Below are 57671 nucleotides of genomic sequence, written 5' to 3'. Positions count from 1 at the left end.
GGCGGATGCAACAGCGGCTCGCCCACGGCGAGGCGGCGGCGCTGGGCGAGCTCTACGACCGCTTCGCCTCGCTCGTGCACAGCCTCGCCCACCGCGTCCTGGACGACGAGGACGCCGCCGACCGCCTCACCCGCGAGGTGTTCACCTACATCTGGGAACACCCCGATTCCTACGACCCCAAGCAGGGCCCGCTGCGCTCCTGGATCGCCGGCGTCACCCGCCATCAGGCCGTCCAGCGGCTGCGCCAGACCGAGGCCGCCTCGGCGCGCGACTGCGGAGCCGGGGCACCGGCGCCCGCCGAGATAGAGCAGAAGATCCGCGAGGCGTCCACCGCCGCCCGCGCCGACTACATCGTCACGTCCATGCCCGCGCCCCTGCGCGCCGCACTGGAGCTGGCGTACTTCCAGCGCCGGGACTACCGCCAGACCGCCGCCGACCTCGGCGTCACCGAGGACGAGGCCCGCCGCCGGCTCCGTCTGGGCCTGCAACTGCTCTCCACCGCCCATCACCACCACGCCCTGCCGCCCGGCCACCGCGCCTCGTACACCGCCCGCGGCCCACGCTCCTCCGCGGCGCCCACCACACCACCGGGGCCGCACGCTCCCCGCGGTCCGCTCCCGCCGCACTCCCAGCACACCGGCCCGGGATCCTCCGCACCACCCGGGCCGGGCCATGGACGGTCGCGGTGAACGGCCCCGACGAGTGGGACGGCCGCGAGCTGCCCGGCAGCCCCGGTGAGCGGCCGCGGATACCCTCCCCGCGCTCCGCAGCCGAGGACCACGGCCCCCTTCCCGACACCCCGCCGGTGCCCGTCCACGACCCGGCGAGCGACACCGTCGAGCCCCTTCCGGCGGCCGGGCCCGGGTCGGAGCCGCCCGCCGCGCCCCAGCCGCTCCCGAACCCGGATCCCGCCCGGCCGCACCGGGTCCTCAAGTCGCTGCTCGGTGCCTGGGCGCTGGCGGCCTGCTCCGCCGAGGAGACGGCCGCCGTCGAGGCACATCTGACCGACTGCGCCTCCTGCGCGGACGAGGCGCTGCGGCTGCGCGATGCCGTCGGGCTGCTGCACCCCGCCGACAGCCTCGACCTCGATCCGCTGCTGCGCTCCCGCGTACTGGAGGGCGCTCTGGGCCGGCGGCCGGCCCGCATCCCGGTGCCCGACTGGGCGGCGCCGTATGACGCGGAGACCGCCAAGCTGGATGCGCTGCTGCATGACATGGGCGAGGCGGAGTGGCGCGCTCCGGTGCGGCTGCGCTGGTTCGAGGGCGACCGCCCGGTCGAGCGGCAGACCACGGTCGCCGGTGTCATGGGGCATCTGATGGCGGTGGACGGCCTGGTCGCGACGGCCCTCGGGCTGACCGACCCGCTCGGCACCGCCGCCCCGCCCGGCACCCCGGACCCCCTCATCCGCACGGAAACGTTCTGGCGCGCGGCACACGAGACGCAGCGACCGCTCACCGTCCACGCCCCGTGGCGCGACCAGAGCTACGCACTGATGCGGCAGGTGTCGTTCGCCGGCAGCAGGGTCGCCGAACTCGCCGTCCCGTACGGCGACTTCCGGCTCGCGCTGCGCGACTCGTTCCTGGACCGCGCCTTCGAGTGCTGGGTGCACGCCGGCGATATCGCGGACGCGGTGGACTATCCGTACGTACCCCCGGCCTCCGGGCATCTGCACCAGATGGTCGACCTCGCCGCCCGGCTGCTGCCCAGTGCGCTGGCCGACCGCCGCCGGGCCGGGCTCGCCGCGCCGCCGCAGCGGCTGGTCGAGGCAGGCGCCCCGGGCCGTACGCTCCATCTGGAGGTCGAGGGCAACGGCGGCGGCCACTGGTACATAGCGCTGGACTCACCGGCCGCCCTGGGCACCCCGGAGCGCACCGTCGCACATATCGCCCTGGACAGCGCCGAGTTCTGCCAGCTGGCCGCGGGCCATATCTCCCCCGAGGAGGCCGCCGCCGGCCAGGACGGCGAACGCGACGCGATCCGCGATGTGCTCTTCGCTACAGCGTCGCTCTCGCGCCTGTAGGCGGTGGGCGGTAGCCGGGTGGTGGGCTGCGGCCAGGCGGTGGGCGGTAGCCAGTAGGGGGCGGTCGAACGGGTCCCGTAGGGGGTGCGAGCGCCCCCTTGGGGCCACAACGGGAGAGGTGGGGAGGGTATTCCGACCGTCCGGCCGTTCCGCCTACGCGAAAACGACCGTCCGGCTGCCGTTCAGCAGTACCCGGCGCTCGCTGTGCCACTTCACGGCGCGGGCCAGGGCCTGGCACTCCACGTCCCGGCCGATCGCCACGAGCTGGTCCGGGGTGACCTCGTGGCCGACCCGCTCGACCTCCTGCTCGATGATCGGGCCCTCGTCGAGGTCGGCGGTCACATAGTGCGCGGTGGCACCGATGAGCTTCACCCCGCGGGCGTGCGCCTGGTGGTACGGCTTGGCGCCCTTGAAGCTCGGGAGGAAGGAGTGGTGGATGTTGATGATCCGGCCGGACAGCGCCTTGCACAGATCGTCGGAGAGCACCTGCATGTAACGGGCGAGGACCACCAGCTCGACGTTCTCCGCCGCCACCAGCTCCAGCAGCTGCGCCTCGGCCTGGGCTTTGGTGTCGCGGGTGACCGGAATGTGGTGGAAGGGGATGTCGTACGAGGCCACCAGCTCGGCGAAGTCCGTGTGGTTGGAGACCACCGCCGCGATCTCCACCGGCAGCGCGCCGATCCGGGAGCGGAAGAGCAGATCGTTGAGGCAGTGCCCGAACTTGGACACCATCAGGACGACCCGCATCTTCTCGTCGGCCCGGTGGATCTGCCAGTCCATGCCGAAGGAGTCGCCCACCGCCGCGAAGCTGGCCCGCAGCTTGTCGACGCTCACCGAGCTGTCCGCGCTGAAGTGGACCCGCATGAAGAACAGCCCGGTGTCGTGGTCGCCGAACTGCTGGCTGTCCTCGATGTTGCAGCCGGTGATGAAGAGGTAGCTGGACACGGCGTGCACGATGCCCTGCTTGTCCGGGCAGGACAGGGTGAGGACGTACTGATCGTTCCGATCGTGCTGACCGGGCTGGGTGGGCTGCGACTCGCTCATGACCTCATAGGGTCGCACACCCGCGGAGCAGGTCAGGCCGGGGAGTCCGGTCCACCGGTCATGATGGCCAGCACCTCCAGCGAGCGCGGCGCGGCATCGGGGTCCTCGCCGTCCGCCGTCGCCAGCTGCACATGGGCCTCCCGCGCCGCCCGTACGGCCTCCGGCCAGCCCTGGTGGGCCATGTACGCGGTGACCGGGGCGTCCGCACCGACCTGGTGCATGATCCGCAGCACCCGCAGCACGGCGACATCGACGAGCTGCGCTTCCTGGGCGTCCCGGAAGATCGTGCCGACGTATTTCTCGGCGGACCAGTTGTCCAGCCAGGTGTCCTCGACGAGCCGGTAGACGGCGTCGGTGACGTCTCCGTACCCGGGGCGGCCGGTCAGCCAGGTCTCCTGCTGGAAGGCGGGGTCGGAGAGCATGTGCAGCGCGGAGCGCACATTGCTGCGCCAGCGCCACCACGGCATGTCGTTGAGTGGCATGCCGCCCATGGTGGTCGAGCGGCGGCCGCGACGGGAAGACTTCTCCGAACCTTGCACAGTATTGGATCGTACGTTCCGCGCGGATGATCTCAAGCGGGCCCCCGGAATTCACCTTGACGTCACCATCCGTTGCCTTGTCGTCACTCAGTCGTTCCTGGCAAGACGGAAGGCTGCGGTGTCATGACCGGACGGCGACGCTCCTCCCCCCGCCCTTCTTCTCACGCCCCCGCGGCCGGTGCTGCGGTGGCATGTACGGCGGTCATAGCGTCGCTGCTCTCCGGCTGCGGCTCCCTCCCCGGAGCCTCGGGGGACTCCGGGGAGAAGGACCCGGTCACGGTCATGACCTGGGCCCCCGAGGACACCAAGGCAACCAACATGCCGGGTATGCCCGCCATGGCGCAGGCCTACGCCCGCTGGGTCAATTCCCAGGGCGGCATCAGGGGGCATCACCTACGGGTACTGACCTGCAACGAGCGCAATGACTCGGTGTCCGCCGCGCAGTGCGCCCAGCGCGCGGTGGACCGCGGCGCGGTCGCCGTGGTCGGCTCCTACAGCCAGTTCGGCCGCTCGTTCATGTCGCCGCTGGAGGTCAAGGGCGTCCCCTTCATCGGCGGCTACGGCGCCTCGGACGAGGAGTTCGAGAGCCCGCTGTCCTACCCCGTCAACGGCGGACAGGCCTCCCTGCTCGCCGGGAACGGCCGCCAGTTGGCGCGCGACTGCCGGCGCGTCGCCCTGGTCCGCCCGGACACCATCGTGGGCGACACGATGCCGTCCCTGCTCAACTCCGGCCTGGAGAGCGGCAGTCGGGACCCGGCCAAGGACATCAAGGCACCCGATGACGCCACCGACTACGCGTCCGCGGTGAACCGCTCCCTGGACGCGGTGGGCGCCGACCCGGTCGTGTACGGCACCTCGAAGGCCGGCGGCAAAGCGCCCGGCTCCTGTGTGACCGCCTCGCTCGGCGATCACACCGATGCGTTCTTCGACTCGTTCCGGCGGCTCCAGGAGGACAGCCCCCGGGTGCGGGTCGCCTCCGTACTCGGCAGCGTCGGCCAGGCGCTGGTGACCCGTACGGGCGGCAAATCCGGGCCGCTGGAAGGCGCGGACATCACCGGCTGGTATCCGGCCGCCGGAGACTCCCGCTGGGCGCCGATGCGCAAGGTCATCAACGACTTCGCGTTCAACGACAACCGCATCGACCCCGCCGACCAGGGCGCGCAGACCACCTGGATCGCCTACACGGTGCTGCGGTCGATGATCGAGCAGCTCGATGACCAGGGCATCGAGGACATCACCCCGCACTCCCTCCAGACCGCGCTGGACCGCGGTGACCGCGCCGTCGACACCGGCGGGCTGACCCCGAAGCTGCGCTGGCGCGAGGACGACATGCTGGCCGTCCAGGACTACCCCCGCATCGTGAACGGGACGGTGACCTACCAGGTCGTGCGGGACGGCGAGTTGGTCTCCGCCCAGCACGGCTTTGTCAACGTCACCAAGACCCTGGAACGGCGGCGTACGGACAGCTGAGCCCGGACGGGCCGCCCGGCGGCGTACGGACGGCTGAGCGGGACGGGCCGCCCGGCGGCGCCCGTCCCGGCCCGGATCAGAGCTGCTCGGGACGGCGCTCCGTCAGCCCGTACTTCTTGGCGAGCGGGTTCCAGATCTGCGCCGCCTGCTTCTTGGCGAGGGTGGCCTGCCCGCTGGCCGCGTTGCCCTGGGCGGTCTGCCGGGTGACCCGGGCCTTGCCCTTGTGGCAGCCCTTCTTGCCGCCGACCTGCCCGGCCCAGGCCGCGTAGTGGTTGTCCGCGGACGCCGAGGACTGCCATGCCTTGGTCAGCGCGGCGGTCAGCTGGTCGTGGTTGGGGATCTTGTCGACGGGCAGCTGCTGGAGCCGCTTCACCAGACTGTTGCGCTGCCCGGCCGCGGCCCGCAGATCCTTGGCCGCGCCACCGAGGCTGTCGCAGGACCTGATGCCGTTGACGGCATTGATCACCGAGGAGCGGCTGTTGTTGCTGTCGCCCAGCAGCGCGTCCAGCCCCTTGGCCTGGGCCTCGGCCGGGTCGGTGGTCGGCTTCGGCTGCTCCGACTCCTTGGCTTCCTTGGTCGTATCGGCCCCGGAGCCCTGCTTCTTCGCGGTCTCCTCGCTGCCGCCGCCGCTCAGCGCCCAGCCGAGGCCGAGGCCGGCGCCGGCGAGCGCCACGATGATGATGCCGACGATCGCGGCCGGGGCGAGCCGGCGGCGTCCGCTGTCGCCGCCGTCGTCGAGCGTGGGCCGCTGGTCGTAGCCGCCGCCGGGCGGGAACTGCTGCCCGTAGCCCTGGCCCTGCTGCCCGTACGGCGGGCGGCCCGGGTCCTCGAAGCGCGGCAGCTGCGCGGTGGAGTCCGGGGCGGCGGCCGGTCCGTTCTGGCCCGGTGCGCCCGGCCCGTCGCGGAACAGGCCGTCGAACTCGGCGGGGGTGGCGCGGTCACCGGGCGCGCCGGGGTGCACGCCGTACGGTGCGCCGGGCGGCGGGGGCGGCGTGCCGGCGCCCACCGGGGCGATGAGCTGGGTGGCCTCGGCGTCGCCCGCGCCCTGGGCACCCGGCATCGGCTGCGACTGCGGCATCGGCCGGCCCTGGGGTCCGCCCTGGTTCGGCTTGATCGCGCGCAGCATGGTCGTGGACTCGTCGGGCGTCTCGGGGCGGCCGGCCGCCTCGGGCGGCAGCGGCGCGCTGCCGGGGCCGCCGGCCGGGGCGCCGACGGGCGGAATCAGCGCGGTGGCCTCCGCATCGCCCGCGGCGGGCGGCAGCGGCGCACCGGTCTGCGGGGTCGCCCGCACCAGCTCTCCGGACGGGCCCAGGGGCTGCTGCCCGTACTGCTGTTGAGGCTGCTGCGCCTGCTGCGGCGGCTGGGCCTGCTGGCCGTACTGGTGCTGCGGTATCTGCCCGCCGTACGACTGCGGGCCCTCGGGCGGCAGCGCGCCGGGCGCACCCTGGCCGGGCTGTGCGCCGGGCGGCAGCAGCGCCGTCGCCTCGGCGTCGAAGCCGGGTTGCGGCTGCGGCGCGGCGGGCTGCTGGGGCGCCTGCTGCGGCGCCGAGGGCGGCATGGCCGGCGGCTGCTGCTGCCCCTGGGGCGGGGCCGGGAAGCCCTGGTCGCCCTGCGGCTGCTGCGGCGCAAGGCCCTGCGGGTGCGGGGCGTGCGCCGGGGCGTGGCCCTGCTGGGGGCCCTGGCCGTAGCCCTGCTGGGGGCCCTGGCCGTAGCCCTGCTGGGGGCCCTGGCCGTAGCCCTGCTGCGGGGCCTGGCCGTGGTCCTGCTGCGGGGCGGGCTGGCCCTGGGCGGGCGCCTCGCCGTACGGCTGGGGCGCGGCGGCCTGCTGGCCGGGGCCCCAGGGCTGGCCCCACGGCTGACCGGCCGGCGGCGCGGCCTGGTGGTCGGGCACCCACGGCTCACCGTTGGCGGGCAGCACAATGCCCTCTCGCGCGGGACCGGCCGCAGAATTCTGCGGGTCGTGACCCTGTCCGCTCTGCGTCACCGTGACTCCTACCAACGTGCAGACCTACGGAATCGTCGGCTGCACGCTACCGGGTCGCAGCAACGTTCGACCACGTCGCCTGGTCACCGCCCCCGCCCGCCCCCGGAACCCCCGCGCAGGCCCCGCCGCCTGGGCTTTCCGACGCGCGACGACAAACCCGGCGTCGTACGACAAAGCAGTCGTCACCCCTGCGGTGAGGCGCTGGTCACGCCGCGGTGGCCCGCAACTCCAGCCGCGCGCTGAACTCCCGCACCACCGGTTCGTCCCGATAAGGCTCCAAACGCAGCTGAAAGTCCTCCAGATACTCCGCGCCACGGTCCGAACGCAGTCCGCTCAGCAGGTCCACCGCCTGGGTGCCCGTATGGCAGGCCTGTTCCACCTCGCGCTGCTGTACCTGTGCGCCGGCCAGCAGCAGCAGGCCGATGGCCCGGCGCCGGGCGCGGCCGGCCGGATGCCCGTCCAGCGCCTCCTGCGCCCGCTGCGCGGCGGCCCCCGCCTGCCCCAAGTCGCGGTGGCAGTGGGCGAGTTCATCGGCCAGGTAGGCCGGGTCGAAATGGGCGATCCAGATCGGGTCGTCGCCCGCGTCGGCGGCCGCTTCGGCACGCTCCAGGGCGGCGACGGCCCGGCCGGCCACCACCTCGAAGGCCCGTCCGTCGCCCATCAGCGCGTGCCCGCGCGCCTCCGCGGCGCAGAACATCGCCTCCGCGCGCGGTGTGACATGGCCCCGGGCGCCTTCCTGTGCGGCGCGCGCGAGCTGGGCGATCTCCCGTGGATTGCCGAGCGAGGCGGCGAGATGGCTCATGCTCGCGGCGAGTACGTAGCCGCCGTAGCCGCGGTCACCGGCCGCCTGGGCCAGCCGCAGCGCCTGGATGTAGTAGCGCTGGGCGAGGCCGGGCTGGCCGGTGTCGACGGCCATGTAGCCGCCCAGTTCGGTCAACCGCGCGACAGCGGCGAAGAGTTCGCGCCCTACGGACTCCCGGTACGAACCGGCCAGCAGTCCGGAGACCACGCTGTTGAGGTAGTGCACGACGACCGGCCGGACATGCCCGGCGCCGAATCGGTGGTCGAGCTCGCTGAGCGCCGTGGTCATCGCGCGGACCGCCTCGACGTCCGAGATCCCGACCCGGGCACCGGCGTTCCGGGCGACCTGGGTGTCGGCCCCGGTGATGAGCCAGTCGCGGCTGGGCTCCACCAGGGCGGACGCCGCGACCGTGGAGCCACTGAGGAAGTCGCGCCGGCCGACATCGCTGCGCCACAGCTCACAGACCTGCTCGATCGCCCCGAGGACGGTGGGCGAGAACTGCAACCCCACCCCGGACGCGAGGTTCTTGCCGTCGGCCATCCCGATCTCGTCGATGGTGACCGTGCGCCCCAGCTTGCGCCCCAGCGCCTCCGCGATGACGGCCGGGGCGCGGCCCCGTGGTTGCTGGCCGCGCAGCCATCTGGCCACGGAGGTCTTGTCATAGCGGAGGTCGAGACCGTGTTCCGCACCGCACATGTTGACGCGGCGGGCGAGGCCCGCGTTGGAACAGGCGGCTTCCTGGATCAGCGTCTGGAGCCGTTCGTTGGGCTGCCGTGCGACGAGTGGCCTGGCGGCCATGGTTGTACCCCCTGAGTACCGCTGTGCGTTCACCGCCGAACGCCGGTCCCCGTGATCGATTCCCCAGGAATATGCCGGATATCCGAGAGATCCTGAATATGCGCGATAGGTGGGATCGGTGTGATATGCGCTGTACCGAGGATGCTCGGTCCTGAGCGCTTTTGCGCCAGGTCCGGTGGCTCCTCGGTGTCCAGCGCCGTTCACGGTGGGAAAGGCTGGGCGGTGCCGTGCACAGATCGCGGCGCCGCCGTGCCGGGCTCCCCCCGGGTGCACTGCGGACTGCCGCCGGGCGGTCCCTCCGCCCGTCACGCAGGTGGCTACCCGCTCCTCGGGCCCCGCCCGCATACGCGCCCCCACCGGTGCACCCATGCGCCCCACGTGCGAGAACGATGCGCCCCAAGGTCCACCCCTGAGCCGTAACCCTTGGTGACGGCGGAAGTTGTCCTCAGCGTGGAAAAAACCATCGGAGTCACAGAAGCCCCGCACATCCCCCTACAGCGCGGCGAGCAGCTGATAGACACTGCGGTGCGTTACGCGGAAGAACGGCACTGGGACGTGTTCCCCGGCGCATGGCTGGAGCACGACGGCGAGACCCCGCGCTGCTCGTGCGACGCCGCCGACTGTGCCGCACCGGGCGCGCACCCCACCGGGCCCGGCTGGGCCGGACAGGCCAGCGGCAGCGCGAGCGCCGTCCGCCGGATGTGGAGCAAACAGCCGCGCGCCTCGATCCTGTTGCCCACGGGCCGGACCTTCGAGGCGCTCGACGTACCCGAGACCGCGGGCTGTCTGGCGCTGGCCCGTATGGAGCGGATGGGACTGACCCTCGGCCCGGTCACCCGTACCCCCGCCCGCCGGATGCTCTTCCTCGTACTCCCCGGCGCCTCGGTGAAGGTGCCCGCCCTCGTCCGCACCCTGGGCTGGGCACCGGCCGCGCTCGATCTGATCTGCCGCGGCGAGGGCGAGTACATCGCCGCACCGCCGACCCGTGTGGGCGCGCACGGCATGGTGCAGTGGGCGTGCCGCCCCACCCCCGCCAACCGCTGGCTGCCGGACGCGGAGGAACTGATCAGCCCGCTCGCCTATGCCTGCGCACGGGACGCGGTCGCCCTCCGGGCACGCTGATCCCGGACCGGTCCGCTCCCCTTGTCCCCAGGCTGTCCACAGTCCCGCCCCGGCCCGGTATCCGCCCGTATCGTGGGATGCCGGACGGGGGTCGGGACCGGCCCCTGCGGGGACGTCGAAGGGCAGGACCGGTGGCGAACGAGCCGGAACACATCGAGGAGCGGGGCGCCTCGGCACCGCCGCAGCGCACCACGGCCACTTCTCCGGGCGGGCCGGCCGCGGCCCCCGGGGGCGGCCCGGCCGGTCCGCCCGCCGTCCGTATCCAGGGCCTGTGGAAGAAGTTCGGCGAGCAGATCGCCGTCAACGGCATCGATCTGACACTGCCCGCCGGCCGCTTCATCGGACTGGTCGGCCCCAACGGCGCCGGCAAGACCACCACCCTCTCCATGGTGACGGGCCTGCTGCGGCCGGACGCCGGGCTGGTCGAGATCGGCGGGCACGACGTCTGGAAGGACCCGGTCTCCGTCAAGTCCCGGATCGGGGTGCTGCCCGAGGGGCTGCGGCTCTTCGAGCGGCTGTCGGGCCGCGAACTCCTCGGCTACATAGGGCGGCTGCGGGGCCTGCCCGGCGACGAGGTCGACCAGCGAGCCGCTCAGCTGCTGGACGTGCTCGATCTGGCCGGCGCGCAGCACAAGCTGGTGGTGGACTACTCCACCGGTATGCGCAAGAAGATCGGGCTGGCCGCGGCGCTGCTGCACAACCCCGAGGTCCTCTTCCTCGACGAGCCCTTCGAAGGCGTCGACCCGGTGTCGGCGCAGACGATCCGCGGCGTACTGGAGCGCTACACCACCTCCGGTGCGACGGTGATCTTCTCCAGCCATGTGATGGAGCTGGTCGAGTCGCTCTGTGACTGGGTCGCGGTGATCGCCGCCGGGCAGATCCGGGCGGACGGCCCGCTCGCGGAGGTGCGCGGCGCGGCGCCCTCGCTTCAGGACGCGTTCCTGGAACTCGTCGGCGCGGGTGACCGGGGCGCGGCGGCGAACCTGGACTGGCTGGGCGGTGGCGGCGCCCGATGAGCACCGAATCCGCCGCGGCGGCCGTACGCCCGGCCGCCGCGCCGTCCCTGACCGCCGTCTTCGTGCGGCTGAAGCTGACCCTGCTGCGCAACGGGCTGCGCCAGTCGACCGGGCGCACGCTGGCGTATGTCTCCTCCGTCCTCGTGGGCCTGCTGTTCGCCTCGGGCGTGGTGGTGGGGCTGATCGCGCTGCGCGGCAACGCCCATGTCGGTGCGCTGGTCGTGCTGCTGACCGGGATCCTCACCCTGGGCTGGGCGGCGATGCCGCTGTTCTTCCCGGCGAGCGACGAGACCCTCGATCCGACCCGGCTGGTCATGCTGCCGCTGCGGCCGCGGCCGCTGATCGTCTCGCTGCTGGTGGCCTCCCTCGTGGGCATCGGCCCGGTCGTCACCCTCGCGCTGGTGACCGGCTCGGTGATCGCGGTCGCCGACGGGCCGGCCGCCGCGGCCGTCGGTGTGGTGGCCGTGGTCCTGGTGGTGCTGGTGTGTGTGTCGCTGGCGCGTGCGGTCGCCACCGCCTCGGTGCGGCTGCTGACCAGCCGGCGGGGCCGCGATCTCGCCGTGCTGAGCGGTCTGTTCATCGCCCTCGGCGCCCAGGGCGTCAATATCGCCGCCCAGAAACTGGGGCGGCCGGACGGCTTGGCCGTACTGGAGCCGCTGGGCAACATCCTGCGCTGGGTGCCGCCGGTCTCGGCGGTGGGCGCCGTCGACGACGCCGGACACGGGGCGTACGGGCGGGCGCTGGCCGGCCTGGGGCTGACGGTGCTGGCGCTGGTCCTGCTGCTGTGGTGGTGGCAGCGCACCCTGACCACCCTGATGACGTCACCGGACTCCTCCACCCTCCAGGCGGTGGAGAAAGACAGCGCCCGGCGGTCCGGCGGCGGGGAGCGGGGGCTTGCGCGGATGCTGTCGCGCGGGCGGACCGGCACGGTCATCCTCCGTACGCTGCGCTACGGCTGGCGCGACCCCAAGTCGAAGATGTCGTGGGCGACCGCGCTCGCCGCCGGACTGCTGGTGCCGGTCATCTCGTCCCTCCAGGGCAACGGCAGCATCTACACCGCGTTCTCGGCGGCCACGCTGCTCGGCATGCAGATGTACAACCAGTTCGGGCAGGACACCTCGGCGTTCTGGATGGTCGCCTCGACGATCTCGACCCCGCGCGACGCCTATCAGGAGCTGCGGGCCCGCGCGCTGGCGCTGGCGCTGGTGGCCATCCCGTACGTCACGCTGGTCGTCGTCGGCAGCGCGGCGCTCATCGGGCCGTGGTCGGCCTTCCTGGAGGTGTACGGGCTCTCGCTGGCGGTGCTGGGCGCACTGCTGGCCACCGGGGCGATGTCGTCGGTGTTCTTCCCGTACTCGATCCCCTCGGAGGGGAACAAGAACGTCGCACCGGGACAGGGCGCGATCGCCTGGTTCAGCCTCTTCGGCGGGGTCGTGGTGGGTGCCGTGCTGTGCGCACCGCTGCTGGCGCTGACGATCTGGCTCCATGTCGCCGGTCTGCACCACCTGTTGTGGGTGCTGCTGCCGGTCGGTGCGGTCTATGGCGTGGGGATCGCGGAGCTGGGGCTGCGGCTGATGGCGCCGCGGGCCGCCCGGCGGCTGCCGGAGATTCTGGTGGCCGTCAGCAAGGGCTGAGCGCGCGCCGGCGGGCGGCGGCGGCCTCGCCGGACCGGGCCGCGGCGGCCTCGCCGGATAGTTATCCACAGGCCGCACCGGCCGGCGCGCGGTGGCGGTAGCGTCATCCACGACCTGGACGAGGGGTGGTGGGGGCGGTGCGGCGCGCCGGATGGGTGCTGGTGACGGGCTGGTTGGCGGTGCTGTTCTGCGCCGGGGCGGTGCAGGCGGCGCCGGCCGGCCCGGCCGCATCCGACGACCCGACGCAGTACGCGTACCTCGCAGCGCAGCTCCGCAAGAGCCCGGTCTATGTCAGCGACCAGATCCCGCGCGAGGTCCCCCGCTCGACCGCGCCCGCCTTCGCCCGCGAGGCCCGGCGGCTGGGCGTTCCGACGTACGTCATGGTCCTGCCGCACACCTCCTACGGCACCGCGGCGGACGGCCTGCTCGCGGGTGTCCATGACCGGTTGGGGCGCCGGGGCCTGTATGTCGCCCTGAGCGACACGGGCCTGGACGCGGCGCAGACCTACGGCGTGGACCTGCCCGGCACGGCCGACGCCGTCTCGGAGGCGGTGTACGCGATGCCGTACGACGCCACTCCCCGCGAGGTATTCCGGCACTTCGTCGAGGTGGTCGCCTCCGGGCAGGCGCATCAGCGCGCCGAGGAGGCCCGCGCCGCACACGAGGACGAGGGACTGGACGACGGCCCCGGTCTGCACACCGACACCACCGAGCGCGAGAACCAGAGCTTTGTGACGGGCATAGCCGTCCTCGGCATTCCGCTGACCGTGCTGCTGGTGACGGTCCATGCCCTTCAGCGGCGCCGGGTGCGCAACCCTGCGGGCGGCGCCCGGCAGCGGCCGGGTGCCGGTCCCGGTCCGTTTCCCCGGGCGCGGCTGCTGCCCCTGATGGCGGGTGCCGCCGTGCTGGGCGGGTTGATCGCCTTCACCGCGTCCCAGGTCTTCGACGACACGACCAGTGGCGACGGCTCCCGTCCCACGGCCGCCGATATGCGGGCCCGGATCGACCGGGTCTCCGCCGGGCTGCGCCACGACCCGCTCTACCTCGACCCGGAGAGCCGGTCCACGCTGGACGGCGCCGAGCGCAACCGGCTCCGTAAGCGGCTGCGGGAGCTGGACGTTCCGGTGGTGATCGCCGCCCTGCCCACCCCGCCGGACGATGAGTCGGGGGGCAGCACGGAGCTGCTGGCCAAGCAGTTGCACGACCGGCTGCGGCGCGATGCCCTGATGGTGTTCGCCGACCCGGCGACCGGCGGTATCGAACTCGTCAACTACAGCACCCGCGTCGATGACAGCTATCTCGTCGACCGCCCGCGCGACCTCACCTACACCGGGCCCGCCGAGGAGCAGCTGGGCCGTCATCTGGACGAGCTGCTCACGTATGTCGGCAAGGCCCCCCGGGCCAAGACGGGCGGCAGGCTCTATGACCCGCCGCCCGCCCCTGACCCGGTCGAGGAGAAGGCGCTGCCCGGTCTGTTCACCGGGGACTTCGAACCCGGCATGGTGATCGGCACGTTCGCCGCGGGACTGGTCTTCGGGCTGGTGGCGGCGGCCCGTGCCATCGCCCGCCGGCTGATCCGGCGCGGGCGGCCGGCGGCCCCGGGAGCGGGCGGTGCCGCGGCCCCCGCGGCGCCCGACCGGCCCACCCTGGCCTGGCTGCGGCGCACCGCCCGGCAGGATCTCGACGCCCTCACCGCCGCGCTGGAGACCTCGGCCGCGCCGCCCGAGGAGGCCCGGCGCCGGGCCTGGGAGTGCCTGGACGCCGCGGCGCTGCTGGTCGACGGCGACAGCGACGGCCGGATCGACACCGACGCCGGCCCCGTCGGCCTCACCTGTGCCGTGGTGCTGGCCCGCGCCGGACGGACCGCACTCGCGGAACCAGCCGCCGCGCGGCAGGTCTGCCACCGCAACCCGCTGCACGGCGCGGCCCGCAGACGCGCCACGGCCCGGCCGGCCGACGGCGGTCCGGCGCGGCCGCTGCCGGTGTGCGAGGCGTGCCGGGTGGCGTCCGGTCCGGTGTTGCGACTGCGCTCCTCCGGGGGCGGCGGGCGCGGCGGCTACGTCCCGTACGCCACCCTGCCCGGACCACTGGCCGCGCTCGGCGACGGCGTCGGAATCGATCAACTCACCCGCGATGTACGGGAGTACTTCGGTGTGCACTGACCTCCTCCACCCCGCCGGCCCGCAGCCGGCCGCCGCCACCGCCACCGCCCGCCGGCTGCGCAGGGCACTCGCCGTCGGTGCCGCGTCCGCCGCGCTGCTGTGCGGCACCGCGGCGCCCGCCGCGGCCGCCGAGAGCCCGGGGCAGAAGATCGCCGACGCGCTGCGCCGCTCCCCCGTTTATGTCGACCCGTCCCTCACCTCGGCCGTCGACACGGAACAGCAGCGGGAGCTGGCCGCACGGATCCGGCGGACTCATCTGCCGATCCGGGTCGCGCTGGTGCCGCTGGTCGAGGGCGACAGCTGGGGTGGCAAGCCGGAGCAGCTCGCCGAGGTGGTCCATGACCGGATGGGCGGCGGCCCGGCCATCCTGATCACCCTCGGGGACCAGTCCGATGACATCTCCGCCCGCGAATGGCCCTCGGGCACGCATCAGGCGTTCCACGCCGCCGCCGCGGTCTTCTTCCAGAAGGACATGCGGGGCGCGGGTCCGGCGAAGCGGGTCGCCCGCGCGATCGACATCATCGAGGCCGGCAACGGCGATGCGGTGTACGAGCGGGCCACCGCCGATCTCGGTGCACCGGCGCCGGCGCGGACCACGGCGGACGGCGCGGGCGCGAAGGACGCCTCCGGGCCCGGCTCCCCTCTCGTGCGGCTGCTGTCCCTCGTCGTCGGGCCGGTGCTGCTGCTGGCCGCGGTGGGGCTGTTGCTGCGGCGCCGGTCGCGGCTGCGGGACCTCTCCACACCGTTCGCGCTGCCGCGCTCGGTCTTCGCCGCCGCCCGGCAGGCGGACGAGGCGGGGCTGCGGGACCGGGCCGCCGAGGAGGTCGTCCGGCTGGGCGAGGAGGCGCGCACGGCACAGGGCACCCCGGCAGCGGTCGAGCGGGCACTCGACGCGTATGCCGCGGCCGGCACGGTCCTGGACCGGGCGCGTGGAGTCCCGGACCTGGCAGGGGTGTTCGCGCTGGTCGCCGAGGGCCGAACGGCCCTCTCCGGGGCCGCGGAGGCGCTCCCGCTGTGCTTCTTCCACCCCCTGCACGGCCCGGCCGTCCGCCGCATACCCTGGCGGCCCCTGGGCCGGCGCGAGCAACTGCGGGTGGCCGCCTGCGAGACCTGTCTGCGCGCGATACGCACCCGGCGCGCCCCGGAGGTACTGACCGACCGGCAAGACGGCCGCCCGGTGCCGTACTTCGAGGTCCCCGCCGACGACAGCCTCTGGGCGGCCACCGGCTACGGCTCCCTGCTGAGCGGCACCGACGACTCCCTCACCGGGCGGGTCCAGCGCGGCGACTTCACCCGCACCCAGGACTGACCCGGGACACGATTCCGGGCTCGGCCACCCACGCCGTCGGCTTGGCGTACGGACACGCGCCCACCAGCCGGCGTAACTCGCGCTGCCCGCTGCCCGCTGCCCGCAGCCCGCAGCCCGCAGCCCGCAGCCCGCGACCATCGGCAGCCCATCACCGGAAGCCGAACCTCCCCCACCACCCCCGCACTTTCAAATATTTCTCCCGCAATTGATGCCGCACATCAATCGCATTGAATTCACCGCCAATTGGACAAACGCCCGGCAGAACACCCCAGCTTTTTCGGGAATTTCACGCGAATCACCGGTGACGGTCCCGGGCCCCTCGCACGGCAATGTTTCGACAAATCCGAAAGCCCCCTCCTATGCTCCGCTGACACAGCCGTTCGCACCCCCATGGGACCGTCGACACCTCCATGGGAACCGAGTGGTGCGACGGGGGAAACGTCTGTCAGGAGAATGCTGTGCTGCACAAGAAGACCGCTTTGCTGCGCGCCGCCGCGCCCGTCGCCGTACTGGCGCTGGCACTGACCGCCTGCGGTGGCAAGAAGAAGAGCACCACCACCGCCGACGACGCGCCCAAGACGGAAAAGGGATCGTCGGCCCCGGCGGACAGCGGTGAACTGAAGCCGGGTCAGGGCGGTACGGGGAAGTTCAAGGAAGAGAGCGGGACCATCACTTACGAGGTCGCCGCGCAGAAGGTGCATGTGAGCACCGAGGCCGAGACCAAGAAGCTGGTCTCGGACCCGAAGCGGGCCAAGGGCCTGGTGGCGGCGACCGCTTGGGTGAAGTACACGAACAAGGGCGGCGGCGTCGTCAAGGAATCGCCCGACGTGGCCGACGAGTCCGAGATCTACGCGGACGGCCAGCGCGGCGGTCTGCTCATAGGTGCCGCCGAGGACGGTCCGGGCTGCGAGGACACCCTGGACATCGAGAACTGGAAGGCGGGGCAGAGCCACACCATCTGCCAGACCTACATGATCCCCAAGGGCGCGAAGTCCGTGGAGGTCCACTGGGAGGGTGAGGGCCAGAGCGGCTCGCCGCTGGTCTGGAAGTTCGACAACGCCGGCTGAGCCGGCGGCAGGCCGTCTGCCGTGCGCCAGGCCCTCCGGGCCGTGGCGCACGGCAGCGGGCCGCTACGCCGGCATCGTGGCCGCATGGAGAAACGGTTCGATGGCGGCGCACCAGTCGTCGGGCTGTTCCCACGGGAGCAGATGTCCGGCGTCGGGGATCTCGGCATAGGCGCCGCGGGGCAGCACCCGGACCATCTCCTGGGCCTCGGCGCGGCCGAGTTCGGCATCGAGGCCGCGGACCACGAGGGCCGGGCACGGCACCTGGGCGAGCTCCTCCCAGTGGGCGTCATGCACCCAGGTCTCCCGGGCACTGAGCATCTGCCGGCGGGAGAAGACGGGCCGCCAGCCGTCGGCACGCTCGGCCATCACCTCGGCGAAGAACTCCCCACGGGCGGGTCTGGGCCGCTCCAGGGTCGGATCGTCCTCGCCGAACCACTTACGGACATCCGCGAGGGTGGCGAACGGCACCGGCCAGGACCGGAACCACTCGGTCCATTCGCGCTGCGAGGCCGCGCCGAGCGCCGATGCCCGCATATCGCAGATGACCAGCGCACTGACCAGATCCGGTCTCCGGGCCGCTAACTGCCAGGCCGTCAGGGCGCCCATGGCATGCCCGACGAGGGCGACCGGGGCGAGGCCGAGCTGCTCGATGGCGGCGATGGCGTCATCGACGTATGCCTCGCGGTCGTACGGCCCCTCGGCGGGCTTCTCGCTGCGGCCGTGGCCCCGCTGATCCAGCGCGACCGGGCGGTGACGGGCACTCAGGCGGCGTGCGGTGCCCGCCCAGTGCGAGGCGCGCCCCATCAGGCCATGGAGCAGCAGCACGCCCGGCCGCTGCTCGCCCTCCTCCAGCCCGCCGCCGCTCTTGGGCGGGTCGGTGAACTCCCAGGCGGCGAGTCGCACGCCGCCGGCCCCTGCTACATCGATGCGCCGCACCATGTGCCCTGGCACCCCCAATCGTCCCTTGCGCAGCTCCACACTATCGAACCCCTATTCGAACGCACCGTTCCGACGCGGAACACCCCTCGTTCGAGTGACCTCGCTCAAGGATTGGCCGCGCCCGCCACGGGGAGACATCTGCCGGGAGGCGGGCCCTACCGGGAAGGGGGCCCGTGGGGACAGACCCTGGGAGCTCGGGGCTCCGGGTCTGGGGTGGGGGACATGGGGAGGCAGGGCCCCGGCTGCTCGCAGCGCCGGGGCCCTGACTGTCTCCCGCATACGTGGATGCATCCGAGCCCCCTCCCTGGCCAGGACAGGCCGATGCATGGCCATGCGTCAGGGTGGCACGAGACCGGCCGTATCGCACGGATTCGCACAAGTCCGTTCAGCGGGCAGGAAAGCGCCGAGCCCGCCGAGCGGCGCGTCGGCGCAGCTCAGCGGGCTCGGGACGAGCTATGGGCGGAAGTGCGAAAGGGAAACCGGCCGAAAGTGATCTCAGCGCTTGGCCACGAAGACATGCGAGGCGATCTCGGAGTCCAGCTCGGCGGCCTCGCCGCTGCTGCCGACCAGCACCCCGGCCGGCGACTCCGTCACGCTCACCACCGCGCCCGGCTGCACACCGGCCCGCCGCAGCGTGTACATCAGCTGGGCGTCCGCCTGGATGGGCTCACCGATCCGGCGCACCACGGCGGTCTTCCCGTCGGCACCGGCGTCCAGATCCATCAGGCTCACCATGCCGGCGTCCAGGAACGGGTCGCCCCCGGTCTTCTCGCCGAGCTCCTCCAGCCCCGGGATGGGGTTGCCGTACGGGGACTCCGTCGGATGCCGCAGCAGCTCCACGACGCGGCGCTCGACCGCCTCGCTCATCACATGCTCCCAGCGGCACGCCTCGGCATGCACCTGCTCCCATTCGAGCCCGATGACGTCGACCAGCAGGCACTCGGCGAGGCGGTGCTTGCGCATCACCCGCGTCGCCAGCCGGCGGCCCTCCTCCGTCAGCTCCAGATGCCGGTCGCCCGCGACCTGAAGCAGGCCGTCTCGCTCCATGCGCGCCACCGTCTGGCTCACCGTCGGGCCGCTCTGTTCGAGCCGCTCCGCGATGCGGGCGCGCATGGGCACCACACCCTCCTCTTCCAGCTCGAGGATGGTGCGGAGATACATCTCCGTGGTGTCGATCAGTCCGGACATGCGTGCCCCTCGATGTGTGGTGCGGTGGCCCTGGACTCAATTCTGACGCATCCCACTGACAACGGTGCCGCCTCGTCCGACCACCGGGCCTTCCCGGCCGTATTGACAGGGCACTGGTCCAGACCGCAACGTGATCCGCGCCACTGATCAAATGCGCCGAGATCCGACGAGAGGGGCCCGCGGTAATGGCTGAGAGCGACCGGAGTGACCGGCTGGCCGGGAAGTACTTCGACGCCGCGATCGACCTGCTGCGGCGGGTCCGCGACGAGGAGGGCGACCGGATCACCGCCGCCGGAGCGCTGATCGCGGACACCGTCGCCGCGGGCGGCCGGGTCTTCTCCTTCGGTGCCGGGCACTCCTCGCTCCCCGCCCAGGACACGGTCTACCGCGCGGGCGGCCTGGCGGTCATGAATCTGCTGTCCGTCCCGGGCGTGGTCGGCGTGGACGTGCGACCCGCGACCCTGGGCAGCGCGCTGGAGCGGGTCGACGGGCTGGCCGGGGCCGTATTGGACACCAGCCCGCTGGAGCCGGGCGATGTGCTGGTGATCATCTCGCTCTCCGGGCGCAACGCACTGCCCGTCGAAATGGCCCGGCACGCCCGCGCCCTCGGCATCAAGGTCATCGGCGTGACCTCGGTGGCTTACGCGACGGCGACCACATCCCGGCACGTCTCCGGGGACTTCCTCAAGGACCACTGCGATCTCGTGCTGGACAGCCGGATCCCGGTCGGTGACGCGGAGCTGACGCTGGAGGGCATCGACGCGCCGTTCGCCCCCGCCTCCACGGTCGTCACCAGCGCGATCATGCAGGCCGTGGTGGCGACGGCCGCGGGCACCCTCGCCGAACGGGGCATCGAACCGCCGCTGCTGCGCTCCGGAAACGTCGACGGCGGGCACGACTGGAACGCCGGGGTGATGAGCGCCTACGCGGACCGGATCTTCTACCGGCAGTGAGCGGCCGGCGCGCTCAGCACGAGGCCGCACCCGCGAGATCCAGGGCCGTCGCGATCCGGGCCGCGACCTCCTCGGCGTAGTCCGCGTCCGCGCGGTCGAACGGGCGGCGGGTGGACGCCCGCAGAAAGGTCGCGACGCCAAGCCGGCGGCCGCGGCTGCACAGCACCACGCACAGCCCGTGCACGGTGCCCTCCGGCCAACGACGGGCGGCCGCCCAGCCCTCGGGCGAGGCGGGCCCGGCGCTGGTACGCACCGAACCGCGCCGCTCGTATGCCTGGATCGCCGGATGGCCCGGCACATACGGCACGGGAATGCCGGTCGCCGCCGGCGTGGCGGACGGGCCGGGAGAACCGGCCGGGGACGCCAGCGCCCGCACCAGCCGGGGCGCACCCCCCGGCGCCCGGCGCCCGGCATCCGCGCCGGTGGCAGCGGCGTCCCCGGCCCCGGACGCCGACTCGGCACCACCCGCCGGGCCCGCCGCGCCCTCCGCACCCACCGCCTCGTACGCATCGAGCGCATCGCCCTCCGCGACCGCCCCGAACGGTGCGGGCGCGGGCGTCGTGGCGAGATCGACCAGGCCGTGGTCGGCGAAGCCCGCCAGGGCGAAGTCGAGGTGGACCGCGGCGGCCTCGGCCGGGTCCGGGCAGTCCGCGGCCGCCCGGCCCGCGCGGTGGAGCTGCTGGGCGCGGAAGCGCAGCAGGGAGTTCTCCTGCTCGGCCCGTTTGGTGTCCGTGACGTCCTGGAAGAGCCAGGCCACGCCCAGCGGTACCGGCTCCTCCGCCAGCGGGGAGGCCAGCCGGACGAAGCCGCTGCGCCAGCACCGGCGCGGCACCTCGGCCTCTTCCGCGCGCAGCGTCATCCACAGCTCGCTGACGGCCGGCGGCGCGCCCTCGGCGAGGACGTGCTGAAGGGCGCACTCCAGCTCCTCGACGCCCTGCGCCAGCAGCTCACCCAGGGGGCGGCCCAGCAGAGCCGTGCGCCCCACGCCCAGGGCACGGGCGGCGTGCGCGTTGACGACCGCCGGCCGCAGATCGGCGTCGATCAGCACCACGCCCCACGACGCGTCCTCGAACAGCGCCTCGCTGAGCGCGATGGACCGCTCCAGATCCATCTGGGTGTGCACCTCGCTGAAGGCGCAGTACACCCCCGCGACCCGGCCGTCGGGGGCGCGGACCGCGGAGGACTGGGTGCGGACGAGCACCCGGTGGCCGTCCTTGGCCAGCAGGGCGAACTCATGGACCTGGCGGCCCGGGGAGCGCATCGCGGCCGCCAGTGCGGCCTCGATCCCGTCGGCGTCCTCCTTGCGGACCGCCCAGCCGGTCAGGCCCGTACGGCCGACGGCCTCGGCGGTGGTCCACCCCAGAATGCGCTCGGCCTCGTGGTTCCAGTGGGTGACCGTGCCGTCCGCGGAGAACGCGACCAGGGCGGCGTCCATGCCGTCCAGGAGCGCGGCGAGCAGACCGGAGTCCTCGGTCTCGTCGGCGGCGCAGCGCGCCGAGGCCGACGAGGCGGAAGAAGCTGACGAAGCAGTCACTGGCACCCCTCACGAACGCGGCCACACATGCTCCACCTGGGAACATTCAACTGGAACGTGACACAGCGCACACGCGATTCGCGGAAATCGTTGCCAAGGGGAAATTCCCTTGTGTGCGGCCGGACGGCTTCCTAGTGTGTGGAGCACACGAGAAGGGAGGTGGTTCGGCAGATGATTTCGCACCGGACGCGTGAGGTGGCTGCGGGCTAGCGGCCCGTCGCTTCACCGCAGTGCAGCGCCGGACCGGCGCATCCCCGGATGCGCAGCCGGCCAATCCCAAGCAGTCACCCGACCCGCGGGCTGCCGGTTCGTCCGACCGGCCCTTCGCGCCACCCAGCGCGGAGGAGCGAGCCCGCGGGTCGTCTGCGTCTGCGTCTGCACACGGCAGGCGCACACCCGCGCCGGGGGCACCGCCCCGGCGGCGCCGTCCCGCTCTCAGGGCGCCAGGCGCTCCACGCTCCAGCCGGCGCCCGCCCGCACATACCGCAGCCGGTCGTGCAGCCGGTTGAGCCGGCCCTGCCAGAACTCGATCGTCTCGGCGGCGATCCGGTAGCCGCCCCAGTGCGGCGGCGCCGGCACCTGCTCGCCCTCCGGATAGCGGGCCGCCAATTCCTCGTAGGCGCGCTCCAATTCGTCGCGCGAGCCGACCCGTGCGGACTGGTCGCTGGCCCAGGCGCCCAGCTGGGAGCCGTGCGGGCGGGTGCGGAAGTAGGCGGCGGTCTCGTCCCGGCCGATGCGCTCCGCGGTGCCGGTCACCACGACCTGACGGGCGAGCGGGTGCCAGGGGAACAGCAGCGAGATGGCCGGATTTTCGGCCAGTTCCCGCCCCTTCCGGCTGTTGTAGTTCGTGAAGAACACAAAGCCGCGGTCGTCGAACGCCTTCATCAGGACGGTCCGTGAGCTCGGCCGGCCCACCGGATCCACGGTCGAGACGACCATCGCGTTCGGTTCGTGCAGACCGGCCACGGTCGCGTCCTTGAACCAGCGCGCGAACTGGTCGTACGGGCTGGCGGCAAGGTCGGACTCGACGAGTCCCTCGGCGCGGTAGTGGGCACGCATGGAGGAGGGATCGGGGTTCTCGGCATGAGGCGCGTCGGCGGGGTGCACGGCCTCATCTTGCAACACCCGCTCAGACGCGGTCAGCCGGGAGGGGCGGAAGTCTGCCCCTCGTCGACCGGCCGTAACCCTCCCGACAGCAGATCGACCGGTGTGCGGGTCGCGCCCCTCCGCGCAGGTGAGGGACCCGCCACAATCAGGGGCAGGCCCCCTGTGGCCCCCGGGCGGGGAGAGCTATCGTGTCCGTCCGGCCCGACGGGCCGCACCACAGCACCTGCCTGCCCGCGGCCCGACCACCGCGGGCACGCCCCTCGCGTGACCCACGCCCCGGCGGGGCATCACCGGGGTGACCGGTACGGACCGCGAGCTGCCGGCGCAGCCGCGGAGCCGCACCGGCACCGCACACCAGAGACTCGACCGCACGGCAGCCGGTCACGGACCGTTTGCCGCCCCCATCTTGAGGAGCTGCCTGATGTCCGACTTCGTACCCGGGCTCGAAGGAATCATCGCGTTCGAGACGGAGATCGCCGAGCCGGATAAGGAAGGCGGTTCGCTCCGCTACCGCGGTGTGGACATCGAAGACCTCGTCGGCAAGGTGTCCTTCGGAAACGTCTGGGGGCTGCTCGTCGACGGGGCGTTCGACCCCGGACTGCCGCCCGCCGAGCCCTTCCCGATCCCGGTGCACTCCGGTGACATCCGGGTCGATGTGCAGTCGGCGCTCGCCATGCTCGCGCCCGTATGGGGCCTCAAACCGCTGCTGGACATCGACGAGCGGACGGCCCGGGACGACCTCGCCCGCGCCGCCGTGATGGCACTGTCGTACGTGGCCCAGTCGGCCCGCGGGCCGGGCCTGCCGATGGTGCCGCAGAAGGAGATCGACAAGGCCGAGACCATCGTCGAGCGCTTCATGCGGCGCTGGCGCGGCGAGCCGGACCCGCAGCACGTCAAGGCCGTCGACGCCTACTGGACCTCGGCCGCCGAGCACGGCATGAACCCCTCCACCTTCACCGCCCGCTCCATCGCCTCCACCGGCGCGGATGTGGCGGCCGCGCTGTCCGGCGCCGTCGGCGCGATGTCCGGCCCGCTGCACGGCGGCGCACCCTCCCGCGTCCTCGGCATGATCGAGGACGTCGAGCGGACCGGCGACGCCTCGGCCTACGTCCGCCAGGCCCTGGACAAGGGCGGCCGGCTGATGGGCTTCGGCCACCGCGTCTACCGCGCCGAGGACCCCCGCGCGCGGGTGCTGCGCCGGACCGCCCAGGAGCTGGGCGCCCCCCGCTTCGAGGTCGCCGAGGCGCTGGAGAAGGCCGCCCTCCAGGAACTCCGCAGCCGCCGCCCCGACCGGGTGCTGGCCACCAACGTCGAATTCTGGGCGGCCATCGTCCTGGACTTCGCCGAGGTCCCGGCGCACATGTTCACCTCGATGTTCACCTGTGCCCGCACGGCGGGGTGGAGTGCGCACATCTTGGAACAGAAGCGGACGGGCCGACTGGTTCGGCCGTCGGCCCGGTATGTCGGGCCCGGGGCCCGTAGCCCGCGGGAGATCCCGGGGTTCGGGGGGATCGCGCCACGGTAGGTTTCCCCACGTTTTTTGCTTTCCCGCCGTGGTGGTTGCTCGCCGTTGCGCCTGCGGCGGGCGGGGTTGTTGTTGGGTGCGGTGACGGACCTCCGGGGCCTGGTGTGTGGACTGCTTCGCTTTACGTCCACACACCAGGCCCCTCCGGCCCGTCCCCTCCCGTTGGGGGAGTGAGTGCGGGTGGGTGGGGGCGTGCCGCCGTAAGCCATAACCGGGCCCTACGGCCCGCACCAGACCACTACGGGTCCCCCACCAAGGTTTTTCCCAACCTTCAACGGGAGGGGACGGGCCTGCGCAGCGGCACCGCCCGCCGCAGGCGCAACGGCGAGGAAAGGCCCAAAACGCCCCTACCGACCAAGAAGGTCGTCGATGATCTTCGCCCACTCTTCGACGACCTTGGCCCGACGGGCCGAGTCATCCGTCAGCAGGTTCGCGAGGCCGAGGCCCCGGGCCATGTCGAGCAGGCCCTGGACGGTCTCCCGTACGCCGGGGGCGGATTCGTCGGCGTCGAGCAGCGCCACCGCCGTCCGGTGGGCCTCGCGGCCAACCCGGGCTTCCAGGGCCGTGACGCGGTCACGCAAAGGCTCTTCGTCGGAGGCGGCCACCCACAGATGCAACGCCGCGCGGAACAGCGGCCCCGTGTAGAGGCCGACGAGCTCCTCGACGATGACCCAGGTGCGGGCGATGGAGCCCGCCGGAGGCAGCTTGTGCGCGACCGCCGCCACCGCGCTCTGCCGCTTCTCCGCGACATGTTCGACGGCGGCCGTGAAGAGGTCCTCGCGGGTGCGGAAGTGGTGCTGGGCGGCGCCCCGGGAGACGCCGGCCCGTTCGGCGACCACGGAGACCGTGCTGCCGCTCCAGCCGCGCTCCGCCAGGCAGGAGACGGCGGCCTCCAGGAGCTTGAGGCGGGTGGCCCGGCTGCGTTCCTGCTGGGGCTGTTTGGGGCCGCGGGCGGGGGTCAGCGCGCCCATGCGGGGGCCCGTCGTTCCAGGAAGGCGGTCATGCCCTCGCGGGCCTCGGCGGAGCCGAAGAGCCGGGCGGACTGTTCGGCGAGCGCTTCGGTGTCGCGGTCGAAGGCGGCCAGCACCTCGGCGGTGACCAGTTTTTTCGACTCGGCCAGGCCCTGTGGGGAGCCCTTGCGCAGGCCGTCCAGTACGGGGGCGAGGCCGGTGTCGACGTCGTCGGCGGCGAGGGTGACCAGGCCGATCCGGGCCGCCTCGGCCGCGTCGAACTTCTCGCCGGTGAGGTAGTAGCGGCCGGCGGCGCGGGGGTCCAGCCGCGGCAGCAGCGGCAGGGAGATGACGGCGGGGGCGAGGCCGAGGCGGGCCTCGGTGAAGGCGAAGGTGGCGTCCGGGCCGGCCGCGGAGATGTCGCAGGCGCCGAGCAGGCCCAGGCCGCCGGCCCGGACGTGTCCGGTGACCCGGGCGACGACCGGTTTGGGCAGTGCCACGATGGCGCGCAGCAGACGGGCCAGGCCCAACGGGCCGCCCTTAGCGGTGCCCGAGGTGGCCTCGGAGAGGTCCGCGCCGGCGCAGAACGTGCCGCCGGTGTGGGTGAGGACGACGGCGCGGGTGTCGTCGTCGGCCGCGGCGTCCGTGAGCGCCTGGTGCAGTTCGGCGACCAGGCGGGTGGAGAGGGCGTTGCGGTTGTGCGGGGAGTCCAGGGTGAGGGTGGTGATGCCGCGCTCGTGGGAGCGCGGGACCAGGGGTACCGCGGGGGCGTCGGACGTCGGGGCGTCCGTCTTCGGCGCGTCGGTCATCGGGGCGTCAGTCATCGGGGCGTCGAGCTCCTTTCCCTGGCGCGCAGTTCGCGTCGCAGGATCTTTCCGGTGGTGGCGCGCGGCACGCTGGCCAGGAATTCCACGCGGCGCACTTTTTTGTACGGGGCGACTCGTCCGGCAACTTGGTGTCCTCCTCGCCATGAGTGGCGGGGATTCCCCTTCTCAGGGGTTTCGGCCGGTCGCCCGGCTTACAGGTTCCTGCTTCGCGGACCGGCTGGTGCCGAGGTCTCCACAGGCTGGGAACGCGAGCCCCGCGTCCCTTTGATTCTTGGCCGCGTTCACGTCGGCGTGGTCCCAGTGTCCGCAATGGCGGTGCACTCGAAGGCCGCTTGGCTCTTGCGGCTCTTCGGGTCCACATGCCCGCACTGGTTGCACGTCTGGGACGTGTAGGCGGGGTTGACGAGAAGGATCTCACTGCCCGTGTGGCGAGCGGCGCTGCGTAAGGCCAGTTCAAACTTGTGCCAGCCCTTGTCGAGGATCGCGCGGTTGAGCCCGGCCTTCTGTCGGACGTTGCGGCCCGGCCGGTCGAGCGTTCCGGACGCACTCGCGGTCATGTTCCGGGTGCGTGGGTCTTCGAGGACCACGAGAGCATTGCGGGCGGTGATGCGGTTGGCGGTGTAGGCGCAGAAGTCGGTGCGTCGATCGGTGGCTCGGCCCGTGATCCGCCTCAGCGCGGCGACAGTCTTGCGTCGGTTCGCAGATCCCTTCTTCTGCCGGGCCGGCTTCTTCTGCAGCTTGCGGCACCGGACCGTCTCGCCGACAGTGATGAACTGCCTGTCGTGGAAGGTTCCATCGCTGGTAACGGCCGCGACCGTCACGCCTCGGTCGATGCCCACGGCGGAATCCGGCATCGCGTGCTCCTCTGGCGTTTCGTGTCCGTCGTCCACTAGGAAGGACACAAACCACTGCCCACCCCTCCGGCTGACAGTCGCCGAACGGATCTCACCCCCGAGAGGCCGAGACCAGCGGAATCGGACCCACCCCAGCTTGAGGAGCTTGACGCGTCCCCACTTACGGCCCTGCCGTTCCACCGCGATGGACTTCCCGGCCGGGAACCGGAACGACGGGGACCATCGAGCCTTCGAACGCCAACGGACCTTGAAGGTGCTGTGTTCACGGCACGCCCGGTCGAGATCCCGGAGAGTCTGCTGGAGCAGCTGCGCCGGCGCGGTCTTCAACCACGGATGGTCGCGCTTGGCCTCAGCGAGTTCGGCACACTGCGGCACGTAATTCATCCACGCCCCGCGACGACGGTACTCCCTGCGCTGTTCGAGGCCGGTGTTCCACACGGCGCGCCAGATGTCACCGAACTCTTGGCACTGCTTGGACTGTTCAGCCGTCAGCTCAAGCCGGTACCTGCGGCCCGACAGCATGGAAAGACCCCCTTCCAAAATGATGCGGCCACGCTAGCGCGAACCACTGACAACGCAGCAGCTCCGCAAGCAACTCGCTTCCCCGACAAGCGCTGTCCCGTCCTCAGTACGACTTGGGCAGCCCCAGGGACTGGTGCGAGACAAAGTTGAGGATCATCTCGCGGCTGACCGGTGCGATCCGCGCCACCCGGGCGGCGGTGATCATCGAGCCGAGGCCGTACTCCTGGGTGAGGCCGTTGCCGCCGAGGGTGTGGACGGCCTGGTCGACGGCGTGCACCGCGGCCTCGGCCGCCGCGTACTTGGCCATGTTGGCGGCCTCGCCCGCGCCCAGGTCGTCGCCCGCGTCATAGAGATGGGCCGCCTTCTGCATCATCAGCCGGGCGAGCTCCAGCTCGATATGGGCCTGCGCGAGCGGGTGGGCGACGGCCTGGTGGGCGCCGATGGGCTCCTTCCACACCTGGCGGGTACCGGCGTAGTCGACGGCCCGGCCCAGCGCGTAGCGGCCCATGCCGAGGGCGAAGGCGGCGGTCATGATCCGCTCCGGGTTGAGCCCGGCGAACAGCTGGAGCAGTCCGGCGTCCTCGTCGCCGACCAGCGCGTCGGCGGGCAGCCGCACCTCGTCCAGGGTCAGTTCGAACTGCTTCTCCGGGGCGGACAGTTCCATCGCGATCGGGCTGCGGCCAAAACCGGGGGTGTCGCGCGGCACGATGAACAGGCAGGGCTTGAGGCGGCCGGTCCGGGCGTCCTCGGTGCGGCCGACGATCAGGGTCGCGTCGGCGATGTCGACGCCGGAGATGAAGACCTTGCGGCCGTTGAGGACCCAGTCCTCGCCGTCCTTGCGGGCGGTGGTCGTGATGCGGTGCGAGTTGGAGCCGGCGTCCGGTTCGGTGATGCCGAAGGCCATCTTGCGGGAGCCGTCGGCGAGGCCCGGGAGCCAGGCCCGCTTCTGGTCCTCGGTGCCGAAGCGGGCGATGACCGTGCCGCAGATGGCGGGCGAGACGACCATCATCAGGAGCGGGCAGCCGGCGGCGCCCAACTCCTCCAGGACGATGGAGAGTTCGACGATGCCGCCGCCTCCGCCGCCGTGCTCCTCGGGGAGGTTGACGCCGAGGTAGCCGAGTTCGGCGGCCTCCGCCCAGAGGTCGTCGGTGTGGGTGCCCTCCGCCACGACGCGGGTGAAGTAGTCGCGGCCATAGCGGGCGCCTAGGGCGGCTACGGCTTTGCGCAGGGCGCGGTGTTCCTCGGACTCGATCGTCGGGGTTCCCATGGGGGTCTCCTCGGGGTCGTCGGTTGAGGTGCGGTTCGCTGCCGGCGGCGATCCGTTTTTCGGCTTCGGTTGCGTTGCCGGGTGCGGCGCCGTTTCCCGCCTTCGGCGGTGGGAGGGGGTGTTTGGGGTGGGGGGAGCTGTCAAAACCCGTAGTGGTGCCGTCAGTCCGTGACCACGGCCAGGAGGGTGCCTACTTCGACCTGTTGGCCGGGCTGGGCAGGGAGGGAGGTGAGGGTGCCGGCTGCGGGGGCGGTGATTTTGTGTTCCATCTTCATGGCCTCCAGCCACAGCAGGGGTTGGCCGGCCTCTACCGGGGCGCCCTCGGTGAGGCCGTCGGCGAGGCGTACGACCGTGCCGGGCATGGGGGCCAGTAGGGAGCCGGGTTCGGTGCGGGCGGTGGGGTCGGGGAAGCGGGGCTGGGCGGTGAAGGTGTGGGAGGTGGGGGTGATGGCCCCGCCCGGGGACGGTGGCGCGTCGACATGGACGCGGTCGCCGTAGCGGGTGACGGTGAACTGCCGCCGTAGTCCGTCGATTTCGAGCACCACTCCGTCCGGGCCGTGGGTGAGCAGCCGGACGCCGGGGAAGTCCTCGGCCCGGAGGCCGTCGCGGTCGAGGCGGTAGCGGATGGTGTGTTCGGTGTTTCCGCGGGCGTAGGTCTTGGCCTGGGGGGCGGAGGGGACGTTGCGGAAGCCTCCGAAGCGGGAGCGGCCGTGGGCCTCGGCGAGGGCGGCGGCGAGGGCGAAGACCGGGGCGCCGTCGGCGTCGTTGGTGGTGAGGTCGGTGAGGTGGCGGTCGTAGAAGCCGGTGTCCAGGGCGGCGGGGTCGGTGAACTCCGGGTGGCGCAGGGAGCGGACGAGCAGGTCGCGGTTGGTGACGGGGCCGTGGAGGGCGGCTCGTTCGAGGGCGCCGGCCAGTTTGCGTATGGCCTCGGCGCGGGTCGGGGCCCAGGCGATGACCTTGGCGAGCATCGGGTCGTAGTGGACGCCGATGGTGTCGCCGTCGGTGACGCCGGAGTCCAGCCGGACGCCGTCGGGCAGCGCCAGCCGGTGCAGGGTGCCGGTCTGCGGCTGCCAGTCGGCCGCCGGGTCCTCGGCGTAGAGCCGCGCCTCCACGGCGTGCCCGTGCGGCGGCGGTGGTTCCGCTTCCAGCGGGCGGTCCTCGGCGATGCTCAGCTGGAGGGCGACCAGGTCAAGGCGGTATACGGCCTCGGTGACCGGGTGTTCGACCTGGAGGCGGGTGTTCATCTCCAGGAAGTAGGCCCGGCCGGTGCGGTCCACCAGGAACTCCACGGTGCCCGCGCCCCGGTAGCCGATGGCGCGGGCGGCCCGTTCGGCGGCCTCGTGCAGGGTGGTGCGCAGCTCCTCGGACAGGCCGGGGGCCGGGGCCTCCTCGATGACCTTCTGATGGCGGCGCTGGAGGGAGCAGTCGCGGGTGCCGAGGGTCCAGACCGTGCCGTGCCCGTCGGCGAGGATCTGCACCTCGACGTGGCGGCCGCCGACGACATAGGGCTCGACGAAGACCTCGCCGTCGCCGAAGGCCGCCGCCGCCTCGGCTGCGGCGCCCTTCAACTCGCCTTCCAGCGCGTCCAGTTCGGTGACGATCCGCATGCCGCGGCCGCCGCCGCCCGCCGCCGCCTTCACCAGCAGCGGCAGATCGGCCGCGGTGACGTGTCCGGGGTCGACGGGGGCCAGCAGCGGCACCCCGGCTCCGGCCATCAGCTCCTTGGCCCGCGTCTTGGAGGCCATCGCCTCGATGGCGGCGGGGGGCGGACCGATCCAGGCCAGGCCCGCTTCGGCCACCGCGGCGGCGAAGCCGGCGTTCTCGGAGAGGAAGCCGTAGCCGGGGTGGACCGCGTCGGCGCCCGCGGCCAGGGCGGCCCGTACGAGCAGGTCGCCGCGCAGATAGGTGTCGGCCGGGGCGTCGCCCGGGAGCCGTACGGCGGTGTCCGCCTCACGGACGTGCGGGGCGCCGGCGTCCGCGTCGGAGTGCACGGCGACGGTGGCGATGCCCAGCTCACGGCAGGTGCGGAAGACCCGCCGGGCTATTTCACCGCGGTTGGCGACGAGTACGGAACGGATCACTTCTGCCTCACATCCGGAAGACGCCGAAGCCGCCCCGCGCGCCCTCGACCGGGGCGTTGTGGAGGGCGGACAGGCACAGGCCGAGGACGGTTCGGGTGTCGCGCGGGTCGATGACGCCGTCGTCGTAGAGCCGCCCGGACAGGAACATCGGCAGCGACTCCGACTCGATCTGCTGCTCGACCATCGCGCGCAGCCCGGCGTCCGCCTCGTCGTCGTACGGCTGCCCCTTGGCGGCGGCCGACGCGCGGGCAACGATCGAGAGCACCCCGGCCAGCTGCTGCGGTCCCATGACGGCTGACTTGGCGCTCGGCCAGGCGAACAGGAAGCGGGGGTCGAAGGCGCGGCCGCACATGCCGTAGTGGCCGGCGCCGTAGGAGGCGCCCATGAGGACGGACAGATGCGGGACCTTCGAGTTCGACACCGCGTTGATCATCATCGCGCCGTGTTTGATGATGCCGCCCTGCTCGTACTCCTTGCCGACCATGTAGCCGGTGGTGTTGTGGAGGAAGAGCAGCGGGATGTCGCGCTGGTTGGCCAACTGGATGAACTGGGCGGCCTTCTGGGACTCCGCGCTGAAGAGCACGCCCTGGGCGTTGGCGAGGATGCCGACGGGGTAGCCGTGCAGCTCGGCCCAGCCGGTGGTCAGGCTCGGCCCGTAGAGCGGTTTGAACTCGTCGAAGTCCGAGCCGTCCACGATCCGCGCGATGACCTCGCGGGGGTCGAAGGGGGCTTTGAGGTCGCCGGGGACGATGCCCAGCAGCTCGTCCTCGTCGCACTTCGGGGGTGCCGCCGGTCCTGGATCGGGCTGTGCCTTGCGGTGGTTGAGGCGGGCGACCACCCGCCGGGCCTGGCGCAGCGCGTCCGGCTCGTCCACCGCGAAGTGGTCCGCGAGCCCGGAGGTGCGGGCATGCATCTCGGCGCCGCCCAGCGACTCGTCGTCGCTCTCCTCGCCGGTCGCCATCTTCACCAGCGGCGGGCCGCCCAGGAACACCTTGGCGCGCTCCTTGACCATGATCACGTGGTCGGACATCCCGGGGACGTACGCACCGCCCGCGGTCGAGTTGCCGAACACCACGGCGACGGTCGGGATACCGGCCGCGGACAGCCGGGTGAGGTCCTTGAACAGTGCCCCGCCCGGGATGAAGATCTCCTTCTGGCTGGGCAGATCGGCGCCGCCGGACTCCACCAGCGAGATCACCGGAAGGCGGTTGGCGAAGGCGATCTCGTGGGCCCGCAGCGACTTCTTCAGCGTCCAGGGGTTGCTGGCGCCGCCGCGCACCGTCGGGTCGTTGGCGGTGATCAGGCACTCCACGCCCTCGACGGTCCCGATGCCGGTGACCAGCGAGGCGCCCACCTGGTAGTCGCTCCCCCAGGCCGCGAGCGGCGACAGCTCCAGGAACGGGGTGTCGGGGTCGAGGAGCAGCTCGATCCGCTCCCGGGCGAGCAGTTTGCCGCGCTTGCGGTGCCGGGCGACGTACTTCTCCCCGCCGCCCTCGGTCGCCTTGGCGTGTGCCTCCTCGATCTCCGCCAGCTTCGCGAGCATCGCCGTACGACGCTCCGCGTACTCGGCGCCCGACGGGTCGAGCCCGGTTCCGAGCACGGTCACCTCAACACCTCCGGTAGGTCCATGTGCCGCGAACGCAGCCACTCCCCCACGGCCTTGGCCTGGGGATCGAACCGGGCCTGCGCGGCGACGCCCTCGCCGAGCAGCCCGTTGACGACGAAGTTGAGCGCGCGCAGATTCGGCAGTACGTGCCGGTCGACCGGCAGGTCCGCGGTCTCGGGGAGCAGCTGGCGGAAGCGCTCGACGGTCAGCTCGTGTGCCAGCCAGCGCCAGGCCGGCTCGGTGCGGGCCCACACCCCGACGTTCGCCGCGCCGCCCTTGTCGCCGCTGCGGGCTCCGGCGACCAGGCCGAGCGGGCCGCGCCGGGTGGCGCCGGCGGGCAGCGGCTCGGGGAGCGGGGGGTCGGGCAGCCGCGCCAAATCCCTTGATATGGGCGCGGGTTGGATGCCGATACGGGTGCCGTCCGGCAGTACGGCGTGGTGCGGTACCTCGGTGGCGTCCACCGCCACCGCCTCGAAGACCCCGTAGGGGGTGCCCTTGCCGGGCGGCGCGGTGACATGGAAACCGGGGTAGCTGGCCAGCGCCAGCTCGACCGCGGCGCCGCTGACCACCCGCCCGACCGCGTCCTGGTCGGGGTCGCGCACCACCAGGCGCAGCAGGGCGCTCGCCTCCTCCTGGACCGCCGCGTCGTCCCGGTCGGTGCGGGCCAGTGTCCAGCGGACCTCGGCCGGGCGGTGCTCCGCCGCGTCGAGGGCCGCCTCCATCTGGCGGCGGACCAGCGCGGCCTTGGCCGGCACGTCCAGTCCGGTCAGGACGAAGGTGACCTCGTTGCGCCAGCCGCCGAGGCGGGTCAGCCCGGTCTTGAGGGTGGGCGGCGGCGCCTCGCCCCGTACGCCGTCGATCCGGACCCGGTCCGGCGCCTCCTGGGTCAGCCGTACGGTGTCCAGCCGCGCCGTCACATCCGGCCCGGCGTAGCGGGCGCCGGCCGTCTCGTAGAGCAGCTGGGCGGTGACGGTGCCGGTGGTCACCGCGCCGCCGGTGCCCGGGTGTTTGGTGATCACCGCGCTGCCGTCGGCGGCGATCTCGGCGAGCGGGAAGCCGGGCCGCAGCAGGTCATGGGCGTCGAAGAAGGAGTAGTTGCCGCCGGTGGCCTGGGTGCCGCATTCCAGGACGTGCCCGGCGACCACCGCACCGGCCAGCTGGTCCAGATCGTGTGGCCGCCAGCCGAAGTGTGCCTGGGCCGCTCCGCTGACCAGCGCGGCGTCGGTGACCCGTCCGGTCACCACCACGTCGGCACCGGCCCGCAGGCAGGCGGCGATCCCCCCGCCGCCCAGGTAGGCGTTGGCGGTCAGCACCCCCTCGCCCCACCCGCCGCGCGCCAGCAGATCATCGCCTTCGACATGTGCCACCCGTACGGGGACCCCGACCCTGTCCGCCAACTCCCGTACGGCGTCGGCGAGTCCGGCCGGGTTCAGCCCGCCCGCGTTGGTGACGATCCGCACGCCGCGCTCGGCGGCAAGCCCGAGCCCGTCCTCCAACTGCCGCAGAAAGGTCCTGGCATAGCCGCGGGTGGGGTCCTTCAGCCGGTCCCGGCCGAGGATCAGCATGGTCAGCTCGGCGAGATAGTCGCCGGTCAGTACGTCGAGCGGCCCGCCGGTGAGCATCTCGCGCAGCGCGTCGAAGCGGTCGCCGTAGAAGCCGGAGGCATTGCCGACGCGGAGGACGGCGGGGTCGGCGCCTATGGGGCGTACGGGGTGCACGGGGTGTACGGGGCGTATGGTGCCGCCGTCGCTCATGAGGTGGCGGCTTTCCCGGACGGTTGCCGCCCCTTGCCCGGCGGGCCCGCGAAGGCCTGTGCGATCTCCAGCCAGCGCTCCGCGTCCGCCCCCTCGGCCCGTACGGACGGCAGATCGGCGCGGTGCGCCCGTTGGGTCACCAGCAGACAGAACTCCAGCGCCGTACCGGTCACCCGCTGGGCGGCATCCGGTGGCCCGTACTCCCACACCGTGCCGTCGGGCGCCCGCAGCTCGACCCGGAACTCGTCCTCGGGCGGGGTGAGTTGATGCGTCGCATAGGCGAAGTTGCGGGTCCGGACGCCGATCCGGGCGATATGCCGCAGCCGGGCGGTGGGCGGCCGGACGGCACCCAGCGCGTCGGCGATGTCCTGCCCGTGCGCCCAGGTCTCCATCAGCCGCGCGGTGGCCATCGAGGCCACGCTCATCGGCGGGCCGTACCAGGGCAGTTTCTCCCCGGCCGGCCGCTCCCTGAGCGCGCGGAGCAGCTCCTCGCGGCCGGTCCGCCAGTCCGCGAGCAGCTCCGCCGGCGGTGTCAGCGCACCGGCCTCGGCGGCCTCGTCGACAAAGGTCAGCGGCGTGGCGAGGGCTTCCTGCGCGGCGCGCGCAAAGCCCTCCGGGTCGGTGGCCGAGAGCAGCGCCTGCCGGTCGGTCCAGGCGAGGTGGGCGATCTGGTGGGCGACCGTCCATCCCTCGGCGGGTGTCGGGGCCGCCCAGCGCTCCGCCGGCAGCCCCGCGACCAGCGCGTCCAGCTCCTCGCTCTCCGCCCTGAGATCGGCCAGTACGGCGCCGGGATCGGACACGCGGCACTCCCCTCATCGGCCCCATGTGGCCTACGGCCAGGGCGGGTTGACAGGCGTTGGTGCGGTACGGGTCCGAGCGTGGCAGCGCCGGCAGAAACAATCAAGCACGCCTGCATGATTTTTTCCTGCGACGGTTCCATGGGCAGGGACGGCCCTTAGGAGTGCTTCCCCTAAGGGCCGATGCGGGCGTGCGGGCGTGCGGGCGGGCGTGCGGGCGTGCGGGCGTGCGGGCGTGCGGGCGTGCGGGCGTGCGGGCGTGCGGCCCATGGTTCGGCCGCGGGCGGCGGCCCGGGGTTCAGCTGTGAGCCCCCGCGCTCCGTACGGCGCCCACGCTCGCCAGCACGACCAGCCCGATCGCCAGCACCTCGGCCCAGCCCAGCGCCTGGTGCAGAACGAGGAATCCGGCGGTGGCCGCGGCGGCCGGCTCCAGGCTCATCATCACCGCGAAACCGGCGGCCGGCAGCTTGCGCAGGGCGAGCAGTTCCAGGGTGTAGGGCAGGACGGACGACATCAGGGCAACCGCGGCGCCCAGCCCCAGGGTGACCGGATCGATCAGGGCGGAGCCCGCGCTGACGATGCCGAACGGCAGACTGAGCAGCGCCGCGACCGTCATCGCCAGGGCCAGTCCGTCCGCCTGCGGGAAGCGCTGGCCCGTACGGGCGGAGAGCAGGATGTAGGCGGCCCACAGCCCGCCGGCCGCCAGCGCGAACGCCGCCCCGGTGAGGTTGACCCCGTCGAACCCCTCGCGCCCCAGCAGCACCACACCGCCCAGGGCCAGCGCCGCCCACACCAGGCTCAGCAGCCTGCGGGAGGTCGCCACCGACAGGATCAGCGGCCCGAGGAACTCCAGGGTGACCGCGGCGCCCAGCGGAATGCGGTCGATGGCCTGGTAGAAGAGCGAGTTCATCCCGGCCAGTGCGACACCGAAGGCCAGCACCGTGGCCCAGTCGCCCCGCGTATGACCGCGCAGCTTGGGGCGGCAGACGATCAGCAGCACCAGTGAGGCGACCACCAGCCGCAGGGTGACCACGCCCAGCGCACCGGCCCGCGGGAAGAGCAACACCGCCACCGACGAGCCGAACTGGAGCGAGACGATCCCGCCGATGACCAGCGCCACCGACCCGATCCGCCCGCGCGCCCCGGCGCCGCCGGCTCGCCCGGCCTGCGCCTCCGCCGTCAGTACCTCGGGCGAGGGCGGTACCGGGTGCGCAATCCCCCCGTCACGGGCGGGCGCGGTGTCGAGGGAAGGGGCGGGGGTGGCGGGCGTACCGCCATCGGGAGTCTCGGGCGAAGCGTTCACGCCACCACGCTACGGCCCGCCGTTCCGGTCCGTGAAATGCCTTTTCCCCTGTTGTTATGCTCCGCGCGCATGAGCATCGAGCTGCGTCATTTCCGTTGCTTTCTCGCCATCGCCGACACCCTGAGCATCACCCGCGCCGCCGAGCGGCTGCATCTGACCCAGCCCGCCGTCTCCCGCACCCTGCGCCAGCTGGAACAGGCCCTCGGCGTCCACCTCGTCGACCGCTCCACCCATCACCTCGCGCTCACCCCCGACGGGCTGTCCTTCCGCGACCGGGCGGCGGTCGCGGTGGCCGCCTTCGACCGGGCGCTCGGCTATGCCCACCGCAGCGCCTGGCCGCTGCGGCTGGGCCATGCCTGGGCGGGCGCCGGTACGGACACCACCGCGCTGCTGCGCCGCTGGCACGAGGAGCACCCGGCGACCCCGCTCGAACTCCTCCGTATCGACGACCGCACGGCCGGTCTCGCCCGCGGCGAAGTGGACGCGGCCCTGCTGCGCGGCGAGGTCCGTGCGCCGGGCCTGATCACCGAGCGGCTGACCACCGAGCCCCGGGTGGCCGGCCTGCCCGCCGACGACCCGCTCGCCCACCGCACCGCCCTCTCCCTCGCGGATCTGGCCGACCGCACCATCGCCGTCAACACCGTCTCCGGCGTCACTTCCCTCGACCTGTGGCCGCCCTCGGCCCGCCCCGCCGCCACGATCACCATCGGGAACACCGACGACTGGCTGGCCGCCATCACCGGCGGCCGCGCGGTCGGCGTCACCACCTCCGCCACCGCCGAAATGCACCCCCACCCCGCCATGGCCTACGTCCCCCTCACCGACGCCCCACCCGTCCCCGTCGTCATCGCCTGGCGCGACGGCCCGGGGCACCCGCGGATCCCGGACCTGATCCGGCTGGCCCGTGAGGTGATGGGGCGGGACGGCGGGGGGTGATGGGGACGGAGGGGCTTGACGATTCGGGGGGGGCGGGACGCGGGGCCGCAGGAGGGCGGCGACGCCTCAGAACCGCCGGGCCGACTCCTCCGCGTGGGCCATGCGCCGCAGGCTCAGCAGCACCGGTTCGTACAGCACCGTGAGCGCGACGGCCGCCTCGATCTGCTCGGTCGGGGTCGGCTGCTCCTCGACCATGTCCAGGTCGGTGACCGCCAGTTGCGCCGCCAGCTGCGCGTACGGCAGCAACTGCTCGGTGTCGCAGGGGTAGCCGAGCCGGACCAGCGCGGCGACCGAGTCGATGAGCCGCCGGTGGGCGGGGTCGCGCAGGTCCGGGCCGGAGTCGGCGGACCAGCCCAGCCGCTCCAGCAGCGCCGCCACCGAGCGGCGGGCGGTGGCCACCGCCGGGTCGTCCTCGGCGGGCCGCTCGGCGCAGGGCAGCGCCCAGGTCGCCGCGCCCAGCCGCAGGTGGTGGTCCAGCGACTCGTCCTCCGCGGCGGCGATCACCTCGCGCGCGGCGGCCACCGGAACCCCGCCGATCTGGATCAGCGCCCGCACCAGGCGCAGCCGCCGCAGGTGGTCCTCCCCGTACTCGGCCTGGGTCGCGGAGACCCGGCGCCCGGGCTGGAGCAGTCCTTCGCGCAGGTAGTACTTGATCGTGGCGGTGGACACACCACTGCGCTCGCTCAGCTCCGCCAGCCGCATGCTCTTGCACCTCCATTGGACAGTGAAACTATCCAAGCATGCTTGGTGTCGCCATCCAAGAGGGGGCGGAGAATCAGCGAGGCTTACCCGGCCCTGCCGGCGTCGAAAGCCTGGGCGACGGCAAGGCTGTCTTCGTAGACGTGGTGCCGAGTGACCAGGCCGTCCTCGACCGTGAGGTGCAGGGCGAACCGAGCGCGGTAAGCACGCCCGGTGGAGCGGGCGGTTTGGCGGATCTCGCCCAACACGACCGCGTCGTTGCCGTCGATGAGGATGCGCTCGATCTCGGTCGCCGCCTGCCCGGCCACATGGTGCTCGGCCAGCTCGCGGTAGTGGGCGGAGGCATCGGCGCGGGTGGAGCGGTGGCGGATCCACGGAGTCGCCGGACGACCGTGCTCGGCCTCCGGCCAGTCCAGCTTCCAGTCGCCCCGTTCGGCATACAGCTCCGCGATGCGCTCGGGGTCGCCCTCACCGATCCGGCGCAGCAACTCCTCCACCACGGCACGGGTGGTCGCAGACGTGGTTGACGGCAATCTGATCACTCCAATCCGGCCCCTGCGCACTGCTGACGCGGAGAGAGCACCATTCTCACCAGCGCCGGACGGTCCGGCGATTACCTCCCAGGTAATGGCAGGACCGCATCAAGCCCCCTGCCTGGGTGCGCCGCACCCGGCCTCGGCCCGCCCTGGAGAAGTGGCTGTCGCCGACACAGAGTTGCCGCATCCGGCACGGCGGCACATCCGGCCCCCTCAGAGGAGCAACCATGTCACCCACTCCCAATCCCAATCCCACTCCCACCCCCGCCCCCTCCCCCGACGACGCCCTCGCCTCACGCCTACAGCGTCTGGAGGACAAGGAGTCCCTGCGGGCGCTGATGATCCACGGCTGGCGGGCGCTGGACCGCAGGGACTGGCGCACCTGGATCGAGTGCTGGGCCGAGGACGCGGTGCTGGAGTTCGGCCCGTGGAAACAAGTCCACGGCCGCGAGGCGGTGCTGGCCAAGGTCGTGGCGGCCGAGGCGCCGTACACCAGCATGCAGCACCACATCCTCAACATGGACTTCCAGGTGCGGGGCGACCGGGCGACCGGCGTCGGCTACATGTGGTTCGTGGCCGTCGCCGATCCCGGCCGGACCGCCTCGCCGTATGCCATGGGCGGCCCCTACGACTGGGACTTCGCCCGGGACGCCGGCGGCTGGCGGCTGACCCGCCAGCGGCTCGGCGTCTGGTGGACCAGCGGCGAGGACGCGCTCGGCTCCTTCACCAACCCCTAGGTGTATTTGACCTGGAGCGTTGTTAACTCGGCTGATGGGTGGCCGGCCGCCGAGTGCGGTGTGGCTGCGGTGGTGGTTGTAGGTGTGGAGGAAGTCTGCCAGGGCCTGGGTCCGCCGACGAGGAGCCGGAGCAAGTGGCGGCCTGAGCGCCTGCGTTCCCGGTTCCTCTGGCTCCTCGGGCTCCTCCGGCGCCCACCCGGGACAGTTACGCCCCATCCCCGGGGACTACCGCACCGGACACGCCCGATCCGGCCGCGCCCGGTGCGGACTACAGGCGATCAGATTCAGCGACAGAAACCGCCCTCCGCTCACCCACCAGCCCCCGACCCGGTCCTCACCGGCGGACAGCGCCCGTACGGTCTCCCCGTACGAAGCTTCCGGCGGATACGAGCCCACGAAGAGCCCTGCGTAGTGGGCAAGTTGAGCGGCATACCACTCAGCCGCCCCTTTCGGCTCCTCGAACGTCGCCTCGATCCGGGCGGCCGGCTTCAGCAGCCAGTCCGCGCACTCCAGCGGCATCACCTGGGCGGCCCGGAACTCCGGGTGATCCGGCCGGCGGTGCGCGTCCCCCGGCTTCACAAGGACGTCGCCGCTGCCGAGCCAGACATAGGCGTGGTGGTGAGGTCCGGCCATCTCGCTCCCTGATGTCGCACGTTCCACTCCGTGAACTGATCCGAATGGGCGGCCCCCACCCGAGGTCCGGGCCGGGGCCGCCCACGGTTCACGGACTACTGACGGCCACAGCCCTGCCCGTCGCCGCAGCCGCCGTTGGGATTGCCTCCCTGGTTGTCGTCCTCGTCGCCGCCGTACTTGACCGGGTCGAGGCGGTAGCGCATGGTCATCTCCTCGGGTGCTGAGTCGACGCACGGTCGGTCCGCGCGTCGTCGTGCACTTGCGAGGGCCCCTCGCGGGCCCCCACCCGCTCCGGCCGTGTCCTGCCAGGGAATGGCGGCCGGGGCGGGAGTTTTCAGGACTGCCTGCTCCGGCTCACGGCTCCGTTGGGTGCGTCAACCGGTGCCGGACGATCAGGACGTTGAAGTCGGTCACCCTGCTGAGGTCTCGCTCCACTTCGGCCTGCTTACGGCCGCGCTCCAGGGCTTCGCACTCGGGGCAGCGGTGCGTCGTGGACGCACTCGTGGGAGTGCTCATTCGGCCTGCTCGACGGGTTCTGCCACTGCTGCGTGTGTGGGTGCGGTCATGAGCAGGACGCTAGGAAGCGGGCCGAGACACCGCCACGCAATGTTCTCCGATGTTCTCGGAGAATGGCCGAATGTTCTCTCTTGTTCTCACACGACCGAGTGCAAGCTCTGGTGCGGGGCTCCGAGACCCGGTGATGCTGGAGGCTCACCCACCACCCCGACACGAGGGAGCCGGCCATGGCACGACGACTGCGTTTCGTGGGCACGGACAGTAAGCACGGCGGCTGTCCCGCTCTGCACGAGGACCTGGAAACGGGCGAAATCATCGTCCAGGGAGTCCCGCTCAGCGATGCCTTAGACCTTGAACAGCTCCAGCACTTCACTCCGGAGGAATCCGCGGTCGTCGTACCCCGCGAACTGCTCGTGAACTGGGGCCCGAAGGAGATCGAGCGCGTGCCTGACATCATCGATCAGGAGCAGTTCCGCAGGCTCTTCGAAGCCTTCAAGCATTCGGCGTGCACCCACCGACAAACGGTCAGCTCTACCTTCTCGGCTACTCGCAGTGCAACGCCGCCACGGGAGAGGACGTACGCAATCTGTGGCGTGCCGACGCAGAACGACTGCACCTTCCCGCAGAAGACTTCTGGATCTTTGACTCCCGGCTGGTCGCCCTGCTGAACTTCGACGACACCGACGTCCTCCTGAACATCGAGCTGATCACCGAACCGGCTGAGGTCATCCGTTACTGCCAGGTGCGTGACGCCGCGTTGCATCACGCCATCCCCTACGAGACGTTCGCGGCGGAGGTGTCTGCCGCAGAATAGTGAGTGTGAACTGGTGAGCACCGACTATCAGCAAGCCCGGGTCGCCCTTGGGGCCAGACTCCGAGAACTACGGGAATTCTGCCCGACGGGCAAGCTCACCGGTCCACAGCTGGCCGCCCGCCTCGGCTGCGTCCACTCCAAGATCTACAAGCTGGAGAACGGAAACCAGACGGCCACCGCCGAAGATCTGCGAGCGTGGGCCGAGGCGACGGGCCATCCAGAGGCTACGGCCGAACTGCTCGCTCGGCTTGCGGGTTTCGAATCCCACATCCGTTCGTGGCGTCGGCAATTGGCCTCTGGCCACCTTCCGGTGCAGCAAGGCTGGAACGCCGAGGTAGCACGTTCCAAAGTCCTCCACATATGGGAGGAAGCCGTCATCGCAGGCATGTTGCAAACCGCCGAATACGCGCACCATGTCTTCATCCGATACTCGGAGTTCGAGCAAACGAGTTCCGACACAGACGAAGCGGTACGGGCAAGACTGAAGCGACAGGAATGGCTTTACGAATCAGGGAACAAGCTCCACGTCCTGATGTGGGAAGCAGCCCTCCACGCTCTCATCTGCCCACCCTCCGTACTCGTCGCCCAGCTCGACCGACTCACCGGCGTCATCGGCATGGACAGCGTCTCGCTGGGCATCGTCCCCTTCGCAGCACCGCTGAAGCTCGCCCCGGCCAACGGATTCTGCGTCTTGGACGACCGGCTGGCGATCACCGAGGACTGGCACGCGGAGCTGTGGCTGGACGACGCGCACAACGTCACCACCTACTTGAAGGTCTGGAACACGCTCCAGAAGTCCGCCGTCTACGGCACCGAGGCGCAGAACGTCATCCACAGAGCCCGAAGATCGCTCTGTTCTTCATAATGCCTCAACTGGATGTACGAGGAGTCACGCAATGCCCCAGTCACCGAATTCCGAGTCGGCATACACCGAGTGGCGCCACAAGGTACGCGACGAGCTGGTACGACGAGAACCTGGTGTCGATCGAGCTGGTGTCCGCAAAGGTGAACATCACCCAGCCCTCCGAAATCGCCCTGTACCTGGCGGCGTTCGAGCAGCTAAGCAGCATGGCCGTGTACGGCGCGGAGGCGCGGGCGATCATTGTGAAGGCACTGGAGGCCGTGCACTGAGGCCTCGAACGACGGCAAGCGCCCCGGCCAAAATCTTGGTCCGGGGCACTCGTATCGCTTGCGAGCGTTCCTGCCCGCCAGGGGCTCGGCGTCAGCCTCAGAGGACTGCCGGGTCGCCCGCCTTGAGCGTTTCCATGAACGAGGCCCAAGCGCCTGAGCCCACGATGAGACAAGGGCCGGCGGGGTCCTTGCTGTCGCGTATGGCAGTGACCAGCGGGACGTTGCGGGCCACTTCCACGCACTCGCCCTGCGAACCGCTGTAGCTGGACTTGTAAAACCTGAATGTGGTCACCGGTTCTCCTTCAGCAGGCTCGTGAGCCGGACGCGGGTGTCTTCAGGAGACAGCGCGATTCTCCGTACGCTATCGAACAGCGCTCGATGTCTGTTCGCGTCCTCCTCACGCTCCAGCCACAGCCGCGATCCAGCGGTCTCCAGGTAGATGACATCCAGAGAAGCCGGTTCTTCGAAGCCGACAATCACGAAGGGACCGCTCATCGCTGCATGCGCGGCAGCCTCGAACGGCCACACCTGAAGCTTGATGTTGGGCATCGCAGACGCTTCAAGGAGACGCTCCAGCTGCCCCCGCATAACCGCCGGACCCCCGACCTGCTGACGCAGGACGGCTTCGGATAGGACCGCCCACAGTTCCAGCGGCCGATCGTCGGTGAGCCGGGCTTGTCTGCTGATCCGCGCAGCTACGAACTGGTCGACTTCATCCGGGTCTTCCCACGCGTCGTCCGCCACGGCCACCGCACGGGCGTACTCCGGCGTTTGCAGCAGGCCTGGGACCAGCTGGTTCTGAAACGTCCGGATCCTGGACGCCCCGGCCTCAAGCTGGATGTATTCCAGCAGGTCGCCCAGGTCGGTGTACTCCTCCCACCAGCCTTTTGCCCGGCGGCGTTCACGATCGGTCTTGGCCAGCGCGATCAAGCGTTCCCTCTCAGGAGCGACCCGATCCAGTCCGTACAGATCACACAAAGCGTGGAGGTCAGGGTCGCGCACGGGCGAGAATCCGCGCTCTATCTTGGCGATCTTCGTTTGGGTAGCTGTGAGATGCCGTGCGGCCTGAGGCTGAGTGAACCCCTTCGCATCACGGAGCTTCAGCAGTTCCCCGCCGAGCTTCCTTCCCAGGACGGTGGATTTCCGCCCCTCGCCCACTCGTTGACTCGTCACCCCTGGCCTCCTGTAGACGGTGGGCCCAGTCTCCAGTTGCCTCACTCGGCCCTGCAACCTCGATCTTGAGGCTATCCCTCTTGGGAATTAATTCCCGAGAACTTCTTGCGAGCGAACCGTCCCGGCTGTCACGGTAAGTGCCAGTCCGTCACGCTGTGATGTTTCACGCTACGGGCTCTCTAGTCGCGCTCCTCAGGGGATAGCTATGTCCACACGCGCCCGACCAGTAGCAACACGACTCACAACCGACCCGCTGCCCGCTGCTGCCCACTGTTTCCCCGGCGACAGACGGTGCCCCGGCCAGGCCCGTCGGGCACTCCAGCGGCAGCTTCAGGTCTGGCACATCAGTGGCGAACTGGCCGACTCCGCCCAGCTGTTGCTGTCCGAGCTGGTCACCAATGCCGTGCGGGCGCCAGCGGGCGCCGGCGCGGAGGTCGGGGTCCGGTTCGTGTGGTCGGGCGGTCGCCTCCGGCTGGAGGTGCGGGACGCGAGCGACGAACTGCCTGTGATGAACGAGGCCAAGGAGGACGAGGAATGTGGGCGTGGTTTGGTGCTGGTGGACGCCTTGGCAAGTGGCTGGGGCGTCGTCCGGGACGGCACCGGAAAGACCGTGTGGGTCGAGTTGGGCGAGTTGGGTGGGGCGGCGGCAGGCGACACCTCGGGACCGGCACCGGGGCCGGGGCCGCTCGGCCTCTGACGGCACCGGGGCTGCCCATGGCCTACCGGGCGGAGGCTACGGCCCGCTATCCGGGCGGTCCCTCGATCGACCTCGGCGGCTGGACGTCGCCCTCGCCGGGCCGGGCGCTGGGGTGGATCCGGGCACGGGCGGAGCACGTGGCGCAGCAATTAGGCGCCCCGTATGACGGTGTGGTGCATGCGTGGCTGGAGGATGCGGCCGGATACCGGTGGGCGAGGGACGGCCTCGCTGCCGGAATCCCCGTCGTCATCCGTGCAGTTGATGCGGAGGGGTGCACCTACGCGCTCACCGCGCGTCCGGCCGCCCAGGCTCGCACCGCGCCCCCCGTTCGGGCCCGTCACCTTCGGGAGGCGGTATGACGGGCGAGGCAGCATCGAACCTCCCCACTCCCGGCTTCTGGTGCGAGCGGTTTGTGTATCGGCCTGTCCACGCGGATCGCCTGGCTACCTGGACGGCCCTCGCCACGCAGGGCCCCGTACGCGCGGTCCGGCTGATGGGCGCGGATGCGCGGGAGATAGCTGACGGTAGGCCGCCTCCTTCGGTTCCTCGAACGTCGCCTCGATCCGGGCGGCCGGCTTCAGCAGCCGGTCCGCGCACGCCAGCGGCATCACCTGGGCGGAGCGGGGGCCCACCCGGATCACGGACCACTGACGGGCCTCAGCCCTGGCCGTCACCACAGCCCCCGTTGGGACTGCCGCCCTGGCTGTCGTCCTCCTGAAGTCGCCTCATGCGGCGGGTCCGCGGCAGGAGACGAGGAGTCCCGCGCCGGGCAGCGGAGGCGGTATACGCAGCAGGCCCCCGGAACCAAGTCCCGGGGGCCTGCTGTTGGAAGACGAACGTGCGGGCTGACGGTCTTGTCAGCGTTGTCGTCCCGCTCGGGCCGGCGCATCGCGCTCCGCGGAGTGCACCGCCGTCCGCCCTTCGCCGTACTCCTGGCCGAGGCCGGAGTGCGTTGGCGTCACGTCAGCCATGAAGCCGATCTGCGCTTGTTACGCCAGGCCGCAGGCCGTGAGTCCGTAGTCGCTCTTGACGCCGAGCTCCTGTAGCTCCCGCCAGCACATGTCGCGGCCCGCCGGGCCAGAGGCATGTGCCGCGGTCGCACATGCATGCTTCACCCCGGCGCCGACGCTGTAGCCCCTCCCCTTCAGATAAGCAGTGCAGTCTGACTGGGACGCCGAGGCCGGCGTCGCGAGGGCCACCGGCAGAGCCGCCCCGATCAGGGCCAGAGACGCAGCGGCAGCTGTACGACGCAGCGCTCCGCCCCGGTGGTTCGTACGAGCCTTGTCACGCATGGAACTTCCCCTCTTTTCCTGCATGGAGCTTCCCCCAGGCGCATTTTCGTGGCGCAGCTTTTCTCACCGAGTGCGCGCCGGTCATGCGCACACTCGGCAACGTCGGCTGACGGGCACCGGGATACGAGAGCACCCACCGGAACGTGCCGCATCGGCGATACGGAGGTCCCGCGTATGGCGGTTCAGGGCTCTCGCGCCTCGCTGTCCTGCCCACGTGCACCAATCGAACAGATGATCACGCTACCATCGCGTCTCGCACGCCACCCGGGCTTTTGACTTCGGGCGGCCCCATGACGCGCGAGGCAGCGTTGCCCCTCCTCACGCCCGGCTTCTGGTGCGAGCGCCGGGCCCGGCCCGTCCCCCGTCAGTCGCGGATATTGCCGCACGTATACATCACGCCCCCTCCCCCAGCGCCTCCGCCAGCACCTCCGCCAGATGCCGGCCCGGCCGGTCGCCCAGCTGATCCAGCTGGGTGCGGCAGGAGAAGCCGTCAGCCAGGATTTCCGCATCGGCGGGCGATTGCCGTACCGCGGGGAGGAGTTGGTCCTCGGCGCAGGCGACCGAGACGTCGTAGTGGCCGCGTTCGAAGCCGAAGTTGCCGGCCAGGCCGCAGCAGCCGCCGGTCAACGAGCCGGTGAGGCCGGCGCGTTCGCGGAGGCGGCGGTCGGGGGCGTCGCCGAGGACCGCGTGCTGATGGCAGTGGGTCTGGCCGGCCACGGGGCGGTTGATGCGTGGGGGCTGCCAGTCGGGGGCCAGTTCTTCCAGTGCTTGCGCGAAGGTGCGTACGGAGGAGGCCAGTCGGGCCGCCCGGGGGTCGTCGGAGAGCAGTTCCGGCAGGTCCGTGCGGAGGGCGGCGGCGCAGCTCGGTTCGAGGACGACCAGGGGGTGGCCGTCCTGGAGGAGGGGGCTGAGGACCTCGACGGTGCGGCGCATGACGCGGCGGGCGTGGTCGAGTTGGCCGGTGGAGACGTAGGTGAGGCCGCAGCAGAGGGGTGGGCGGTGGAGGCGGGGAAGGGCTGGCTGGGGGAAGGCGCCGCCGGGTTGGCGTAGTGGGGCGGTTGGGGGGAGGAGGGGGCGTAGGCCGGCGGCTTCCAGGACGCGGACGGCGGCGCGGCCGACCTCCGGGGAGAGGTGGTTGGTGAAGGTGTCGGGCCAGAGGATGACCGTGCGGCCGCCGGATGGGGCCCCGGCCCCGGCCGTCGTGCCTGCATGGGACGGCGCCCCGGACACGCCAGGCGCACCAGGTGCCATCGTCCTCCGGCGCCGCCACCACCATCGACTGAAGGTCTCGCCGGCCAGTCGCGGGATCGGCCGCTCGGGGGCGATCCCGCCGAGGCGTTTGGCGACGGATGCCAGGGGTGTGCGGGCGAGGAAGTTGAGGGCGGGGGCCAGGGGGGCGGCGGTGTGCAGCCATTGGGGGAGGCGGCCCATGGAGTAGTGGGCGGCGGGGCGTAGGCGGCCCTCGTAGTGGTGGTGGAGGAATTCGGCCTTGTAGGTGGCCATGTCGACGCCGACGGGGCAGTCGCTGCGGCAGCCCTTGCAGGAGAGGCAGAGGTCGAGGGCGTCGCGCACCTCGGGTGACTGCCAGCCGTCCGTGATGACCTCGCCGGCCAGCATCTCGTGCAGCAGGCGGGCCCGGCCGCGGGTGGAGTGCTGTTCCTCGCCGGTGGCGCGGAAGGACGGGCACATGACGTCGGTGGAGCCCGGTGCCGTAGTGGCGTTGCGGCATTTGGCGACGCCGACGCAGCGCCGTACGGCCGCGGAGAAGTCGCCGTGGTCGTGCGGGTAACCGAATTCCACCGGGACGGGGCGCTTGGGCAGTACCTCGAAGCGGAGGTTCTCGTCGAGGCGGGCGGGGCGGACGAGCATGCCGGGGTTGAGGCCGTCGGCCGGGTCCCAGAGTGACTTGAACCGCTCGAAGACGCCGACGAGTTCGGGGCCGTACATCTTCGGAAGCAGTTCGGCGCGGGCCTGGCCGTCGCCGTGTTCGCCGGAGAGCGAGCCGCCGTGCGAGACGACCAGATCGCCCAGGTCGCGGGAGAAGTCCCGGAAGCGGCGGATGCCGGGGGCGGTCAGCAGGTCGAAGTCGATACGGATGTGGATGCAGCCGTCGCCGAAGTGGCCGTAGGGGGTGCCGCGCAGGCCGTGCTGGGTGAGCAGGGCGCGGAAGTCGCGGAGATACGGGCCGAGTTGGGCGGGCGGGACGGCGCAGTCTTCCCAGCCGGGCCATGCCTCGCTGCCATCGGAGAGCCGGGTGGCGGTGCCGGAGGCGTCCTCGCGGATGCGCCAGAGGGCGCGCTGGCCGGCCGGGTCGGTGACGACGGTGTGGTCAGTGCTGCCGTCGGCGGCGGCCGCCCGGCAGAGCGCCTCGGCGCGGGCCACCGCCTCGCCGGGGCTCGTGCCGCCCATCTCGACGAACAGCCAGGCACCGCCCTTGGGCAGCCCGGCCGCGCTGCCCACCAGGTCGGCGGCCATCCCCTCGACGGTCATCGGCCCGTGCGGGAGGAGGGTGTGCGCGGCCTCGGCGGCGGCGCTCTCGTCCGGGTAGGCGAGGACGGCGAGGACCCGGGCGGCGGGGGTCTCCACGAGGCGTACGGTCGCCTCGGTCAGCACGCCGAGAGTGCCCTCGCTGCCGGTGAGGGCGCGGGCCAGGTCGGTGCCCTTCTCCGGGAGCAGCGCGTCCAGGGCGTAGCCGGAGATCCGGCGGGGCAGGTCGGGGTAGCCGGTGCGCAGCAGCGCCAATTCCGCGTCCACCAGGCTCTTCACGCCGTCCCGGAGGCGCGGGGGCAGTCCGGTGGGGGCGCCGGTGTGGCCGGTGCCGCGGCCGGCCCGTACCCGCTCGCCGCCGTACGTCAGCAGTTCCAGCTCGCGGACGCTGTCGGCGGTGGTGCCCCAGACCACCGAGTGCGAGCCGCAGGAGTTGTTGCCGATCATGCCGCCGAGGGTGCAGCGGCTGTGGGTGGAGGGGTCGGGGCCGAAGGTGAGTCCGTGGGCGGCGGCCGCCGAGCGCAGGTCGTCCAGGATGACACCGGGCTGGACGACGGCGGTGCGGGCGGCGGGGTCGAGCGAGACGATCCGCCGCATGTGGCGGGTGAAGTCCAGCACCACGCCGACGCCGGTCGCCTGCCCGGCGATGCTGGTCCCGGCGCCGCGCGGCACCACCGGCACCCCGTGCTCCCGGCACACCCGCAGCGCCGCGGCGACATCCTCGGCGTCCAGGGGCGCGACCACCGCTCTGGGCACCCGCCGGTAGTTGGACGCGTCCATCGTCACCAGTGCCCGGTCGGCCGCGGCGAACGAGACCTCCCCCCGTACCGCGGCCGCCAACTCCTCCGCCAGATTCCGCTTCTCCGTCTCCGTACGATCAGCCATGTCTCCAGCCTGCCCACTGGGACGGGTTCATGGGCGGTCGGCAGGCCGGTGTCGGGAGAGTCGTGGCGCCGTCAGGCGAGCGGAGTGGCCGTGGCCGTCGCGGCCGTGGCCGTCGCGGCGGCCGGGTGGAAGCGGAAGAGGTTCGCCGGGTCGTGGCGGGCCTTGAGCCCGGTCAGCCGGTGGTGCGCATCGGTGTCATGGACGCTGCGCGCCACCTCCTCGGCGTCCGGCCGGTCCCCGTGCCCGCCGAGGAGGAAGTTCACGCTCCGGCCGAGCCGCCAGGGCGCGACGGCCGCCAGCGCCTCGGCGTGCAGTGCCCGGACGGCCGCCAGGGCGGCGTCGGCCCCGTCGCCGCCGGAGCCGTCCTCCATGGCGGTGGGCAGCGGCGACAGCACGCGCAGCGCGTACCGGGCGTCGCGGTGGCCGACGGTGCCGGCCCTGGCGCCGCCCCCGGCCATCGTGCCGCCGCCCGTGGCCATCGCGCCGCCGAGATGGTTCAGCTGGACCACGCACATGTCCGGGGCGGCCGGTCCGGTCAGCGCCGCCAGCCGGCGCAGCGCGGCCGCGTCCAGCCCGCTGAGCAGCGCGTTGTCCCCGTCGTAGGCATGCGGATCGGCCGGGTCCCGGTGAATGGTGTGCGACTCGGCATAGGGCATCTCGCGCAGGTCGTCGCTCACCCGTGGCCCCACCGCCCGCAGCGGCGCCATCAGCCGCTCGCCCTCCGCTGCGCTGCCCGTATAGGCGATCCGGATATGCGCGAGATACCGGCCGCGCAGTGACTCGGGCAGCTGCGGGAGGTCCGGGTAGGCGATCAGGGCGACCGAGGACGTCAGCTCGTCGGGGACGGTTTCGGTCCAGCGCAGGTACGCCGTCAGCGCCGCGTCGATCTGCTCGCCGCCGAAGATCAGCTGCCCGCCGTAGAGCCGAGCCACCGGCACCAGCCCGAACTCCATCGCGGTCACCACCCCCATGCCGTGGCCGCCGCCGAGCAGCGCCCGGAACAGCCCGGGATCGGAGTCCGCGGTGACGTGCCGCAGCCGGGCGTCGGCCGTGACCAGGTCGACGGACCGCACCTGGTCGGCGGCGAAGCCGTACGTCCGGGCCAGCACCCCGACGCCACCTCCGAGGGTGTACGAGATGACGCCGACGCCCGGGGAGGAGCCGTTGAGCGGGGCGAGTCCGTGCGGGGCCGCCGCCTCGACGACCTGACCCCAGACGACGCCCGCCTCGACCCGCGCGGTGCCGGCCGCCGCGTCCACCCGCACCCCGGCCATCCGCCGGGTGCTGATCAGCAGCCCGCCGTCGGTGACCGCGGACAGCCCGTGCCCGGTGGCCTGGACCGCGACCGGCAGGCCCTGCGCGCCGGCGAAGCGCACCGCGGCGACGACGTCCCCGGCGCACCGGGCCGCGACGATCACGGCGGGGCGGTGCCTGCGGGCCAGCTGGAAGCCGGACCGCTCGGCGTCGTAGCCGTCGTCGCCGGGGGTCAGGACCGTGCCCCGGACCCGGGCCGTGAGCGCGGCGAGGGCGGCGGGGTCAAGGGCGGGGGCGGACTGCGGGCCGAGGTCGTTGATCTCCATGCCGGGCACTCTGCCGCGATAACTTGACATCGGCCGTCATATATAAATCCGGGTGTGAAGTCGTCCCGTCTGCTCTCGATCGTCCTGCTCCTCCAGACCCGTGGCCGGGTGCCGGCCGCGGAGCTCGCCGAGCGGCTGGAGGTCTCGGCCCGGACCGTCTACCGCGATGTCGAGGCGCTGTCGGCGGCCGGTGTGCCGGTATACGCCGAGCGCGGGCGGCACGGCGGTATCGCGCTGCTGCCCGGCTTCCGTACGGATGTCACGGGAATGACCGCCGACGAGGCGCGGGCCCTGTTCATCCTGGCCGCGCAGGGCGCGCACGCCGCGCTCGGGCTGGACGACGCGCTGCGCTCGGCGCTGCGCAAGGTGATGGCGGCGCTGCCCGCCCCGCACCGGCCGGCCGCGGAGCTGGCCGGCCGCCGCATCCTGGTCGACCCGGACAAGTGGACGCCCCGCCCGTCGCCCGCCGCCGCCCCGGCCGACGGCCCCGCCGGCCGGAGCCCCGTGGTGGACCTCGATGTGCTGCACTCCGCCGTCTTCACCGACCTCCGGCTGCGCATCCTCCCCCACGCCTGAACGGCGCGGGGGGACCCCCATCGCCACAGCGGCGAGACCCGGTTGCGGACGTACACGGTCGACCCGTACGGGCTGGTGGCCAAGGCCGGCACCTGGTACCTCGTCGCGGACCGGCGCGGCAGGCCGCAGCTCTTCCGGGCCGACCGGGTGGCGTCCGCGACCCTCACCGAGGTCCCCGTACGGCGCCGCGCCGGTGTGGAGCTGTCCGCGGTCTGGCAGCAACTGCGGCGCGAGGTGGAGGACCGGCCGGCGGAGGTACGGGTGACCGCCCGGATCCGCCGCGAGCGGCTGGACCTGGCGGTGCGGATCCTGGGCGGGGCGCTGACCGGGCCGCCCCGTACGGGCGAGGGGGCCGGCGACGGGGCAGGGGACGGCGATGGGGCCGGGGACGACGCCGGGACCGGAGCCAGGCCCGGAGACGGCGGCTGGGCCACCCTCGACCTGGCCTACCCCGTCCTCCCCGCGGTCCGTCAGCTGCTCCAGTTCGGCGATTCCCTGGAAGTGCTCGGCCCGCCCGAGGCCCGCCGGGTGATGGCCGAGGCCGCGGCCGCCCTCACCGCCGTCTATGCCGCGGACGCCCCGCCCGCCTAGCCGTCCACCCGGCGCCCACCGGCGCCCATCCGGCGTCCAACGTATGGGCACCCGGCATCTCACCCGCTGGACTTGCCGCCGAAGCCCGCAGCGCGACGGATTAGGCTTCGTCCGTGGCTGATATCCAGATCCCCGCTGACATCAAGCCCGCCGACGGACGCTTCGGCGCGGGCCCCTCCAAGGTGCGTACGGAGGCGCTCGGCGCCCTCGCCGCCACCGGTAGCTCCCTTCTCGGCACGTCCCACCGCCAGCCCCCGGTCAAGAACCTGGTCGGCAAGGTGCGCGACGGCGTACGTGACCTCTTCCAGCTCCCCGAGGGCTACGAGGTCGTCCTCGGCAACGGCGGCTCCACCGCCTTCTGGGACATCGCGACGCACGGCCTGATCGAGCGCAAGTCCCAGCACCTCAGCTTCGGTGAGTTCTCCTCGAAGTTCGCCAAGGCCGCCAAGCTGGCACCGTGGCTGGAGGAGCCCACCGTCGTCTCCGCCGACCCGGGCGACCACCCGTCCCCGGTCGCCGAGCAGGGCGTGGACGTCTACGGCTTCACCCACAACGAGACCTCGACCGGTGTCGCCGCGCCCCTCAAGCGCGTCGCGGGCGCGGACGAGGGCGCGCTGGTCCTGGTCGACGCCACCTCCGGCGCGGGCGGTCTGCCGGTGGACATCGCCGAGACCGATGTCTACTACTTCGCCCCGCAGAAGTCGTTCGCCTCGGACGGCGGCCTGTGGCTGGCGGCCTTCTCCCCCGCCGCCCTGGAGCGCGCCCGCGCCATCCACGCCTCCGGCCGGCACATCCCGGAGTTCTTCTCGCTGCCCACGGCGATCGACAACTCCCTGAAGAACCAGACGTACAACACCCCGGCGCTGTCCACCCTCTTCCTGCTCAATGAGCAGCTGGAGTGGATCAACGGCCAGGGCGGCCTGGACTGGGCGGTCCGCCGCACCGCCACCTCCTCGCGCACCCTCTACGGCTGGGCCGAGGACGCCAAGTACGCCACCCCGTTCGTCACCGACCCGGCCAAGCGCTCGCAGGTCATCGGCACGATCGACTTCGACGAGGACATCGACGCCGCGGCCGTCGCCAAGGCCCTGCGTGCCAACGGCATCGTCGACACCGAGCCCTACCGCAAGCTCGGCCGCAACCAGCTGCGGATCGCGATGTTCCCGGCGATCGACCCGGCGGACGTCGAGGCCCTGACGGCCTGCATCGACCACGTCATCGGCAAGCTGTAGCCACCTGCCCTCGCGCATCACGAGCCCCGGCGGTCGTCCGCCGGGGCTCGTGCGTTGTGCCGGTACGGTCCCGGCTCAGCGGCTCAGCGGCTCAGCGGCTCAGCTGCTCACCGGCTCAGCCGCTGGAAGCGCCGTACCGCCAGCGGCAGGAAGACCGCGGTGAGGGCGACCGGCCAGAGCACCGCCATCAGCACCGCATGCTGTTCGACCCAACTGCCGCCCGTGGTGGCCGGGTTGCCGAAGAGCTCCCGGATGGCACTGGCCGTCGACGAGACCGGGTTCCACATGGCGAGGGCGCCCAGCCAGTCCGGCATCATCGACGGCGGGGTGAAGACGCTGGAGATCATGCCGAACGGCATGGCGACGGCGTAGAGGCCGCCGGCCGTTTCCTGGCTGGGGACCAGCAGGCCGAGATAGACACCGATCCAGATGAGGGCGAAGCGCAGAAGCAGCAGCAGCCCGAAGGCGGCGAGGGTGGCGGCCGGGCTGCCGTGGGAGCGCCAGCCGACAATCACGGCGATCACGGCCAGCGCCGCGAGATCGACGCTCGCGCCGATCAGATCGGCGACCCCGCGCCCGCTGACCACGGCCGACGGCGCCATCGGCAGGGAACGGAAGCGGTCGGTGACACCACGTTCGCGGTCGACGACGACGGCCACCGCGGTGTTCATGAAACCGAAGGAGACCGTCATCGCGAAGATGCCGGGCATCGCGAACGTCGGGTAGTCCACCCCGCCGCCGACGTTCATCGCGCTGCCGAGGACATAGACGAAGAGCACCACGGAGACAACCGGGAAGCCCAGCTGCCAGGCGATGATGACGGGCTGCCGGACGAGATGGGTCAGATCCCGGCGGACGATGGTCAGGCAGTCGGCGACGGCCCAGTGGAGACGGCGCGCGGGGCCGTCGTCCCGGCCGGCCGGGCCGGGGTGGCCGTCGTCCGGGCCGGGGTGGCCGTCGTGCGGGATGTGCAGCACGGTTCCTGCGCTCATGCGGCCGCCTCCTTGCCGGTCGCGGCCGCCGGGAGCCCGGTGAGCCGCAGAAAGACCTCGTCGAGCGTCGGGCGGCGCAGCCCGATGTCCTCGATGCCGACGCCCGTGTCCTGGAGGGTGCGCGCGACCTCGGTCAGGGCCGCCACGCCCGCCGTCACCGGGGCCGTGACCCGCCGCTCCGCCTCGTCCGCCGTGGGCCGTACGCCTTCCGCGGCGACCCGCGCCACGGCCCGTACCGCGTGCGGGAGGTCGGCCGGGTCGTGCAGCACCACATGCAGGCTCTCCCCGCCGACCTGCCGTTTCAGCTCGGCGGGCGTGCCGTCGGCGATCGTCCGGCCGTGCTCGATGACGGAGATCCGGTCGGCCAGCCGGTCCGCCTCGTCGAGGTATTGGGTGGTCAGCAGCACGGTGGTGCCGGCCGCGGCGAGCCGGCGGACCGCCTCCCAGACCTCGTTGCGGCTGCGGGGGTCGAGGCCGGTGGTCGGCTCGTCCAGGAAGAGCACCTCGGGGGCGAGGATCAGGCTCGCGGCGAGGTCGAGGCGGCGGCGCATCCCGCCGCTGTAGCCCTTGACGGACTTCCCGGCCGCGTCGCCCAGCCCGAACTGCTCCAGCAGTTCGGTGGCCCGGGCCCGTGGCCGGCGGGCGCCGAGATGGAAGAGCCGGCCGAACATCTCCAGGTTCTGCCGTCCGGTCAGGATCCCGTCCACGGCCGCGTATTGGCCGGCCAGTCCGATCCTGGCGCGTACCCGGTCCGGCTCCCGGGTCACCTCGTGCCCGGCGACCGTCGCCCGGCCGCCGTCCGGTCTCAGCAGGGTGGCCAGGATGCGGACGACCGTGGTCTTGCCGGCGCCGTTCGGTCCGAGCAGGCCGTGCACCGTGCCGCGGCGGACGGTGAGATCCAGGCCGTCCAGCGCCCGCTTGTCGCCGTACCGCTTCTCCAATCCCTCCGCGCACACCGCCTCATCGGGCGGCATCCGCCCAGCCGTCCCCGTCCCTCGTCGTGTCCCGTTCGTGCTGACGGCCATCGCCGCTCCCCTCCGGATCGATAACTGAGTACACCGTACCCGATTGCGCGTACACCGTACTCAGTTTTTGCCCGGCGGCATAGGATGACCGCACGATGACGACGACAGAACACAGCGGCAGCGGCGATGTCTCGCGCAGCCTGGAGCTGCTCTGGGGCCTCGCCGACCGGCCCAGCCGCGGACCCAAGCCGGGCCTCACCCTCGACCGCATCGTCAGCACGGCGGTGGCGGTCGCCGATGCCGACGGGCTCGGCGCGCTGTCCATGCGCCGGGTCGCCACCGACCTCGGCGTCGGCACCATGTCCCTCTACCGCTACGTCCCGGGCAAGGCCGAACTCCTCGACCTGATGCTCGACCAGGTCGCGGAGTTCGACGCCGACGCCCATCCCGACCCGGCCGCCGGCTGGCGCCCCGCGATGGAGGCCCTCGCGCACGCCAGCCGGCAGCAGTACCACCGGCACCCCTGGCTGCTCCAGGTCGACCAGGCCCGCCCGCTGCTCGGCCCCAACGCCCTGGACTCCATGGAGTACTCGGTGCGCGCGCTGGCCGGCACCGGTCTGACCGACCGCGAGAAGATGCACGTCCTGGTGTCCTTCGGCGGCTTCCTCACCGGCCTCGCCCGCACCGAGCTGCACGCCGCGCTCGCCGAGAAGCGCACCGGCATCAGCAACGCGGACTTCTGGCAGTCACAGGAGCCGGTGCTGTCCCGGGCGATGCTGAGCGGCCGCTACCCCGCCATGGCCGCCCTGGACGAGAACACCTTCGCCGAGGACGACGCCCTGGTCTTCGACCTGGGCCTGTCCGCGCTCCTGGACGGATTCGCGGCGCTCATCGCCGCCCGCACCGCCCGAACGGACGCACCATGAGGTGACGAAACAGCACGGATGTGCCTGTATGGGAGCCATGACGAATCCCCCGAGCCCCGGCCTCGCCCCCTTCGAGCGGCAGGGGGCGATTCTGCTGACCTCGTACAAGCGGGACGGCACCGGCGTCGGCACCCCGATGAATCTCGCCGTCGACGGCGACCACGCCTACTTCCGCACGTACGGCGACGCCTGGAAGGCCAAGCGGATGCGCAACTTCCCCGAGGTGGAGATCTGCCCCTCCACCTGGCGGGGGCGGCCCACCGGGCCCAGCGTCAAGGCGCGGGTGCGGCTGCTGGATCCGCAGACCCGGGAGTACCGGCGGGCCGAACGCTCGCTGACCCGGAAGTATCCGCTGCTCCACGGGCTGGTGGTGCCGCTGGTGCACCGGCTGAAGAAGCAGCGGACGCTCCATTACGAGCTGCGGCTGACCGAGGGGGACGCGCCGGCGGGAGCCTGACGGGGTCCACGGTCGCGCCGTGGAGCGCCCACCCGCCGTCCGGGCCGGGCCTACCGGCCCCGCCGCAGCAGCCTGCGGAGCGCGACGACCAGCCCCGTGGCCAGGGCCAGGACCATGGCCCCCTTGATGAAGCCGGGGTCCAGCTCCGTCTGCGAACTCCCCTTGCCGCCCTGCCCGTTGGCGCCGTCACCGTTCGCCGGGTCGTCCCCGGCCGTGTCCGGCAGCTGCTCATCGCTCAGCCCGACCGGCTCGACCGCGCTGTCGGTGCCCTCGGAGCCGTACATCAGGGTGCGGCCGTCCGCGGTGAAGGTGACCGCCTCGCCCTGCTGCTGCACCGGTACGCCCACACTGCCGAGGTCCTTCGGGCGGCCGTCCTGCCAGCGGTAGATCCGGGCGCCGAAGTAGCTGCGCAGCACCAGACGGCTGCCGTCGGGGGAGAACGCGCCGTCGGTCACCCACAGATCGACCGGGGCGACCTTGCGGAAGGTGTTGACGCCGGAGGTGGTCAGCCGCCGCGGGCCCTCGTAGAGCGCGCCACCGCCGCCCTGCTTCTTGCTGGCGATATAGACCCGGCCGGTCTTGGGATGCACCATCAGCGCCTCGGCGTCCCGCGGCCCGTCGGCGTACTTCACATCGAACTGGGTGGCGGTGACGGTGGCATCGCGCAGCCGCTTCGGCTCGGGGAAGCGGTAGATCCAGACGTGGTTCCAGCTGCCGCCGAGGTTGTCGCCGATGTCGCCGACGTAGAGGTCACCGTCCGGGCCGACCGAGATCGCCTCGACATCGCGCGGCGCGCCGATGCCGCGCAGCGTGATCCGGGCGACCACGCGGCCGGACTTGCCGTCGACGGCGTAGACGTACGGGCCGTCGTCGCTGTCGTTGTGGGTCCAGTAGATCCCGGGGTGCGTACGGCTGGCCGCCAGTCCGCTGGCCTCGGTGATCCGGGGGTCGCTGATGGTGAAGCCGTCGGGCTCGTCGGCGGCCGCGGGCACGACGGCCGCCGACCACAGGATTCCCGCGGCACCGGCCGCGCACAGAAGCGAACGCATGGGCACAGACTGCCATCCCGGGCCGCGGCGCGGGCGCGGAGGCTGCCGGGCCCCCGGCGCTCCGTGGTGGACGGGCGCGGCGTGTCCAGCGTCACGTACCGGCGGGTAAGGATTCTCGGCCATCATGTCCGGATGAGGATCATGTTCGTCGGTGACTCCATGACGGTCGGCGCCACCGGCGATTTCACCTGGCGTTACCGCATGTGGCAGCACCTGAACGCGACCTGCGCCGGGCCGTACCGCATCGTCGGACCGCGCGACACGCTCCATGACCCCGCCGACGGCACCGCCGCCTCCACCGCCTACGCCGACCCCGGCTTCCCCGGCGAGGCCCGCCGCCATCTCGCGGGCTGGGGCGAGGGCTGGCTGCACATGGCCCCGCTGATCGGCGACGCGGTGCGCGCGCACCGGGCCGACACCCTGCTGGTCTCGCTCGGCCTGATAGACCTCGGCTTCTACACGAACGCCGAGCAGACCGCGGAGAACGTACGGCACTTCGTGGCGCGGGCCCGCCGGGCGGCGCCGCACATCCGGGCGGTGCTGCTGCCGGTGATCCCCAACGTCCGGGCCTCGGCGGACCCCGCCTTCGGCAC

General features: G+C 72.3%; 46 protein-coding genes and 4 pseudogenes (2 of these 50 cut by a window edge). 22 read left to right on the top strand and 28 right to left on the bottom strand.

Features of this window, described 5'->3' with window-relative positions; translation table 11 throughout:
* Nucleotides 1-533: pseudogene (locus AC3EUV_RS06235) on the top strand (sigma-70 family RNA polymerase sigma factor); its annotated part reaches 31 nt to the left of the window's first position; the annotation flags it as partial.
* Nucleotides 534-685: 152 nt separating this feature from the next.
* Complete coding sequence (locus AC3EUV_RS06230) at nt 686-2020, top strand: zf-HC2 domain-containing protein (protein WP_435602354.1); 1335 nt, start codon at nt 686-688, stop codon at nt 2018-2020.
* Between the two features lie 153 nt (nt 2021-2173).
* On the opposite strand, the gene purU is transcribed toward AC3EUV_RS06230, so the two are convergent.
* Complete coding sequence (purU, locus tag AC3EUV_RS06225) at nt 2174-3064, bottom strand: formyltetrahydrofolate deformylase (protein ID WP_085926914.1); 891 nt, start codon at nt 3062-3064, stop codon at nt 2174-2176.
* 32 nt (nt 3065-3096) lie between these two features.
* Nucleotides 3097-3555, bottom strand: a complete 459-nt coding sequence (locus AC3EUV_RS06220; RefSeq protein WP_432141592.1) for an SCO4402 family protein — start codon at nt 3553-3555, stop codon at nt 3097-3099.
* A 171-nt stretch (nt 3556-3726) separates the two neighbouring features.
* On the opposite strand from AC3EUV_RS06220, the gene AC3EUV_RS06215 reads away from it, so the two are divergent.
* The gene (locus tag AC3EUV_RS06215) at nt 3727-5073 is read left to right on the top strand and encodes an ABC transporter substrate-binding protein (protein ID WP_435602353.1); all 1347 of its coding nucleotides are present in this window, start codon (nt 3727-3729) and stop codon (nt 5071-5073) included.
* A 76-nt stretch (nt 5074-5149) separates the two neighbouring features.
* Here the strand turns inward: AC3EUV_RS06215 and AC3EUV_RS06210 are convergent, their stop codons facing one another.
* Nucleotides 5150-7057 carry a hypothetical protein gene (locus AC3EUV_RS06210; RefSeq protein ID WP_435602352.1) on the bottom strand — a complete coding sequence of 636 codons (1908 nt, stop codon included), beginning with the start codon at nt 7055-7057 and terminating at the stop codon, nt 5150-5152.
* Nucleotides 7058-7262: 205 nt separating this feature from the next.
* A complete protein-coding gene (locus tag AC3EUV_RS06205) occupies nt 7263-8657 on the bottom strand; it encodes an NsdA family TPR-like regulatory protein (RefSeq protein WP_435602351.1) in 1395 nt (464 codons plus the stop codon).
* A gap of 450 nt (nt 8658-9107) precedes the next feature.
* Here AC3EUV_RS06205 and AC3EUV_RS06200 point away from each other — a divergent pair, with 450 nt between their 5' ends.
* From AC3EUV_RS06200 to AC3EUV_RS06175, 6 genes are all read left to right on the top strand, one after another.
* Nucleotides 9108-9779 (top strand): bifunctional DNA primase/polymerase, encoded by a 672-nt coding sequence (locus AC3EUV_RS06200; RefSeq protein WP_435602350.1) that lies wholly within the window; start codon nt 9108-9110, stop codon nt 9777-9779.
* A 131-nt stretch (nt 9780-9910) separates the two neighbouring features.
* Entirely contained in the window at nt 9911-10795 is an 885-nt protein-coding gene (locus AC3EUV_RS06195) for an ABC transporter ATP-binding protein (RefSeq protein WP_435602349.1), read from the top strand.
* Nucleotides 10792-12429 (top strand): transporter, encoded by a 1638-nt coding sequence (locus tag AC3EUV_RS06190; protein ID WP_435602348.1) that lies wholly within the window; start codon nt 10792-10794, stop codon nt 12427-12429. The genes AC3EUV_RS06195 and AC3EUV_RS06190 overlap by 4 nt, the downstream gene beginning before the upstream one ends.
* 137 nt (nt 12430-12566) lie before the next feature.
* Nucleotides 12567-14591 carry a hypothetical protein gene (locus tag AC3EUV_RS06185; RefSeq protein WP_435602347.1) on the top strand — a complete coding sequence of 675 codons (2025 nt, stop codon included), beginning with the start codon at nt 12567-12569 and terminating at the stop codon, nt 14589-14591.
* The gene (locus AC3EUV_RS06180; RefSeq protein ID WP_432141426.1) at nt 14581-15900 is read left to right on the top strand and encodes a hypothetical protein; all 1320 of its coding nucleotides are present in this window, start codon (nt 14581-14583) and stop codon (nt 15898-15900) included. The genes AC3EUV_RS06185 and AC3EUV_RS06180 overlap by 11 nt, the downstream gene beginning before the upstream one ends.
* A 461-nt stretch (nt 15901-16361) precedes the next feature.
* Nucleotides 16362-16967, top strand: coding sequence for a hypothetical protein (locus AC3EUV_RS06175; protein WP_432141591.1), 606 nt, complete (start codon nt 16362-16364; stop codon nt 16965-16967).
* 63 nt (nt 16968-17030) lie between these two features.
* Here the strand turns inward: AC3EUV_RS06175 and AC3EUV_RS06170 are convergent, their stop codons facing one another.
* Entirely contained in the window at nt 17031-17906 is an 876-nt protein-coding gene (locus AC3EUV_RS06170) for an alpha/beta fold hydrolase (RefSeq protein ID WP_432141425.1), read from the bottom strand.
* A gap of 495 nt (nt 17907-18401) precedes the next feature.
* Nucleotides 18402-19094 carry an iron-dependent transcriptional repressor DtxR gene (locus AC3EUV_RS06165; RefSeq protein WP_042147339.1) on the bottom strand — a complete coding sequence of 231 codons (693 nt, stop codon included), beginning with the start codon at nt 19092-19094 and terminating at the stop codon, nt 18402-18404.
* 185 nt (nt 19095-19279) lie between these two features.
* On the opposite strand from AC3EUV_RS06165, the gene AC3EUV_RS06160 reads away from it, so the two are divergent.
* Nucleotides 19280-20047, top strand: a complete 768-nt coding sequence (locus tag AC3EUV_RS06160) for an SIS domain-containing protein (RefSeq protein WP_432141424.1) — start codon at nt 19280-19282, stop codon at nt 20045-20047.
* Nucleotides 20048-20060: 13 nt separating this feature from the next.
* On the opposite strand, the gene AC3EUV_RS06155 is transcribed toward AC3EUV_RS06160, so the two are convergent.
* Nucleotides 20061-21581, bottom strand: a complete 1521-nt coding sequence (locus AC3EUV_RS06155) for a PAS domain-containing protein (protein WP_432141423.1) — start codon at nt 21579-21581, stop codon at nt 20061-20063.
* Nucleotides 21582-22016: 435 nt separating this feature from the next.
* Nucleotides 22017-22640 carry a pyridoxamine 5'-phosphate oxidase gene (gene pdxH, locus AC3EUV_RS06150; RefSeq protein ID WP_432141590.1) on the bottom strand — a complete coding sequence of 208 codons (624 nt, stop codon included), beginning with the start codon at nt 22638-22640 and terminating at the stop codon, nt 22017-22019.
* Between the two features lie 469 nt (nt 22641-23109).
* On the opposite strand from pdxH, the gene AC3EUV_RS06145 reads away from it, so the two are divergent.
* Nucleotides 23110-24213 (top strand): citrate synthase 2, encoded by a 1104-nt coding sequence (locus AC3EUV_RS06145; RefSeq protein ID WP_432141422.1) that lies wholly within the window; start codon nt 23110-23112, stop codon nt 24211-24213.
* 347 nt (nt 24214-24560) lie between these two features.
* On the opposite strand, the gene AC3EUV_RS06140 is transcribed toward AC3EUV_RS06145, so the two are convergent.
* The 9 genes from AC3EUV_RS06140 to AC3EUV_RS06100 all read right to left on the bottom strand — a co-directional run bounded on the left by AC3EUV_RS06140 (nt 24561) and on the right by AC3EUV_RS06100 (nt 36054).
* Entirely contained in the window at nt 24561-25184 is a 624-nt protein-coding gene (locus AC3EUV_RS06140) for a TetR/AcrR family transcriptional regulator (RefSeq protein ID WP_432143512.1), read from the bottom strand.
* Nucleotides 25172-25972 (bottom strand): enoyl-CoA hydratase family protein, encoded by an 801-nt coding sequence (locus AC3EUV_RS06135; RefSeq protein WP_432143627.1) that lies wholly within the window; start codon nt 25970-25972, stop codon nt 25172-25174. The genes AC3EUV_RS06140 and AC3EUV_RS06135 overlap by 13 nt, the downstream gene beginning before the upstream one ends.
* Nucleotides 25973-26271: 299 nt before the next feature.
* Nucleotides 26272-27366, bottom strand: a complete 1095-nt coding sequence (locus tag AC3EUV_RS06130) for an RNA-guided endonuclease InsQ/TnpB family protein (protein WP_435602346.1) — start codon at nt 27364-27366, stop codon at nt 26272-26274.
* A 103-nt stretch (nt 27367-27469) separates the two neighbouring features.
* Nucleotides 27470-28633: an acyl-CoA dehydrogenase family protein gene (locus AC3EUV_RS06125; RefSeq protein ID WP_432143514.1), complete on the bottom strand. Its 1164-nt coding sequence runs from the start codon at nt 28631-28633 to the stop codon at nt 27470-27472.
* A gap of 161 nt (nt 28634-28794) precedes the next feature.
* Nucleotides 28795-30714, bottom strand: a complete 1920-nt coding sequence (locus AC3EUV_RS06120) for an acetyl/propionyl/methylcrotonyl-CoA carboxylase subunit alpha (protein ID WP_435602345.1) — start codon at nt 30712-30714, stop codon at nt 28795-28797.
* 7 nt (nt 30715-30721) lie between these two features.
* Nucleotides 30722-32320, bottom strand: coding sequence for an acyl-CoA carboxylase subunit beta (locus tag AC3EUV_RS06115; RefSeq protein WP_432143516.1), 1599 nt, complete (start codon nt 32318-32320; stop codon nt 30722-30724).
* Nucleotides 32317-34074, bottom strand: coding sequence for an acyclic terpene utilization AtuA family protein (locus AC3EUV_RS06110; protein ID WP_435602344.1), 1758 nt, complete (start codon nt 34072-34074; stop codon nt 32317-32319). Before AC3EUV_RS06110 ends, AC3EUV_RS06115 begins: the two co-directional genes overlap by 4 nt.
* The gene (locus tag AC3EUV_RS06105; protein WP_432143518.1) at nt 34071-34874 is read right to left on the bottom strand and encodes a TIGR03084 family metal-binding protein; all 804 of its coding nucleotides are present in this window, start codon (nt 34872-34874) and stop codon (nt 34071-34073) included. The genes AC3EUV_RS06110 and AC3EUV_RS06105 overlap by 4 nt, the downstream gene beginning before the upstream one ends.
* 295 nt (nt 34875-35169) lie before the next feature.
* Nucleotides 35170-36054 (bottom strand): EamA family transporter, encoded by an 885-nt coding sequence (locus AC3EUV_RS06100; protein ID WP_432143628.1) that lies wholly within the window; start codon nt 36052-36054, stop codon nt 35170-35172.
* 189 nt (nt 36055-36243) lie between these two features.
* On the opposite strand from AC3EUV_RS06100, the gene AC3EUV_RS06095 reads away from it, so the two are divergent.
* Entirely contained in the window at nt 36244-37110 is an 867-nt protein-coding gene (locus tag AC3EUV_RS06095) for a LysR family transcriptional regulator (RefSeq protein WP_432143519.1), read from the top strand.
* Nucleotides 37111-37176: 66 nt separating this feature from the next.
* Here AC3EUV_RS06095 and AC3EUV_RS06090 read toward each other — a convergent pair whose 3' ends face one another.
* Both AC3EUV_RS06090 and AC3EUV_RS06085 read right to left on the bottom strand, forming a co-directional pair.
* Nucleotides 37177-37812, bottom strand: coding sequence for a MerR family transcriptional regulator (locus AC3EUV_RS06090; RefSeq protein ID WP_432143520.1), 636 nt, complete (start codon nt 37810-37812; stop codon nt 37177-37179).
* Nucleotides 37813-37895: 83 nt separating this feature from the next.
* A complete protein-coding gene (locus tag AC3EUV_RS06085; RefSeq protein WP_435602343.1) occupies nt 37896-38342 on the bottom strand; it encodes a nuclear transport factor 2 family protein in 447 nt (148 codons plus the stop codon).
* Nucleotides 38343-38572: 230 nt separating this feature from the next.
* Between AC3EUV_RS06085 and AC3EUV_RS06080 the strand changes: the two genes are divergently transcribed.
* The gene (locus AC3EUV_RS06080) at nt 38573-39082 is read left to right on the top strand and encodes a nuclear transport factor 2 family protein (RefSeq protein ID WP_435602342.1); all 510 of its coding nucleotides are present in this window, start codon (nt 38573-38575) and stop codon (nt 39080-39082) included.
* A 225-nt stretch (nt 39083-39307) separates the two neighbouring features.
* Here the strand turns inward: AC3EUV_RS06080 and AC3EUV_RS06075 are convergent, their stop codons facing one another.
* Complete coding sequence (locus AC3EUV_RS06075) at nt 39308-39715, bottom strand: hypothetical protein (protein WP_435602341.1); 408 nt, start codon at nt 39713-39715, stop codon at nt 39308-39310.
* Nucleotides 39716-40069: 354 nt separating this feature from the next.
* On the bottom strand, nt 40070-40231 hold the full coding sequence (locus tag AC3EUV_RS06070) for a hypothetical protein (protein WP_435602340.1): 162 nt from the start codon (nt 40229-40231) through the stop codon (nt 40070-40072).
* A gap of 227 nt (nt 40232-40458) precedes the next feature.
* On the opposite strand from AC3EUV_RS06070, the pseudogene AC3EUV_RS06065 reads away from it, so the two are divergent.
* From AC3EUV_RS06065 to AC3EUV_RS06055, 3 genes and pseudogenes are all read left to right on the top strand, one after another.
* Nucleotides 40459-41045, top strand: a pseudogene (locus tag AC3EUV_RS06065) (DUF6879 family protein).
* A 13-nt stretch (nt 41046-41058) separates the two neighbouring features.
* Entirely contained in the window at nt 41059-41910 is an 852-nt protein-coding gene (locus AC3EUV_RS06060) for a helix-turn-helix domain-containing protein (RefSeq protein ID WP_435602339.1), read from the top strand.
* A 98-nt stretch (nt 41911-42008) separates the two neighbouring features.
* Nucleotides 42009-42176 (top strand): annotated as a pseudogene (locus tag AC3EUV_RS06055) (DNA-binding protein); the annotation flags it as partial.
* 97 nt (nt 42177-42273) lie between these two features.
* Here the strand turns inward: AC3EUV_RS06055 and AC3EUV_RS06050 are convergent.
* Both AC3EUV_RS06050 and AC3EUV_RS06045 read right to left on the bottom strand, forming a co-directional pair.
* Nucleotides 42274-42468: a DUF397 domain-containing protein gene (locus AC3EUV_RS06050; protein WP_435602338.1), complete on the bottom strand. Its 195-nt coding sequence runs from the start codon at nt 42466-42468 to the stop codon at nt 42274-42276.
* The gene (locus AC3EUV_RS06045; protein WP_435602337.1) at nt 42465-43349 is read right to left on the bottom strand and encodes a helix-turn-helix domain-containing protein; all 885 of its coding nucleotides are present in this window, start codon (nt 43347-43349) and stop codon (nt 42465-42467) included. The genes AC3EUV_RS06050 and AC3EUV_RS06045 overlap by 4 nt, the downstream gene beginning before the upstream one ends.
* A 205-nt stretch (nt 43350-43554) precedes the next feature.
* On the opposite strand from AC3EUV_RS06045, the gene AC3EUV_RS06040 reads away from it, so the two are divergent.
* Nucleotides 43555-44046 carry an ATP-binding protein gene (locus tag AC3EUV_RS06040; protein ID WP_435602336.1) on the top strand — a complete coding sequence of 164 codons (492 nt, stop codon included), beginning with the start codon at nt 43555-43557 and terminating at the stop codon, nt 44044-44046.
* Between the two features lie 1685 nt (nt 44047-45731).
* Here the strand turns inward: AC3EUV_RS06040 and AC3EUV_RS06035 are convergent.
* Complete coding sequence (locus tag AC3EUV_RS06035) at nt 45732-48710, bottom strand: FAD-binding and (Fe-S)-binding domain-containing protein (protein WP_435602335.1); 2979 nt, start codon at nt 48708-48710, stop codon at nt 45732-45734.
* A 71-nt stretch (nt 48711-48781) separates the two neighbouring features.
* Nucleotides 48782-50290: an FAD-binding oxidoreductase gene (locus AC3EUV_RS06030; protein WP_435602334.1), complete on the bottom strand. Its 1509-nt coding sequence runs from the start codon at nt 50288-50290 to the stop codon at nt 48782-48784.
* Between the two features lie 54 nt (nt 50291-50344).
* Here AC3EUV_RS06030 and AC3EUV_RS06025 point away from each other — a divergent pair.
* Together AC3EUV_RS06025 and serC are read left to right on the top strand one after the other, a co-directional pair.
* A pseudogene (locus AC3EUV_RS06025) lies at nt 50345-51457 on the top strand (helix-turn-helix transcriptional regulator).
* A gap of 113 nt (nt 51458-51570) precedes the next feature.
* A complete protein-coding gene (gene serC / locus AC3EUV_RS06020) occupies nt 51571-52689 on the top strand; it encodes a phosphoserine transaminase (protein ID WP_435602333.1) in 1119 nt (372 codons plus the stop codon).
* A 107-nt stretch (nt 52690-52796) separates the two neighbouring features.
* Here serC and AC3EUV_RS06015 read toward each other — a convergent pair whose 3' ends face one another.
* Both AC3EUV_RS06015 and AC3EUV_RS06010 read right to left on the bottom strand, forming a co-directional pair.
* Nucleotides 52797-53681 (bottom strand): ABC transporter permease, encoded by an 885-nt coding sequence (locus AC3EUV_RS06015; RefSeq protein ID WP_432143534.1) that lies wholly within the window; start codon nt 53679-53681, stop codon nt 52797-52799.
* Nucleotides 53678-54655 (bottom strand): ATP-binding cassette domain-containing protein, encoded by a 978-nt coding sequence (locus AC3EUV_RS06010; protein WP_435602456.1) that lies wholly within the window; start codon nt 54653-54655, stop codon nt 53678-53680. The genes AC3EUV_RS06015 and AC3EUV_RS06010 overlap by 4 nt, the downstream gene beginning before the upstream one ends.
* A gap of 146 nt (nt 54656-54801) precedes the next feature.
* Between AC3EUV_RS06010 and AC3EUV_RS06005 the strand changes: the two genes are divergently transcribed.
* Entirely contained in the window at nt 54802-55572 is a 771-nt protein-coding gene (locus AC3EUV_RS06005) for a TetR/AcrR family transcriptional regulator (RefSeq protein ID WP_432143535.1), read from the top strand.
* A 37-nt stretch (nt 55573-55609) separates the two neighbouring features.
* Nucleotides 55610-56029 (top strand): PPOX class F420-dependent oxidoreductase, encoded by a 420-nt coding sequence (locus AC3EUV_RS06000; RefSeq protein WP_432143536.1) that lies wholly within the window; start codon nt 55610-55612, stop codon nt 56027-56029.
* Between the two features lie 50 nt (nt 56030-56079).
* Here AC3EUV_RS06000 and AC3EUV_RS05995 read toward each other — a convergent pair whose 3' ends face one another.
* Nucleotides 56080-57078: a hypothetical protein gene (locus AC3EUV_RS05995; protein WP_432143537.1), complete on the bottom strand. Its 999-nt coding sequence runs from the start codon at nt 57076-57078 to the stop codon at nt 56080-56082.
* 141 nt (nt 57079-57219) lie between these two features.
* Between AC3EUV_RS05995 and AC3EUV_RS05990 the strand changes: the two genes are divergently transcribed.
* Nucleotides 57220-57671: the 5' portion of a GDSL-type esterase/lipase family protein gene (locus AC3EUV_RS05990; protein ID WP_432143631.1), read on the top strand. Its footprint extends 253 nt past the window's final position; only the first 452 of its 705 coding nucleotides appear in the window; its start codon is at nt 57220-57222; its stop codon lies beyond the right edge, outside the window.

Source organism: Streptomyces sp. bgisy130 (genome assembly GCF_057708345.1).
This window is presented reverse-complemented; position numbering and strand designations above follow the sequence as displayed.

Bases quoted from the DNA above. Each gene is read 5' to 3' on its own strand.
- purU (WP_085926914.1), bottom strand. From the start codon at position 3,064: ATGAGCGAGTCGCAGCCCACCCAGCCCGGTCAGCACGATCGGAACGAT.
- AC3EUV_RS06220 (WP_432141592.1), bottom strand. From the start codon at position 3,555: ATGGGCGGCATGCCACTCAACGACATGCCGTGGTGGCGCTGGCGCAGC.
- AC3EUV_RS06215 (WP_435602353.1), top strand. From the start codon at position 3,727: ATGACCGGACGGCGACGCTCCTCCCCCCGCCCTTCTTCTCACGCCCCC.
- AC3EUV_RS06205 (WP_435602351.1), bottom strand. From the start codon at position 8,657: ATGGCCGCCAGGCCACTCGTCGCACGGCAGCCCAACGAACGGCTCCAG.
- AC3EUV_RS06190 (WP_435602348.1), top strand. From the start codon at position 10,792: ATGAGCACCGAATCCGCCGCGGCGGCCGTACGCCCGGCCGCCGCGCCG.
- AC3EUV_RS06170 (WP_432141425.1), bottom strand. From the start codon at position 17,906: ATGGTGCGGCGCATCGATGTAGCAGGGGCCGGCGGCGTGCGACTCGCC.
- AC3EUV_RS06165 (WP_042147339.1), bottom strand. From the start codon at position 19,094: ATGTCCGGACTGATCGACACCACGGAGATGTATCTCCGCACCATCCTC.
- AC3EUV_RS06160 (WP_432141424.1), top strand. From the start codon at position 19,280: ATGGCTGAGAGCGACCGGAGTGACCGGCTGGCCGGGAAGTACTTCGAC.
- pdxH (WP_432141590.1), bottom strand. From the start codon at position 22,640: ATGCGTGCCCACTACCGCGCCGAGGGACTCGTCGAGTCCGACCTTGCC.
- AC3EUV_RS06145 (WP_432141422.1), top strand. From the start codon at position 23,110: ATGTCCGACTTCGTACCCGGGCTCGAAGGAATCATCGCGTTCGAGACG.
- AC3EUV_RS06140 (WP_432143512.1), bottom strand. From the start codon at position 25,184: ATGGGCGCGCTGACCCCCGCCCGCGGCCCCAAACAGCCCCAGCAGGAA.
- AC3EUV_RS06135 (WP_432143627.1), bottom strand. From the start codon at position 25,972: ATGACCGACGCGCCGAAGACGGACGCCCCGACGTCCGACGCCCCCGCG.
- AC3EUV_RS06130 (WP_435602346.1), bottom strand. From the start codon at position 27,366: ATGCTGTCGGGCCGCAGGTACCGGCTTGAGCTGACGGCTGAACAGTCC.
- AC3EUV_RS06125 (WP_432143514.1), bottom strand. From the start codon at position 28,633: ATGGGAACCCCGACGATCGAGTCCGAGGAACACCGCGCCCTGCGCAAA.
- AC3EUV_RS06110 (WP_435602344.1), bottom strand. From the start codon at position 34,074: ATGAGCGACGGCGGCACCATACGCCCCGTACACCCCGTGCACCCCGTA.
- AC3EUV_RS06095 (WP_432143519.1), top strand. From the start codon at position 36,244: ATGAGCATCGAGCTGCGTCATTTCCGTTGCTTTCTCGCCATCGCCGAC.
- AC3EUV_RS06090 (WP_432143520.1), bottom strand. From the start codon at position 37,812: ATGCGGCTGGCGGAGCTGAGCGAGCGCAGTGGTGTGTCCACCGCCACG.
- AC3EUV_RS06080 (WP_435602342.1), top strand. From the start codon at position 38,573: ATGTCACCCACTCCCAATCCCAATCCCACTCCCACCCCCGCCCCCTCC.
- AC3EUV_RS06075 (WP_435602341.1), bottom strand. From the start codon at position 39,715: ATGGCCGGACCTCACCACCACGCCTATGTCTGGCTCGGCAGCGGCGAC.
- AC3EUV_RS06070 (WP_435602340.1), bottom strand. From the start codon at position 40,231: ATGAGCACTCCCACGAGTGCGTCCACGACGCACCGCTGCCCCGAGTGC.
- AC3EUV_RS06040 (WP_435602336.1), top strand. From the start codon at position 43,555: ATGTCCACACGCGCCCGACCAGTAGCAACACGACTCACAACCGACCCG.
- AC3EUV_RS06035 (WP_435602335.1), bottom strand. From the start codon at position 48,710: ATGGCTGATCGTACGGAGACGGAGAAGCGGAATCTGGCGGAGGAGTTG.
- AC3EUV_RS06030 (WP_435602334.1), bottom strand. From the start codon at position 50,290: ATGGAGATCAACGACCTCGGCCCGCAGTCCGCCCCCGCCCTTGACCCC.
- AC3EUV_RS06015 (WP_432143534.1), bottom strand. From the start codon at position 53,681: ATGAGCGCAGGAACCGTGCTGCACATCCCGCACGACGGCCACCCCGGC.
- AC3EUV_RS06010 (WP_435602456.1), bottom strand. From the start codon at position 54,655: ATGCCGCCCGATGAGGCGGTGTGCGCGGAGGGATTGGAGAAGCGGTAC.
- AC3EUV_RS06005 (WP_432143535.1), top strand. From the start codon at position 54,802: ATGACGACGACAGAACACAGCGGCAGCGGCGATGTCTCGCGCAGCCTG.
- AC3EUV_RS06000 (WP_432143536.1), top strand. From the start codon at position 55,610: ATGACGAATCCCCCGAGCCCCGGCCTCGCCCCCTTCGAGCGGCAGGGG.
- AC3EUV_RS05995 (WP_432143537.1), bottom strand. From the start codon at position 57,078: ATGCGTTCGCTTCTGTGCGCGGCCGGTGCCGCGGGAATCCTGTGGTCG.